General features: G+C 42.2%; 39 protein-coding genes and 3 pseudogenes (2 of these 42 cut by a window edge). 18 read left to right on the top strand and 24 right to left on the bottom strand.

Annotated elements, in window-relative coordinates; all coding sequences use genetic code 11:
* Both NSTCB13_RS13910 and NSTCB13_RS13905 read left to right on the top strand, forming a co-directional pair.
* Positions 1-48: the end of a sensor histidine kinase gene (locus NSTCB13_RS13910; RefSeq protein ID WP_448272731.1), read on the top strand. 1,218 nt of this gene lie to the left of the window's left edge; the window shows 48 of its 1,266 coding nt (coding positions 1,219-1,266); its start codon lies beyond the left edge, outside the window; it ends in the stop codon at positions 46-48.
* Positions 48-710: a response regulator gene (locus NSTCB13_RS13905; protein ID WP_448265210.1), complete on the top strand. Its 663-nt coding sequence runs from the start codon at positions 48-50 to the stop codon at positions 708-710. Before NSTCB13_RS13910 ends, NSTCB13_RS13905 begins: the two co-directional genes overlap by 1 nt.
* 122 nt (positions 711-832) lie before the next feature.
* On the opposite strand, the gene NSTCB13_RS13900 is transcribed toward NSTCB13_RS13905, so the two are convergent.
* On the bottom strand, positions 833-1,258 hold the full coding sequence (locus NSTCB13_RS13900; RefSeq protein WP_448272730.1) for a nucleoside deaminase: 426 nt from the start codon (positions 1,256-1,258) through the stop codon (positions 833-835).
* Positions 1,259-1,346: 88 nt separating this feature from the next.
* Here NSTCB13_RS13900 and NSTCB13_RS13895 point away from each other — a divergent pair, with 88 nt between their 5' ends.
* The gene (locus tag NSTCB13_RS13895) at positions 1,347-2,126 is read left to right on the top strand and encodes an ion transporter (RefSeq protein ID WP_448265207.1); all 780 of its coding nucleotides are present in this window, start codon (positions 1,347-1,349) and stop codon (positions 2,124-2,126) included.
* 123 nt (positions 2,127-2,249) lie between these two features.
* Here NSTCB13_RS13895 and NSTCB13_RS13890 read toward each other — a convergent pair whose 3' ends face one another.
* Positions 2,250-4,382: a tetratricopeptide repeat protein gene (locus tag NSTCB13_RS13890; RefSeq protein ID WP_448272729.1), complete on the bottom strand. Its 2,133-nt coding sequence runs from the start codon at positions 4,380-4,382 to the stop codon at positions 2,250-2,252.
* 277 nt (positions 4,383-4,659) lie between these two features.
* Between NSTCB13_RS13890 and NSTCB13_RS13885 the strand changes: the two genes are divergently transcribed.
* The 7 genes and pseudogenes from NSTCB13_RS13885 (at position 4,660) to NSTCB13_RS13855 (ending at position 12,954) form a co-directional block, all read left to right on the top strand.
* Complete coding sequence (locus tag NSTCB13_RS13885; RefSeq protein WP_448272728.1) at positions 4,660-5,358, top strand: rhomboid family intramembrane serine protease; 699 nt, start codon at positions 4,660-4,662, stop codon at positions 5,356-5,358.
* A gap of 291 nt (positions 5,359-5,649) precedes the next feature.
* A complete protein-coding gene (locus tag NSTCB13_RS13880) occupies positions 5,650-8,271 on the top strand; it encodes a PAS domain S-box protein (RefSeq protein WP_448272727.1) in 2,622 nt (873 codons plus the stop codon).
* A 99-nt stretch (positions 8,272-8,370) separates the two neighbouring features.
* Positions 8,371-8,640, top strand: a pseudogene (locus NSTCB13_RS13875) (addiction module protein).
* The gene (locus NSTCB13_RS13870) at positions 8,634-8,936 is read left to right on the top strand and encodes a hypothetical protein (protein WP_448272726.1); all 303 of its coding nucleotides are present in this window, start codon (positions 8,634-8,636) and stop codon (positions 8,934-8,936) included. Before NSTCB13_RS13875 ends, NSTCB13_RS13870 begins: the two are co-directional and overlap by 7 nt.
* A 12-nt stretch (positions 8,937-8,948) precedes the next feature.
* The gene (locus NSTCB13_RS13865; protein ID WP_445628057.1) at positions 8,949-10,307 is read left to right on the top strand and encodes a GTPase family protein; all 1,359 of its coding nucleotides are present in this window, start codon (positions 8,949-8,951) and stop codon (positions 10,305-10,307) included.
* A gap of 259 nt (positions 10,308-10,566) precedes the next feature.
* Positions 10,567-11,454 carry a carbon-nitrogen hydrolase family protein gene (locus NSTCB13_RS13860; protein ID WP_448272725.1) on the top strand — a complete coding sequence of 296 codons (888 nt, stop codon included), beginning with the start codon at positions 10,567-10,569 and terminating at the stop codon, positions 11,452-11,454.
* 576 nt (positions 11,455-12,030) lie between these two features.
* Positions 12,031-12,954, top strand: coding sequence for a manganese catalase family protein (locus NSTCB13_RS13855; RefSeq protein ID WP_448272724.1), 924 nt, complete (start codon positions 12,031-12,033; stop codon positions 12,952-12,954).
* A 216-nt stretch (positions 12,955-13,170) separates the two neighbouring features.
* On the opposite strand, the gene NSTCB13_RS13850 is transcribed toward NSTCB13_RS13855, so the two are convergent.
* Positions 13,171-14,400 carry a DUF4336 domain-containing protein gene (locus tag NSTCB13_RS13850; RefSeq protein WP_448272723.1) on the bottom strand — a complete coding sequence of 410 codons (1,230 nt, stop codon included), beginning with the start codon at positions 14,398-14,400 and terminating at the stop codon, positions 13,171-13,173.
* Positions 14,401-14,835: 435 nt separating this feature from the next.
* Between NSTCB13_RS13850 and NSTCB13_RS13845 the strand changes: the two genes are divergently transcribed.
* Complete coding sequence (locus NSTCB13_RS13845) at positions 14,836-15,225, top strand: hypothetical protein (RefSeq protein WP_322710766.1); 390 nt, start codon at positions 14,836-14,838, stop codon at positions 15,223-15,225.
* 59 nt (positions 15,226-15,284) lie between these two features.
* Here NSTCB13_RS13845 and NSTCB13_RS13840 read toward each other — a convergent pair whose 3' ends face one another.
* The 3 genes from NSTCB13_RS13840 to NSTCB13_RS13830 all read right to left on the bottom strand — a co-directional run bounded on the left by NSTCB13_RS13840 (position 15,285) and on the right by NSTCB13_RS13830 (position 19,632).
* Positions 15,285-15,539: a hypothetical protein gene (locus tag NSTCB13_RS13840; RefSeq protein WP_448272722.1), complete on the bottom strand. Its 255-nt coding sequence runs from the start codon at positions 15,537-15,539 to the stop codon at positions 15,285-15,287.
* Positions 15,540-15,860: 321 nt separating this feature from the next.
* Entirely contained in the window at positions 15,861-18,374 is a 2,514-nt protein-coding gene (gene ptsP / locus NSTCB13_RS13835) for a phosphoenolpyruvate--protein phosphotransferase (RefSeq protein ID WP_448272721.1), read from the bottom strand.
* A gap of 61 nt (positions 18,375-18,435) precedes the next feature.
* On the bottom strand, positions 18,436-19,632 hold the full coding sequence (locus NSTCB13_RS13830) for a hypothetical protein (RefSeq protein WP_448272720.1): 1,197 nt from the start codon (positions 19,630-19,632) through the stop codon (positions 18,436-18,438).
* Between the two features lie 566 nt (positions 19,633-20,198).
* On the opposite strand from NSTCB13_RS13830, the gene NSTCB13_RS13825 reads away from it, so the two are divergent.
* Positions 20,199-20,880, top strand: a protein-coding gene (locus NSTCB13_RS13825) for an IS1 family transposase (RefSeq protein ID WP_448272719.1) whose coding sequence is annotated in 2 segments (ribosomal slippage) — positions 20,199-20,521 and positions 20,520-20,880 — 684 coding nt in all. Because the reading frame shifts where the segments join, the coding sequence is not laid out codon by codon here.
* Positions 20,881-21,165: 285 nt separating this feature from the next.
* Here the strand turns inward: NSTCB13_RS13825 and NSTCB13_RS13820 are convergent.
* Both NSTCB13_RS13820 and NSTCB13_RS13815 read right to left on the bottom strand, forming a co-directional pair.
* Positions 21,166-24,993 carry a beta strand repeat-containing protein gene (locus NSTCB13_RS13820; protein ID WP_448272718.1) on the bottom strand — a complete coding sequence of 1,276 codons (3,828 nt, stop codon included), beginning with the start codon at positions 24,991-24,993 and terminating at the stop codon, positions 21,166-21,168.
* Between the two features lie 997 nt (positions 24,994-25,990).
* Positions 25,991-27,865, bottom strand: coding sequence for a beta strand repeat-containing protein (locus NSTCB13_RS13815; protein ID WP_448273200.1), 1,875 nt, complete (start codon positions 27,863-27,865; stop codon positions 25,991-25,993).
* A 68-nt stretch (positions 27,866-27,933) separates the two neighbouring features.
* On the opposite strand from NSTCB13_RS13815, the gene NSTCB13_RS13810 reads away from it, so the two are divergent.
* Positions 27,934-28,748 (top strand): IS5 family transposase gene (locus NSTCB13_RS13810; protein WP_448273099.1). Its coding sequence is split into 2 segments (ribosomal slippage): positions 27,934-28,300 and positions 28,300-28,748, totalling 816 coding nucleotides; the frame shifts between segments, so codons are not numbered across the junction.
* Here the strand turns inward: NSTCB13_RS13810 and NSTCB13_RS13805 are convergent.
* Positions 28,729-30,204 carry a calcium-binding protein gene (locus NSTCB13_RS13805; protein WP_448272717.1) on the bottom strand — a complete coding sequence of 492 codons (1,476 nt, stop codon included), beginning with the start codon at positions 30,202-30,204 and terminating at the stop codon, positions 28,729-28,731. The genes NSTCB13_RS13810 and NSTCB13_RS13805 overlap by 20 nt on opposite strands.
* A gap of 26 nt (positions 30,205-30,230) precedes the next feature.
* Positions 30,231-31,130, bottom strand: coding sequence for an IS982 family transposase (locus NSTCB13_RS13800; RefSeq protein WP_445632155.1), 900 nt, complete (start codon positions 31,128-31,130; stop codon positions 30,231-30,233).
* Between the two features lie 1,049 nt (positions 31,131-32,179).
* Between NSTCB13_RS13800 and NSTCB13_RS13795 the strand changes: the two genes are divergently transcribed.
* The 3 genes and pseudogenes from NSTCB13_RS13795 (at position 32,180) to NSTCB13_RS13785 (ending at position 35,333) form a co-directional block, all read left to right on the top strand.
* Positions 32,180-32,638 carry a Mov34/MPN/PAD-1 family protein gene (locus NSTCB13_RS13795; RefSeq protein ID WP_448270048.1) on the top strand — a complete coding sequence of 153 codons (459 nt, stop codon included), beginning with the start codon at positions 32,180-32,182 and terminating at the stop codon, positions 32,636-32,638.
* A 140-nt stretch (positions 32,639-32,778) separates the two neighbouring features.
* Positions 32,779-33,953, top strand: a pseudogene (moeB, locus tag NSTCB13_RS13790) (molybdopterin-synthase adenylyltransferase MoeB).
* 180 nt (positions 33,954-34,133) lie between these two features.
* Positions 34,134-35,333 (top strand): MFS transporter, encoded by a 1,200-nt coding sequence (locus tag NSTCB13_RS13785; protein WP_448273198.1) that lies wholly within the window; start codon positions 34,134-34,136, stop codon positions 35,331-35,333.
* Between the two features lie 60 nt (positions 35,334-35,393).
* Here NSTCB13_RS13785 and ftsH4 read toward each other — a convergent pair whose 3' ends face one another.
* The 3 genes from ftsH4 to NSTCB13_RS13770 all read right to left on the bottom strand — a co-directional run bounded on the left by ftsH4 (position 35,394) and on the right by NSTCB13_RS13770 (position 39,796).
* On the bottom strand, positions 35,394-37,259 hold the full coding sequence (ftsH4, locus tag NSTCB13_RS13780; protein WP_448272716.1) for an ATP-dependent zinc metalloprotease FtsH4: 1,866 nt from the start codon (positions 37,257-37,259) through the stop codon (positions 35,394-35,396).
* Positions 37,260-37,919: 660 nt separating this feature from the next.
* Positions 37,920-39,002, bottom strand: coding sequence for a peptidoglycan-binding domain-containing protein (locus NSTCB13_RS13775; RefSeq protein ID WP_448265187.1), 1,083 nt, complete (start codon positions 39,000-39,002; stop codon positions 37,920-37,922).
* A 509-nt stretch (positions 39,003-39,511) separates the two neighbouring features.
* Positions 39,512-39,796, bottom strand: a complete 285-nt coding sequence (locus NSTCB13_RS13770) for a hypothetical protein (RefSeq protein ID WP_448272715.1) — start codon at positions 39,794-39,796, stop codon at positions 39,512-39,514.
* Positions 39,797-39,830: 34 nt separating this feature from the next.
* Here NSTCB13_RS13770 and NSTCB13_RS13765 point away from each other — a divergent pair, with 34 nt between their 5' ends.
* Positions 39,831-40,412 (top strand): class I SAM-dependent methyltransferase, encoded by a 582-nt coding sequence (locus NSTCB13_RS13765; RefSeq protein WP_448272714.1) that lies wholly within the window; start codon positions 39,831-39,833, stop codon positions 40,410-40,412.
* A 323-nt stretch (positions 40,413-40,735) separates the two neighbouring features.
* Here NSTCB13_RS13765 and NSTCB13_RS13760 read toward each other — a convergent pair whose 3' ends face one another.
* On the bottom strand, positions 40,736-41,692 hold the full coding sequence (locus NSTCB13_RS13760; RefSeq protein ID WP_448272713.1) for an aldo/keto reductase: 957 nt from the start codon (positions 41,690-41,692) through the stop codon (positions 40,736-40,738).
* Between the two features lie 477 nt (positions 41,693-42,169).
* On the opposite strand from NSTCB13_RS13760, the gene NSTCB13_RS13755 reads away from it, so the two are divergent.
* The gene (locus tag NSTCB13_RS13755; protein ID WP_448272712.1) at positions 42,170-42,910 is read left to right on the top strand and encodes an SDR family oxidoreductase; all 741 of its coding nucleotides are present in this window, start codon (positions 42,170-42,172) and stop codon (positions 42,908-42,910) included.
* Positions 42,911-43,002: 92 nt separating this feature from the next.
* Here NSTCB13_RS13755 and NSTCB13_RS13750 read toward each other — a convergent pair whose 3' ends face one another.
* The 10 genes and pseudogenes from NSTCB13_RS13750 to NSTCB13_RS13705 form a co-directional block, all read right to left on the bottom strand.
* Positions 43,003-44,754: a protein kinase domain-containing protein gene (locus tag NSTCB13_RS13750; RefSeq protein ID WP_448272711.1), complete on the bottom strand. Its 1,752-nt coding sequence runs from the start codon at positions 44,752-44,754 to the stop codon at positions 43,003-43,005.
* 329 nt (positions 44,755-45,083) lie between these two features.
* Positions 45,084-46,736: an alpha/beta hydrolase gene (locus tag NSTCB13_RS13745; protein ID WP_448272710.1), complete on the bottom strand. Its 1,653-nt coding sequence runs from the start codon at positions 46,734-46,736 to the stop codon at positions 45,084-45,086.
* A 256-nt stretch (positions 46,737-46,992) separates the two neighbouring features.
* Positions 46,993-47,487, bottom strand: coding sequence for a quercetin 2,3-dioxygenase (locus NSTCB13_RS13740; RefSeq protein WP_445628080.1), 495 nt, complete (start codon positions 47,485-47,487; stop codon positions 46,993-46,995).
* Between the two features lie 215 nt (positions 47,488-47,702).
* Positions 47,703-49,256: a YcjF family protein gene (locus NSTCB13_RS13735; protein WP_448272709.1), complete on the bottom strand. Its 1,554-nt coding sequence runs from the start codon at positions 49,254-49,256 to the stop codon at positions 47,703-47,705.
* Positions 49,257-49,399: 143 nt separating this feature from the next.
* Positions 49,400-52,354 carry an NHLP bacteriocin export ABC transporter permease/ATPase subunit gene (locus NSTCB13_RS13730; protein WP_448273196.1) on the bottom strand — a complete coding sequence of 985 codons (2,955 nt, stop codon included), beginning with the start codon at positions 52,352-52,354 and terminating at the stop codon, positions 49,400-49,402.
* A 114-nt stretch (positions 52,355-52,468) separates the two neighbouring features.
* Positions 52,469-54,778: pseudogene (locus NSTCB13_RS13725) on the bottom strand (NHLP family bacteriocin export ABC transporter peptidase/permease/ATPase subunit); the annotation flags it as partial.
* A 130-nt stretch (positions 54,779-54,908) separates the two neighbouring features.
* Positions 54,909-55,160 carry a hypothetical protein gene (locus NSTCB13_RS13720; protein WP_448272708.1) on the bottom strand — a complete coding sequence of 84 codons (252 nt, stop codon included), beginning with the start codon at positions 55,158-55,160 and terminating at the stop codon, positions 54,909-54,911.
* Positions 55,161-55,315: 155 nt separating this feature from the next.
* Positions 55,316-56,140 carry an NHLP bacteriocin system secretion protein gene (locus NSTCB13_RS13715; RefSeq protein ID WP_448272707.1) on the bottom strand — a complete coding sequence of 275 codons (825 nt, stop codon included), beginning with the start codon at positions 56,138-56,140 and terminating at the stop codon, positions 55,316-55,318.
* Positions 56,064-56,756, bottom strand: coding sequence for an NHLP bacteriocin system secretion protein (locus NSTCB13_RS13710; RefSeq protein WP_448272706.1), 693 nt, complete (start codon positions 56,754-56,756; stop codon positions 56,064-56,066). Before NSTCB13_RS13710 ends, NSTCB13_RS13715 begins: the two co-directional genes overlap by 77 nt.
* Before the next feature lie 684 nt (positions 56,757-57,440).
* On the bottom strand, positions 57,441-57,671 hold the 3' portion of the coding sequence (locus NSTCB13_RS13705; RefSeq protein WP_448265178.1) for a hypothetical protein. It continues 27 nt past the right edge of the window; the window shows 231 of its 258 coding nt (coding positions 28-258); its start codon lies beyond the right edge, outside the window — the gene reads right to left on this strand; the stop codon is at positions 57,441-57,443.

The following is a 57,671-nucleotide window of genomic DNA, read 5'->3' as shown; positions in this document are numbered from 1 at the left end:
TCTGGTTGCAAAATTACAGTTAATATTCCATTAACATGGTTAACATAATGATTAAAGTATTGCTGGTAGACGATCAAAGTTTAATTCGCCAAGGATTAAGAGCGTTATTGGAACTAGAGCCAGATTTAGAAATAGTTGGAGAAGCAGAAAACGGCGAACAAGCGATTAATTTTGTTGCAGAATTTCAGCCAGATGTAATCTTGCTAGATATCAGAATGCCGATTATGGATGGAGTTGCAGCCACAAAGGAGATTCAAAAACGTTTTGCCAAAACTAAGATTTTAGTATTAACGACTTTTGATGATGATGAATATGTGTCAGCAGCTTTAAAGAATGGGGCTATGGGTTATTTATTGAAAGATACACCATCAGAGGAATTAGCTGTTGCTATTCGTGCCGTTCATAAAGGATATACTCACTTGGGCCCAGGTATAGTTAAAAAGCTGTTAACTCAATTTTCTCCTGTTGCACCAACTCATTCACCGCCTTTACCATCTAGTTTAGCTGAACTGACTCCTAGAGAAAAAGAGGTTTTGCGATTAATTGCTACAGGTGCTAGTAACCGAGAAATTGCTCAGAAACTCTACATTTCTGAGGGAACAGTAAAAAATCATGTTACGAATATTTTAAACAGATTAAATTTGCGCGATCGCACTCAAGCGGCGATTTGGGCAAATACATATTTATCGTATTTGAATGAACCAAGTTAAATAATTCGTAATTCGTAATTCGTAATTCGTAATTTTAAGCTTTATAGCAATTTTACTTTATTGTTGAGAATTGCAACCCGGAGATTACTGACTTATTTTTAAGTCAGCGATCTCACTTCACTTTATTTAAATAATTCCAAACATTCATTTTTTAAAATGTCTTTTGTGACTTTTATTTTCTGGGATGACTTATCGATTACCTCTTCGCAAGATATATTAATTTGTGATTGATTTACATTAATTAAATCTTGAATGGAAGCACCATATACAATTTCTGATAAACCACTCCAAACACAAGCAGTTGCACACATCGGACAAGGTTCGCCAGTTGTATATATGCTATAACCTTCTAAAGAGGGGTTTTTCAGTTTAGCTGTTAAACTACGAATAGCATTGATTTCTGCATGGGCTGATGGATCGTTGTCTCTGTTTACAGTATTATGAGCTACGGCAACGACTTCGTTATCTTTAACAATCACTGCACCGTAGGGTGCATCGCCTTTTTTTGCTTCTGCCAATGCTAAACGCATAAAAGATTCTGGGTTCATATAAGCTGAGGTTAACATCAGGATAATGGTTAATCATATCGTATTTCTAATGTTATAACTGGGAATTAAGATGTTTTAATAGTAGAATATGTTACTGAGCAGACAAGAAACAGAGTTTTACTTAGAAGACCTAGAAACACCAATAGGTAAAGCGATTAATTTAACCCTTGCCTCTTTGGTACTAATATCATCAGGAATTTTTGTGGCAGAAACATATAATATTCCTGATTATATGCGGTTTCAGTTAAATGTAGCTGATACTGCGATCGTCATCATCTTCGCTGTGGAATATTTGCTTCGCCTGTGGAGTGCGGAAAACAAAATTAAGTATATTTTTAGCTTTTATTCGATTATTGACTTAATGGCGATTCTGCCATTTTTTCTCGGTATGGTAGATATTAGCTTTATCCGACTATTACGATGGTTTCGGATTTTACGATTAATTAGATTTATAGATAGAAAGTTTTTATTCGTTAGTATCAGCAGTGAAGATGGGATGATTTTTGCGCGAATATTATTTACGTTATTTACAATTGTTTTTATTTATTCTGGCTTAATTTATCAAGTCGAGCATCCGGTTAATCCTGAAAATTACGGTACATTTTTGGATGCATTTTACTTTTCTGTTGTCACAATGACAACTGTAGGATTTGGTGATGTTATTCCAATTTCGGAATCAGGACGCTTGCTAACAGTATTGATGATTTTTACCGGAATTGCATTGATTCCTTGGCAAGTGGGAGATTTAATTAAACAAGTAGTGAAAACTGCTAATCAGATAGAAATAGTTTGTTCAGGTTGTGGTTTAGCTTTCCATGATGTAAATGCTGGGTTTTGTCAAAGGTGCGGGACTAAGTTACCTAAGTAGTCTGCCAATGGTGAAATTAAATATGCATTATCTATAATCCTTGGAGAAATGTAGCACTGCTACGTCTCTCCATTCTTTTTAACTCCTATAGGATATCTCCCTTGATGAAAACCCAGGTTCAGTTTAAGGTGTCGTCTGCGGTGGATTGGTGGAATTAGGAAATGGAAGAGTTGGTACAATTACAGGTACAGGCTTTGCTTTTTCGCCTTGCAGTTGAATTTGAGCTTGATTGCGGCCCTCTATTGCTTGTTGGTAGTTAGGCTTGTATTTTATTGCTCGATCGTAAGAAGCGATCGCATCTTGAAACCGTTTTAAATTTAATAGAGCATTGCCTCTACTATACCAGCTTTCGGAATGGTCTGGTTTATAACGAACTGCCTTATTATAAGACGCGATCGCATCTTCGTATTTCTGCAATATGTATTGCGAATTTCCCAAATTATACCAGAGTTGATAGTCATTTTGCTTAATTGTCGCCGCTTTATTATAAGCTTTTATTGCTTCTTCATAGCGTTGATTTTGATGCAGCGACCATCCCAAATTATACCAGGCTTCATAGTTTTTGGGACTGTATTTAATTACTTGATTAAAAGATTCAATCGCTTCGGGATAACGTCGTAAATTCAGCAGTATATTACCTCTAGATAACCAAGCTTGATAATAATCTGGCTGATATTGCACCGATTTATCATAAGCTGTGAATGCATCTTGATAGCGTTTTAAATTGACTAGTGCATTCCCCAAATTATACCAGGCTTGCTCGTAATCTGGTTTTAAATCTACGACTTTTTGATAGGCGGCGATCGCTTCTTCATATTGCCTAGAATTCTGCAAAGCTAATCCTTTTTTATACCAAGCTTCGTAATTATCTGGTTTGAGTTCAATTGCCTTTTCATAAGACTTAATTGCCTGGTCGTATTGGTTTAAATTACTGAAAGCTTCACCCCTAGCATTCCAGACTTCTGAGTTGTCATTTTTTAATTCTAAGGCTTTATCAAAAGAGGCGATCGCTTCTTGATATCGCTGTAAATTTCCCAATACAGTACCACGTCCAATCCAAGCATCTAAATAATCTGGCTGAATTTGAATTGCTTTATCATAAGCCACTAATGCGTCTTTGTATTTTCTTAATTTATTTAGTGTTTTGCCTTGACCATTCCAAGCTTGAGGATAATCTGGTCTAAGATTAACGGCTTTTTCATATACTTCTAGCGCGTCTTGATAGCGTTGTAAATCAAAAAACGTATTTCCTTGTTTAGATAATTCTATAGCATTATTTGAATTAATGTAATGCCAAATAAATATTGATGCTACTACACCAACAGCAAAGAAAAATATTGTTAGTAAAATTTTACCTAAAAGACCTTTTTTTGGTTCAGGTTTGTTGATATTTTTTGGTGGAGGAGGAGTTAACGCGATTGTCTGAACAGGTGGTCGTGTTACCTCCTTCAGCGCTTGTAATGCCACTGTTGCTGAAGGATAGCGTTGCCGAAAGTCGTAGCACACCATTCTATCTAAAAATTGAGCAAATTCTGGTGTTACCGTGGCTTTATCGTGCCAGATAATTTCATTAGTATCAGCATCTTTTACTATTTCCTCTGGTGATAATCCAGTGAGAGCTTGAATCGCAATTATTCCCGCAGCATAGATATCACTGCTTAATTTTGGCGTCCCATGAGCTTGTTCGCCAGGAATATATCCAGGCGTACCGATAGCTACTGTTGCAAGAGTTTGACCTTGGGGAGTAATAACTTGAGTTGCAATTTGTTTTACAGCACCAAAATCAATTAAAATTAATTTGCCGTCTGGTTGGCGTCTAAGAATATTGTGAGGATTGACATCACGATGAATTACATTCTGTTGATGGACAAATTCTAAGATTGTCAAAAGTTCTTGTAAAAGTGAAATGACTTCTTCTTGACTGAGGATTTTACCTGATGTTAATTCTTGACTCAGGTTATGACCTTCGATCAATTCCTGTACAAGATAAAATTCGGCATTTTCCTCAAAGTAAGCTAAAAGTTGGGGAATGCGATCGTGAGTTCCTAATTTATATAGAACTTGTGCTTCCGTATCAAATAAACGTCTAGCTGTTTCCAAAGTTACCGGATCGCTTGCCTGGGGTTTGAGTTTCTTAACAACACATAGAGGTGAACCAGGTAATTGGGTATCATAAGCCACAAAAGTTTCACCAAAACCCCCTCCTCCCAAGTTACTAATAATTTGGTATCTTCCTACAAGTGTGTTTCCTAGCATCTTGTTTGCCTAGTTAAGTGCAATGCGATCTGATTTCAATCTTGCCACACGTTAAGGGGAAGTGAGGGAGTGAGGGAGTTAGGGGACAAGGGGACAAGGGGACAAGGGGACAAGGGAGACAAGGGAGACAAGGGGGACAAGGGGCACAAGGGGGAATTATTGACAAATCTCTCCCAAGTCTCCCCCCTCTTCCTTGTCTACCTTGTCTCTTCTCAATACCCAATGACCAATGACAAATGACCAATGACAAATGACAAATGACAAATGACAAATATATATGATTCCTATTAGTGATAACATTCGTTGTCGAAATAAACCAATTATTAATTACTGGTTGATTGGCATTAACCTGGCTGTATTTTTATGGGAACTTCAACTAGAGTTTAGCGGTCAATTAGGTTATTTTGTCAATACTTGGGGTATGATTCCAGCGCAGATTAGTGGAGCAGTTACCAATGCTCTCTTTTTCAACTCTGCTGCTTGGATAGTTGTGATTTGGCGGGTATTTACCCTATTTTTTGGGATATTTCTGCACGGCAGTTTTAGTCAAATATTAGGAAATTTACTATTTTTGTGGGTTTTTGGGAAAACTGTAGAAAATCTTCTCGGACACAGACGCTATCTAGGATTTTATCTGGCTGCTGGGGTAGTGACAGGTGTAATACAAATTCTGCTTGAACCGAGTTTGACAGTTCCATTGATTGGGGCAAATGGTGCGATCGCAGCTATTTTAGGAGTATACTTTATGAAGTTTCCTAAAGCTACAATTGACACTGTTTTGCCGCTAATAATCTTGTATATCCCTATCCAACTACCAGCCATTTTCTATATATTTTGGTGGTTTATACAACAATTATTTTATGGTATCGGGAGTTTAAATATTCCTCCTGTTGGCGTAAATCAATCGGGTGTTGTCTTCTTAGGGCAGGTTGTGGCATTATTAATTGGTGCAGCTTTCATTCGATTTAATAAATAAATTTTAATTTAGCTATCTAGCTATTGTTTCTAGAGTGGGCACTATTAACTGACTGATGTCACAAAGCCCAATTTTGATATTTTTGGCAGTGCTTACCCTACAGTTATTGAAACTCATATATATCTTTTGGCTGAAATATATAAATTGTTTTTGCTTAATAAAGCATAATTAATCAAACGCTTACGCTGTATTAACTTTTAATTTTCAATTTTTAATTTTTAATTCCGCCTTGCCGTACTAGGGAATACCTACTCTTCAAGTCGATATTGTTAAATATTAGCGGTGTAGAATATGCAAAATGTTGATAAATTTAACTTTCAATCTACTGATGAATTAGCAGTGTTGCGGCAGCGGGTAGCTGAGTTAGAGCAATCAGAGATATTTTATCAACAAAGGCAAGCAGCACTTGAAGAACAATTAACAGAACTAAAAAGAAAGCTGGCAGTAGAAGCAGAAAATCCTTATATTAAAGTTAAAGAAACATCTGTGCATCTCATGCCAACAGAAGTAGCAGTAATTTTAGAGCGACTCCAACAAGAAATTGCGACGCGACAGCAGCTAGAAGTATTTCTTAGAGAGAGCGAAGAACGGCTGAAGCTAACTCTAGAAGTATCGCAGATGGGCTTGTGGGATTGGAATATTGTTACCAATCAAGTCATTTGGTCGGAAAATTATGAACTGCTTTTTGGTTTAGTTCCAAGTAGTTTTGACAGCCCTTATGAGACGTTTCAAAAGTGCGTTCATCCTGAAGATAGCCAATCTGTAATGCAAGCGATCGCTCACGCTTTGGCACAAAAGACTGACTACAATGATGAATTTCGTATAGTTCGCTCAGACCAAAGTACACATTGGATTTCTGCCAAGGGAAAATTTATCTATAACACTCAAGGGCAAGCGGTGCGAATGATCGGCGTTTGTATGGAAACTACTGTGTGTAAGCAGGCAAAAGAAAGTACTCGCGAACTCACATCACAAGTCCAAGAACAGGCAAATATTTTAAATGCTATCCTCACTGCTTCAGTCGATCATATTTACATCTTTAATCGCCAAGGTTGTTATCAGTATGTCAGCCACGATGGAGCAACTATACTAGGTTTAAATTCCCAAAATATTATCGGCAAAAATTTGCCAGAAATGGATTTACCTATCGACCTAATAACCCAGGTAGAGAATCAACGACTTGCTGTAATGAAAACAGGGCAACCAATTAAAGATGAGTGTAAATATGTTACTCGTGATGGCGTACATTATTATGAATATATTCTCACACCATTACGCAATGTTGACCAAACTATTGAAGGCGTAATTACTGTTTCTCGCGATATTACCGAACACAAACGGGCAGAAAAAATTTTACGTGAAAGTGAAGCGCGATTTCGACGTTTGTTTGAATCTAACCTGATTGGGGTCGCTTTTTGGAATGTGCATGGCTTTATTATTGATGCCAATGATGCCTTTCTGCAACTAGCTGGTTACACTCGCGATGAATTTGCTACTTTAGGCAGAATTAATTGGCGAGAACTTACTCCTGTTGAATATCAGGATTTAGACGATCGCGCCCTTTTGGAGGTGCAAACCACTGGAGTTTCCAAAATTTTCGAGAAAGAGTACATCCACCGCGACGGAAAGCGAGTACCAATTGTTTTAGGGATAGCTTTACTGAATGATTCCCAAGAACATGGTGTTGCTTTTGTACTGGATATTACCGAGCGCAAATTAGCTGAACAAGAATGCGATCGCCTACTCGAGCGCGAAAAGACAGCACGGCAACAAGCAGAAATCGCCAACAAAATTAAAGATGAATTTCTGGCGGTTCTCTCCCACGAACTGCGCACCCCACTCAACTCCATTCTGGGATGGTCGAAAATGCTGCGGACTCGCAAGTTTGATGAAAAAACTACTCACCATGCCTTAGAAACCGTTGAACGCAACGCGAAATTACAAACCCAGCTAATTGAAGATTTGTTGGATGTTTCGCGCATTCTCCAAGGAAAATTAAACTTGAATATCTGTCCTGTCAGCTTGGTAATGGTAGTTGAAGCAGCACTAGAAACGGTAAAACTAGCAGCACAAGCCAAGTCAATTCAAATTCAGACCTTATTTGATACCAATTTGGGACAAGTGATGGGCGACCCCAATCGGCTGCAACAAGTTGTGTGGAACTTACTTTCTAATGCGGTAAAATTTACACCAACAGGAGGACGGGTAGAAGTTCAACTCATGGAAGTTGGTAATCAGGCTCAAATTCAGGTCAGTGATACAGGTAAGGGAATTAGCCTAGACTTTTTGCCTTATGTATTCGATTACTTTCGTCAAGCTGATGGCACAACTACTCGGACATTTGGTGGACTAGGTTTAGGACTAGCGATCGTGCGTAAGGTTGTAGAAATGCATGGGGGAAATGTTCAAGCCGAAAGTCTTGGAGAAGGATTGGGTGCAACCTTCACTGTCGAGTTACCGCTTTTGCTTAGAAGCGAACAGGTTTGGGGTGAAGAGAATCAGTCTTCATATTCAGAGCCGGAATCCTCGCTGCTTGCAGACACTCAAGTTTTGGTAGTGGACGATGAACCAGATATCCGCGATTTAGTTACCTTTATTTTGCAAGACTACGGCGTGCAAGTAACCGCCGTATCATCAGCACAGGAGGCATTACAAGCACTATCTGAGTCGATACCAGATGTTTTAATTAGCGATATTGGAATGCCAAAAACAGACGGTTATATGCTAATGCGTGAAGTGCGATCGCGATCCCCCCAACAAGGAGGAAACGTCCCAGCGATCGCTCTGACAGCCTATGCAGGGGAAATGAATCAGCAACAAGCATTAGCCGCAGGATTTCAAATGCATATCTCCAAACCAGTAGATCCAGATGTATTGATAAAAGCGATCGTTGATTTGATTGAACCAAGTTAATACTAGATTGGCGTCCGTCGGCTGTCTATCACTTTAGTGTTGTACGATGTCTACTGCTTTCCTGCTAGACTCTGAATAGCCCTTATGCTTTTAGAAATTATGGCATCTGTTAAGCAGATTAAAGAAGCCTTAACTTTGCCCAGTGCAGCGAGAGCATTGTTGGCATAAAAGCTGGTTGAAAGTCTTGAATTTGATGTAGACGAAACACTTCAAACACTGCGGACAGACGAAGCCAAAAAGCGTAGAGATGAAGTTCGTAGCGGTGCAGTTTCACCCATTCCTGGAGAGGAAGCGTTAGCTAGAGTAAGACAAAACCCAGATTGTAGAGACGCGATTCATCGCGTCTTGAAAGATCAATCGCATTGTTAGCCAATGCAATCGCATTGTTAGCCAATGCAATCGCATTGTTAGTCGATGCAATCGCATTGTTAGCCGATGCAATGGCATTGTTAGTCGATGCAATGGCATTGTTAGTCGATGCAATGGCATTGTTAGCCGATGCAATCGCATTGTTAGCCGATGCAATCGCATTGTTAGTCGATGCAATGGCATTGTTAGTCGAAACAATCGCATTGTCAATCGAAACGCGATCGCCCAAGAACACTACTAAAGATACTAGTTATCCCTTTGAGAATCGCTATAAGATGACAAAAAGGGTCTTCTAGATTTGGATGAAAATGACTGAGCAACGTGATGCTGATTTACCATCAACTGATTCTCAGCAATTGAGCGAACCGACCGATGAAGCGACTACCAAATCGGTTGATAATTCCTGGAAAAATCGGATTGCTGGTGTCTGGAACAAAGCAACAACACGTCTAACGCAACTTTTGCCCGGAGAACAAGTGGCACAGACAGTTGTCGAATGGTTTAATGTGAGCGATACTCAGGTTGCAGAGATTTTAGAGAAAATCCGAGCCGAACTGCCAACTACAGAAGCCCTTTTAATTGGTAAACCTCAAGCCGGAAAAAGTTCTATTGTCAGAGGATTGACAGGAGTTTCTGCTGAAATTGTCGGTCAAGGATTTCGCCCACACACACAACACACCCAACGCTATGCCTATCCTTCAAATGAGGTGCCGTTACTTATTTTTACTGATACGGTGGGGCTGGGTGATGTCAAACAAGATACTCAAGCAATTATTCAAGAGTTAGTTGGCGATTTACAACAGGAAACTCGTTCCGCCAGAATCCTACTTTTGACTGTCAAAATTAATGATTTTGCAACTGATACCCTACGACAAATTGCTCAACAACTGCGCCAGAAGTATCCAGACATTCCCTGTCTGCTGGTAGTTACCTGCTTGCACGAAGTTTATCCTGGCGATACCGTCGATCATCCCACCTATCCGCCAGATTATCAGGAAGTCAACCGCGCATTTGCCGCAATGCAACAAGCCTTTGCAGGAATAAGCGTTGGCGAAGCCTCTCCGAAGGAGATTCGCTCTGTACTGATTGACTTTACCTTAGAAGAAGATGGCTACACTCAAGTATTTTATGGCTTAGAAGCACTGCGAGATTCTTTAGCAGAACTACTCCCAAAAGCAGAAGCCCAAGCGATTTATCAGCTATTAGATCGAGAAGAAGTTGGCAAGCAAATTGGCAATCTTTACCGAGATACTGCCCGCCGTTATATTTTGCCATTTGCGATCGTGTCTGCAACTCTGGCTGCCGTACCTCTACCATTTGCCACAATGCCCGTACTGACTGCCTTGCAAGTATCAATGGTGGGACTGTTGGGTAAATTATATGGGCAAACAGTTACTCCATCTCAGGCGGGAGGCGTTGTGAGTGCGATCGCAGGAGGTTTTTTAGCACAGGCAATTGCCAGAGAGTTAATTAAATTTATACCAGGTTTTGGGAGTGCGATCGCCGCTTCTTGGGCAGCCGCCTATACTTGGGCACTAGGCGAAGCAGCCTGCGTTTACTTTGGCGATCTAATGGGAGGTAAGAAACCCGATCCCCAGAAAATTCAGTTGGTGATGCAAGAAGCATTTCAAGCGGCGCAAGAACGGTTTAAGGGGATTAAACGTTAAGAGTAGTTGCAATCAGGTTCGGATAATTACAACATCTGAATTGGACAATTATATAGATAGCGATATGAGTTATACCAATTCAATTAATGATTGCAACACATCCTTGGGTAAAGACGCGATGAATCGCGTCTCTACAAATAGTCTATTTGTCGCATTCTTTTTTCCAATTGGTATTAGATAATTGTAATATTTATTAAAATGATAAATCAAATAAATCAAGTCTTTTTCCAGAATATAAATTAACGTGAATTCGACAGCTATGCTGGAACCGAAACGTCTACGGATGGCGGTAGCGCAAACCACACTCCGCGAAAACCCTAGCAATAGCGTTCAACTGCGCGAGAGCGGACGCGAGATACGACACCTGATGTGCAAGGCGCATGAAGCGGACGCGAGGCTCGTGCATTTCCCAGAGGGAGCCACCTGCTCTCCGCATAAGCGCATCATGTCCATCGATGGGCCCGAAAAGGTTGGGCCAGCAGACTGGGATCGGGTTCAATGGGACGTTCTCCAACAGGAGTTGAATCAGACGGCTGCTTTGGCGCAAGAGCTGCGGCTCTGGGTCATTCTCGGCTCACTGCATCGCTTGACACCACCGCACCGTCCGCATAACAGCTTGTACGTCATCTCGGATCGAGGCGAGGTAGTGACGCGATACGACGAGCGGATGCTGTCGAAAACCAAGCTGGCCTTTATGTACACACCAGGCTCGATCCCGGTCACATTCCAGATTGACGGTCTGCGGTTCGGGTGTTCAGTTGGCATGGAATGTCAGTTCGCAGAAGTATTTAGCGAGTACGAGCGGCTCAATGTCGATTGCGTTCTGTTCTCGACCGCAGGCCCGGGCACGCCGAATAACAGGGGGATGTTTGCTATCCAGGCGCAGGCACTCGCGGCGACGAACAGCTACTGGGTCAGCTATGCCGCGCCCGCGCAAAATGAAGGCGCACCGTCGGGTTTGATTTCACCTCGTGGGGAATGGCTTGGGCAATGCCCACAGCAAGGTGAACCGATGGTGGCGATCGTTGACTTGGATGAGAGCGAGCCAAACCTCGCACGACTATGGAGGCGCAAGGTTCGGACTGGGATTTACCAGCCGCACCTCGTCCGCAACGACGCTCGGAGCGACAACCGCAGAACCTTTTGAGCAGGCTACGAACAGCCGTTACCTGTAGGAGCTAGCAAACATAAATGCATTGCTCTGGCTAACAAGACAGTTTTTAGGTCAAGTTATCTGCAATTGGAACTGTAGCCTAGCTCAAATTAACTACAGATCAGATCGAGTTAACGTGAGTTCGACGTTTAGAAAAAAGCAAAAAGCTTGCTAGATATGAATTTGCATAATTGGGTAAGCCGAAGCGCTATATCATGTCCGCATAAATTAATTATGCGGATATGATATTATTTGGTCAAAAGTTCATGTTTTTGGACTATTGACCCCAGGCAACGGAAGTCTCGGCTTTACTCTGGACAACCTCTACAATTTGGCTATACCTTTCTTGAGAGTAAGTAAAGCTTTCTGAAATCCATTCTTAGACAGAACTATAAATAAGAAAGCCTAGTCAAAATACTTATTTAAAAGTATTTTTTTTATCTGACTAGAGGCTGATGAAGATAAAACATTTGATTAGTTTCCTAGATAAGGAGAGGCTACACAAAATCGGATAAAAGTTTGGCAACTGTTTGATTTTGTGTCGCATCTGCAATTAACAGAGGAATTCAAATGTTTTATCACAATAAGAAACTCCAGTATTTTAAGCCGCCCGAAAAACCAGATGCAGTCTACGCAATGAAAATTCAAGAACTCATCGGCGGCACTTTTGGCGAAATGACCGTGATGATGCAGTATTTGTTTCAGGGTTGGAACTGTCGAGGCCCTGCCAAATACCGGGATATGCTGCTAGATGTTGGGACTGAGGAAATCGGTCACATTGAGATGCTAGCAACGATGATTGCCCATCTTCTAGATAAAGCGCCGCTCAAAATGCAAGAAGAAAGTGTCAAAGATGCAGTTGTGGGTGCTGTAATGGGCGGTAGTAATCCACGGGATGTAATTATGGCGGCGGCGATGAACCCCCAACACGCCATTGTCTCTGGTTTGGGTGCAACGCCATCTGATAGCGTCGGCTATCCTTGGAACGGTCGCTTTATTGTCTCCAGTGGCAACCTGTTGGCAGATTTCCGGTCTAATCTCCACGCTGAAAGTCAGGGACGTTTGCAGGCAGTGCGACTGTATGAAATGACGGACGATCCAGGAGTGAAAGATACCTTGAGCTTTATGATCGCCCGTGATACGATGCACCAAAACTTGTGGCTAGCAACCATTGAGGATTTAGAAAGCTCTGGATTGGAAACCACTCCAGTTCCCAGTTCCTTCCCATTAGAATTGGAGAAACGCGAGTTTGCCTATCAGTTCTGGAATCACTCAGAAGGCACGGAAAGTGCTGAAGGTCGTTGGGCAAAAGGCCCCTCAATGGATGGCAAAGGCGAATTCGAGTATGTGGAAAATCCCCAACCACTAGGCCCAGAACCGCAGCCTCCTGTGCCCGACCCACGACTGCATGGTACCTCGAAAATGCCACTGGCACAAGGTGAGGTTTCAAGCGCACCCTCTTTGATTGACCGGATAACAAATATCGATGGTTAATCATATTTCCAGCACTTATACCATTCCACGAAACATCTGATACAGATACATAGCTTTGGTAGCACAGTTAGCTGTGTTACCTGCATCCCAAGGAGGGCGTTATATTGCAGTATGATTCAGTTAAGGATAATTGGTCTTTCGAGACGCGATAAATCGCGTCTATACATCATCAGGGTTTTGGGTTTATCTGAACTGTATTGCGCTATATCGTCTCTCCTACACTTTCTCCTTGGCTGCTGGCACAATCCCAAACTTATTTAAACCTGCATCGATTTCCCTAAGTGTTTTAAAATCCTCCTCTGGTAAAGGATAGCTGCTACTGCCGATCGAATCTCCACTGAAAGCAGGCTGCTTTTCTAAAAAAGAGAAAGCTTGGCGAAACTGATGCGGTTTAGCTTTAATTGGTGAATCAAAGTGGCAGGGAATTATCCACTCGAAGTCCCAATTTGCAACTTTATCAGCCCAGTCAATGGTTTCTTGTGGTGCGCGATTGAGAATTAGCGTCTGTAAAATTGGTGCGACAAACAAACGCCCATCACCTCGCAGGGCATCAAACGATCGCTGCCAATCTGACTGCCATTTAAAGGGATACAATCCAAAATAAGCTTTCCTTGAGCGTTCTGGGGCTTTTAAGGAATCTTGTAACACCTGACCCCATCGGCGTATATCTAATGCCCTTGGTTGAAAGTACAAAGCAAATAGACAAATACGCTGCCAACCCTTACGGCGATTTACCTGACTATCCGCAACAATATCGGAAGCACGATCCTTGGCATGGAATAATAAAGGATATGAATCTAAAAGAACGATCGCAGGTGGATCTTCTGGGATCGAAAGCACAGAATCTGTGACTAAAAGAGTATGCGATCGCTTGTGGAAAAAAGCAACTTCCGCAAACCTACCAGGGCCAAGACCGATAGGGCCCAGCATTGCATAATCAAATTCGTCAGCAAAGGGAGTTTTGCTACTATCTTCTGGAAGTACTTGAGTTCGTTTTGGGGGTAAGCCAAGCCAGCTAAGGGGAAGATTTAGCGGAAAACTCCACTGATGGGGAGCCACAAACACCTGTGCAGTCGGAAAGTATCTGGCGAAGGGGCCAACGAAAACTTTGTGTTCTATACCAGATATAGTTGGCAGAATGATGTACTTAATGTCGCCATATTTCGCCACCAACTCATTCACAAGTCTGATGCACTCTAGGGTTGGTGCAACAGGCGCATAGACGAGAAGGCCCCCGGTTTCCAACTTCACAACAGTCATCCGAATCGGCACAACAACGTAGAAAATGCCTTGAATCTGGTCAAAATTCCAGATTGTGTCCTTAAGCACTTCTTGACGAATTGTCTGCCGCCTACCGTAGGGGTAGAGTGGCACAACAGGCCATAATCCCCAGGAAAAATCCTTTGGATAAATCTGTTGTGTATTGACTATGCGTTCATCAGCCACTCTGCAACCCCCTCCAAATTCCCAATACTCAAATTGTTTTTATTTGCTCTCCACGAAGTTGGAGTTTAGCAAATTGTTGAGATAATAATACCAATTTGTAATTCGTACTACTCCCTAAAGGCAAGAAGCAAGCTACGTAAGTAGTAATTCGTAATTAAGAGGGGTGAGATTTCATCTGGATTTTCAACTTTGCATCTGTAGGTTTTTTTTGCAAATGGTATAACCTAGCTTTTAACAAAACTAATAATAGACGTTGTAGAGGTGTACTACTAACTTCCTCAAATTTATCGCTTATGCTAGTTGACAAAATCCATAAGAGATCGAATTAAACAGCCTTGTCCTTACCAAGGGAAGATGCCACGGCACTGGGATTCTTTTTATGCGTCTTCATAAAGAATTGGTATTAGTCCTAAAAACAATTAATTGGAGAATAACGTGAAAATAGCGATTATTGCTAAAACATTAATTACATCTATAGGTTTATTAACTTTGTTTGCCCCAAGTCAAGCATCGGCTCAACTGATACCGCAACCTTGGGTTTCAGTCGGTGGAAAAGATGGTGACATAACTTATGCTGTCGGAGCTAGGGCTTTGAATTTTGGGGTTGAAGTGGGAACTGGCGCTGATGGTGCTACAGGAGTAGATGTTTTAAAATTTATTAATTTGCCTGTAATTTCACCTTATGTAGGAATTGGACTTTATTCGGAAGATAAAGGCGTTGCAGTTTCAGGTGGCGTTCAGGTAGGCGCTACTAATAACGTTTTTGTTGGCGCTGGTTACAATTCTATTCGCGGCTTTAACGGGCAATTGGGAATAAGATTTTAATTAATATTCATGTCCGCTTAATTATTTATTAAATCTGAAGAACCCCACCCCCGCCAAAGCTATGCTTTGTCTCCCCTCCCGGCTCTTCGGGCTACGGTGTACACAAGTTTCTTGACCTGCAATGGCATTGCATCGACTGACAATGGCATTGCATCGACTGACAATGGCATTGCATTGACTAACAATGGCATTGCATCGACTAACAATGCGATTGCATTGACTAACAATGCCATTGTATCGACTAACAATGCCATTGCATCGACTAACAATGCCATTGCATCGACTAACAATGCCATTGCATTGACTGATATCATGTCCGCTAGATTACTTATTAAACCTGAAGAACCCCACCCCGCCAAAGCTATGCTTTGTCTCCCCTCCCCGCAGTCCCCTACGGTGTACACACAAGTCAAAAAAAGTTTGATTTTCCATTCTTCTCTCGTTTATCTCGTTTGTCTCGTTTTGTCTCGTTCCCATGCTCTGTATGGGAATGCCCCTCGTTGAGGCTCTGCCTCCAATCTGGCATTGAGTCAGAGACTCAATGAATGCATTCCCAGTCGGAGACTGGGAACGAGGAAAGTCTTATCAAGCTAGGTTTTTAGCGCTTGTGTGTACACCGTAGAGCATAAAACTGATTATGCAGGTGGGGTAATTGAAGTTGAGATTAGTTCTCTAACATGCTCTGCGGAATCTTGTTGTAATGCTGATGCCACGATCGCTTCACTTTCAACTATACTTAACCGAGCGATCGCCTGCTTCACTCCAGGTATACTTTGGGGATTTACGCTCAATTCATCCAACCCTAAACCTAATAAAATTGGTGTTGCTAAAGTATCTGCTGCCAATTCTCCACATAATCCTACCGAAATCCCCGCCGCATGGGCAGCTTGGACAGTTTGCTGCACCATTCGCAATATGGCTGGATGTAGTGCATCAACTAAATTTGCCACGCTGGGATTAGTGCGATCGCTAGCCATGACGTACTGACTCAGATCGTTAGTGCCGATACTAAAGAAGTCTACTTCCGCAGCTAACCGATCGGCGATCGCTACTGCTGACGGAACCTCCACCATAATTCCTACTTTCATCGCTGCATCAAATGCGATACCAGCTTGATTTAGTTCAGCCTGCACTTCGCCCAAAATTACCTTAGCTGCACGGACTTCAGTTACAGTCGCAATCATCGGCAACATGATTTTAATTTGGTGTCCGACACCTGCTCTCAAAATTGCCCGTAACTGAGTTTTGAAGAGTTCTGGACGATCTAAACAGAAACGAATTCCCCGCCAGCCTAAGAAAGGGTTAGCCTCTGGCAACCCTACTCTTAAATAGGGAAGTGGCTTATCACCACCCACATCTAAGGTACGAATAATTAGCGGTCGATTATCTAAAACTTGGGCGATCGCCTGATACACTGCTAATTGTTCTTCTTCGGTGGGTGCGCTGGTTCGGTCTAAATACAGAAACTCAGTGCGGAGTAGTCCCACACCTTCTGCACCGCTAGCCACAGCAACTTGCACATCATTTATACTACCAATATTGGCGAATACGCTAACTTGCTGACCATCACGAGTAATCGCTGGCTGATGTGCCGTAGCTCGTGCTTCCTGTTGGGCAGTTTGCCAAGCTGATTGCTTTGCTGCCAGTAAATCCAGGATATCCGATTCTGGTTCTACCCAAGCTCTGCCACTTTCACCATCAAGTGCCATCATTGTACCATCAGCCAAGTGCAACACCTGGGCATCCACTCCCAAAACTGCTGGAATACCCAACGTCCGGGCGATAATGGCACTGTGGGAAGTGGCACTACCAGAAGTTGTACAAATACCCAACACCTTTGTCGGATCTAGTCCCGCCGTATCCGAGGGGGTTAAATCAGTCGCCACCAAAATTGCAGGTGACTCAAGATGCAGGTTCGCAGGGGCATTCCCAGCCAGTAATCGCAGCACTCTTTGCCCAACATCTACAACATCGTCAACTCGCTCTTGCAGATAAGAATCCTCAAGTGCGCGGTAGGAAGTCGCTACTTCATCGACTACAGCTTGCCAAGCTGCTTCAGCATTTATATGGTTGTCTAAAATGCGCTGATGAGCCGCTTCTAACAGTACTGGATCTTCTAAAAATAGTAATTGGGCATCGAAAATGGCAGCTTCAGCGTCGCCAATTTGCAGAGATGCTTGTGAGAAAACTGCTTGAATTTCTTGTCGGGCAGTATTAATTGCTCCCTGTAATCTTTGCCACTCTGGATCGGGATCGTCTACGTGATATTCTGTGATTTTGATGTGAGTGGGTTGATAATGAACAACAGGTGCGATCGCTACTCCTGGAGAAGCTGCAATCCCCGAAAGTTCACCGTGAGTTGCTGGAGTCGCTTCATGGTGAAATGGTAATGGAGAACTCAAAACAACATTATCTTCACCAAAGTTATTTGCAAATAATGCCTGTAATGCATCCAGTGCCTCATCTGCATCAGAACCGGTGGCAGTAATCAGCAGTTCGTGTCCTTGACGCACCCCTAAAGTTGTAACTTGGTTAATACTGTCACCCCTAACTAGCTCAGTATTTCTGGTTAAATTCCGTACCAGAATTTGGGATTGAAACCGGGCTGCGGTGGCTACAAACTGGGCGGCGGGGCGGGCGTGTAATCCTAAGCGATTGCTGACAATCAGCCGGATTTCTCGCGTTGGGGATTCTGTATTGGTTGTTGTTGGGCTGACAACTGATAACGGACTACTTACACCCAATTGAGTTGCTTTGGCGAGGAGTGCGCCGCGTGCTTCCGCCATAACTTGATGAATATCTCTACCAGCCGCCGCCGCCACCACAGCCGCGATCGCGCCTTCTACTAGAGGTGCTTCACACAAATACACTTTTTGCTGCTGTGCTTCTGGCAAAAACTCGATTGCCATTTCTGCACTCAGCAAAGCACTACCCAAATCCATTAACACTAAGACACCATCATCAGAAAAAACAGAAGCGATCGCCTCATAAACCTGAATCGGATCGGTACCCAATGGATTTTCAGGATCTTCAATACCTGCTGCAACAGCAATGGGAACTTGGCCTTGAACCATCTGCGCGGCGAGTTCCCGCACGCCCAAAGCTAGTTGTTTACTGTGAGAAACGATAACAATTGCGATCGCGGCCACACCGTCAACCTTGTTGAGAGGTTTGCGTTTAGCTAGTTATCCATTTCATTTTCCCATTCCGCTACAGTTGCAACTGCCCGAAAATATTCCGGTCTTTCCAGCTATAAATACGAATAAAATAGCCTTCTTTTACGGAAATACGTGGTTTCCACTCATAAACTCCATCGCTAGCAGTACGGGAAGAAATGTTTTGGATAAGTTTGTTCCCATCGTACAACTTAATCGAGACATCGCCATCAAAATTATCCCGCCACAATATTAAAAAAGGCTGATCTTTCTTTGGAAGTACTTTACCAACTGGCTGGCTAATCAAGATTTTTGGTGCAATCTGATTTTTGCTTTTCTTACGGAATCCCAGATAATGAGGTAAGTGTCGAAAAGTAGGATTTTCTTGCAGATTAGACAGTTGGGGAACAATAATGTTTCCCTTCTGGGAATTGAACAAATAAGTTGATCTGCCACCATCAACAGTAATGATATCGCTTTTGACTCCTAATTTACGTAATAAATCGGCTGCCTCATCCAGAGTTGCTTGATTCACCGTCATAATCAACAACAACTCGTCACCTTTAACACCATCTTTGTTCAGAGTACCGATGACTTGATACTTATTCGCTTGATTTTGGGCTAAGACTTTCGCCGGATGATCGCTATATCGGTAAGTGACAATTGCATTCTTCACTGCTTTTTGGTTAAGAGGCGCACCGCTAGCTTGGTTGTAATCGGTAATGTATGCCTGCTTATCATCCCAAACTAAAGTTTTGAGGCGAATATTACGATAATATTTATCTTTTGGTTTTTTGATTGGCCCATAAGGGCTACTACCGCCAGTGATGACTACACCATTAAGTTTAATCGGAAAGGATAATTGAGTACTAGATTGGTATTGTTCAAAGAAAGAACAATTAATCATCGAAAAAACGTTGTTTGTATAAAGTTTTTGATATTCGTCTGTCACTTCAGAAAACAACTTATTTTGGAAAAAAGGGCTGTAATGCCCACCTTCTCCTTGATAATATTTCCCTTCGTTTAGACCCATATTATCTACCTCTCCGATAATTTGGTCTATGTGCATTTTGCCCAGTTCGATAACTTGTAAATAAGCTTCGTTTTCATTGGTTAATTGTTTTTTATATAAAGCTGCCCCGTCTACAGCTTGGAGAGGCTGATAAGAAGATAGAGGGTTGAAAGTTTGGGCAATCCAAAAGCTACTCAGAATCGGCAGCAAAAAAAGCAGTAAATTGATTAGAACATTCATCGTCTTGCGATCGCAATTCCGCAAAAAAGTTGTTGTTACTACTTTAAGCCTAATGAGTTGCGATACCTGCGGTAAATGCTCGCCTACCCATGACGGTATTCACTATAGGGCGTTGCATATTTCCGGGATGATTTTACTATTTTTGTGAGGTGGGACAAAAGCCCGTCCCTTGTATTTTCGGGCGGGCAGGATGCCATTGGTGTCAACTTAAGCTAAAACTCTTTTCAAATCTCGTTTCCAGCCTCTGGCTGTAAATGCTCTTCAATTGCGGCTCTGCCTCAAGGACACGCATTCCCAGTCTCAGACTGGGAACGAGACAACGAGACAATATCTAAAAGCCTTTTCTAGGCTGGCTTTCACGTTAAGTTGACACCAATGGCAGGATGTCCACCCCACAAGAATCATCCCTTAATTCAGCAACGCCCACTATAGGCCAATACTGCTCGGTTAATGAATATTCGTAGGTTGGGTTGAGCCAAGCGAAACCCAACAAACCCCTAAAAATGTTGGGTTTCGTTCCTCAAACGCCACGTGCTTCTCCTGTCGGGGTGTTGCATAATTAAGGGATGAACTGTCCTAATTGTGCATCTACTCATATACGTAAGAACGGGCATCGTCGTGGTAAGCAGAACTACATCTGTGTGCGATGCGATCGCCAATTTGTAGAATCATATTCAAAGCGAGGTTATTCAGATGAAATTAAGAGACAATGTTTGACAATGTATGTTAATGGTACAGGTTTTCGAGCAATTGAGCGACAAACAGGAGTTAACCATAATACGGTAATTCAATGGGTGAAACAAGCCGCAGACCCCTTACCTGATGCACCGCCGAGTATTGAAATTCCTGAAGTAACCCAAGTGGATGAATTGGAAACTTTTGTTGGTAAAAAAAAACAAGAAATGGATTTGGACGGCAGTAAATAAAAGCTATTCGGGAATTCTCGCCTGGGTATTAGGAGACCGTAGTGCAAAAACCTTTGAAAAGTTATGGAAGATTATCAAGTGTTGGAGAAGCTATTTTTATGTAACAGATGGATACCCGGTTTATCCATGTTTTATTGATCATGGAGATCATATTGTTAAGAAAACATATATGACGAGAGTTGAAGGAGAAAATACAAGATTAAGACATTATTTGGCTCGCCTCCATCGTAAGACTTTGTGTTATTCCAAATCAGAGGAAATGCTTAGGCTTTCAATTAAATTATTACTTCATTACCTCCATGACGGTTTTGTCACCCTTTAAGCCTAATTCATCCCGCAAATATGCAACACCCTAGCGACAGCTATATCTTATATGTGTTATCAATGCAATAATCATTACAGGCGATTAAAATTATGAACGCAGACATAATTAAATTTAGCTAATAACACCTGCAAACCATCCGCATTCATATCAAAAGTTGAGAAACAAAACCTAACATCTACTCTCTGCTAGAAGTAATTGGATTGAGCACTATCGTTTGCAAGGTGCTTACAAAAGCACCTCGCAACCTGTGTCGCTTAATGAGCAGAGAATGATTAATTACGATTAAACTAATACAAAGTTCTTTTCAGTTAGTGACAGTCCAGCAGATAATTGGGCAAATTTTACCTGAGTAAATGTACTTGCACTGCCATCAAGGTCAAAATATAGCGCACCTGTAATATCGTCATAGATAAATCGTTGATTGCTTGTTGTTGCAGATGTTCCGATAGTAAACTGACTTGTTTGAAGTGAAGGCGTTGACAACCCGCCACCAAAATCATAAGTCGATACCTGAATCAGTTCATTAGTAGCATTGAAGTCATAAATAGTATCAACACCTTGGTTGTAACTATTGAAAGCAAAGGTATCAGTACCAGCTCCTCCAATTAGACTATCATTACCATTGCCACCTATGAGAAAGTCATTGCCATTGCCACCTGTGAGGATATTTTTACCAGAGGCGTCATAGGCTGTAAGAGTATCATTACCATCATCCCCAGATAGCAGGTTATCGCCTGTTGAACTGCCAGTATCCAAGCGATCATTTCCTGCACCTCCGTTGAGGGTGTTATTACCAGACGAGCGAGAGTCGTTGAAATCACTGGAGTTGTAGCTGTAGTAGTTACCAGAAAGATCAAGCTCATCATTGCCATCGCCTCCAGAGAGCAGGTTATCACCTGTTAAACCACCAGCTCTCAAGCGATCGTCCCCCCCACCTCCGTCTAGGGTGTTATTGCCCTCCGATCGTGAGTCGTTAGAATCGCCGTAGCTGTAGCTGTAAGAGCCAATAAGGTAAAGAGTATCATTGCCGTTACCACCAGAAAGCAGATTATCGCCTTTTGAACCACCAGCACTCAAGGTATCGTCACCTACACCTCCTTCTAGGGTGTTATTCCCCAAGGAGCGAGAGCCGTAGGAGTTGCTGGGGAAAACTGAGCCAGAAACCTTAAAAAAGCCAGAGATGTCAAGAGAATCATTGCCATCACTTCCAGAGAGCAAGTTATCGGCTATTGAACCGCTAGCATTCAAGGTATCGTCACCAGTACCACCGTCAAGAGTGTCATTGCCTGTAGTGGTAATGAGAGTATCATTTCCCACACCGCCAATGAGAATATCATTTCCTACACCACCTCTGAGCAGGTCATTACCACTCAACCCGTCGATGATGTCGTCACCCCCTTGACCATTGATTACATCATTAGAGTTATCAAAACCCGTAATGTTATTGTCGAGGTCATTGAGGAAGGTAACAGTGTTTCTGTTGAAAAGGGTAGTTTGAATGGAATTGGCATCAAACACATCAAAACTGTCGGTGATGCTGGTTTGTCCATCAAACAGGATATTTCCAATAGCTGGTTGTGAAGAAGTTGCTGGCAGATTATCCAGATTTTCTAATTTGAAGTTTTGGAGAATGACTTTGCTATTAGGGACATTTTCAAAGGTGATTTCTAAGTTGCTACCATTTTGAGTTAATTGCAGATTTTGAGCAGTGAAGATACTACCTGTAGCGAATACACCACCTGTAAATTGCAAGGTGTCTGAGGAGGCAATCACTGCCGCAGACGGATTTGAGCCTTTACCTACGCCACCGAAATCGGTGATAATATCAGTGTTAGTGTCGTTAGAGTAGTAGCTGTCGTTGAAGTTGTAAACAAATTTATCATTGCCCGTGCCACCAGTTAGGGTGTCGTCACCACTCCCACCTGTCAGGATATCATTACCGACACCGCCAATAATCGTATCATTTCCACCATAGCCCCCAAAGAGCGTATCATTACCACTGTTACCAACAATGTTGTCATTGTGATATGTACCTGAGATATTTAATCGCTCAATATTTTTGTAGCTAACCCGATTCGTGCCTGCCGTAATTGCTCCAATGTTGGTAGAGGCATTGAATGTCGTTGTAATCCCCCCAGAAACACTGTTGTCATTGCTGTAATCGACAGACAACACATCGTCACCCTGGCCTCCATCGATCGTATCTTTGCCACCAGAACCAGTGGAAAGCGTATCGTTTCCATCATTGCCAACAATGTTGTCGCTGTAGGCTGTACCTAAAATATTTAATTGTTCGATATTCTTGTAGTCAATCCGATATGTCCCCGCCGTAATTTCTCCTTTATTTGTGGCCGCATTGAACGTCGTTGTGATTCCCACTGTAGCATTGCTGTAATCGACGAACAATACATCGTCACCTGCTCCCCCATCGATCGTATCTTTGCCACCAGAACCAGTGTAGAGCGTATCGTTCCCATCATTGCCAACAATGTTGTCGTCGTAGGCTGTACCTAAGATATTTAATCGTTCGATATTCTTATAATTAACTCGATAAGTACCTACCGTAATTTCTCCCTTATTTGTGGTCGCATTGAACGTCGTTGTGATTCCCCCAGAAGTATAGCTGTAATCGACTGACAACAAATCGTCATCCTTACCTCCGTCTATCGTTTGAGTCACTAAATCAGAGGAGAGAGTATCTAAAATTGTGAAGTCTAGATAGAAGGAATCATTGCCATCGCCCCCAGAGAAAAAGTTATTCCCTGTGTAATACTCAACACGCAATGTATCGTCACCAGCGCCACCGTTGAGGGTGTTATTGCCTGAAGAAGGGTTATAGAAGTCTTGACCGCTATAGGAGATAAGATCGCCAGAAATGGAGAGAGAATCATTGCCATCGCCTCCAGAGAGCAAGTTATTGCCTGTTGAATTGCCAGCATTCAAGGTATCGTCACCAGCACCACCATTGAGGGTGTTATTGCCTGATGAGCTAAAATTAGGCTCTCCTCTATAAGTAAAAATACCGGAAGTGGAGAGATAATCATTGCCATCTCCCCCAGAGAGTAAGTTATTGCCTGATGGAGACTCGGCATTCAAGGTGTCATCACCAGCGCCACCATCGAGGGTATTATTGCTTGAGGAGGGATAATAGATGTATCCGCTGACGCTACTATAAACGTTAGAGGTAGAGAGATAATCATTGCCATCGCCCCCAGAGAGTAAGTTATTGCCAGATGTTGCCCCAGCATCCAAAACATCGTCACCAACCCCACCGTTGAGGGTGTTATCGCCTGTTGAAAATTCGACATTCAAGATATCATTGCCCGCACCACCAACGAGAGTATCATTGCCTGTGAGGGAGTCATTCCCGACACCACCAATGAGAATATCATTCCCGACACCACCAATGAGGAAGTCATTACCCGCACCACCTCTGAGTATGTCGTTGCCACTTAAGCCGTCAATGAGGTCATCCCCGCCCTGACCATTGATGACATCATTTGAGTTATCAAAGCCGCTAACATTATTGTTGAGGTCGTTAAGAAAAGTGACTGTATTCAAGTTGAAGATAGTGCTTTGAGTAGAGTTAGCATTGAAGACATCAAAGCTATCTATAGTGCTAGTTTCTCCCTCAAATAGGATATTGCCCAAGTCTACAGTGGCACCTGTAGATTTGCTGAGGTTATCGAGGTTTTCCAGAGCAAAGTTTTGCAGGATAACTGGGACATCAAAAAACCTCGTTATATAAGCATCCCCTGCAAAGCTGATTTCCAGATTCTTGCCTTTTTCGGTCAACAACAAATTTTGGGCTATGGCACCATCGCCCTGGAATTCTAGGGTATCCACTTCGGTAGTGACTGCTGCTGTTGGGTTTGTCCCTTTACCTACACCACCAAAATCGGTGATTATCGTAGTATTGTTGTTGTTGTTGTTGTTGGTGTAGTTGTAGTAGTAGTAGACGAATTTATCGTTGCCGCCTCCACCAGTTAAGGTGTCTTTGCCACCGTTAGGATATATGGTATCGTTGCCTGCAAGACCCTTAATCGTATCTGCGTCACTATAAGTACCCTGTAGGGTATCATCACCGTTAGTTCCAATAATATCTGCCATAACTTTTACCTTTCTAAATCGATTTTTTCAGTAACTTCAGTTGTCAATTTGCAGATTGTGCTGTTAAGGGCGCAAAAATTCACCGAAATCTACACACTTTATACGTCACCCTTGAGGAACAGTAAATTTCTCGAAAATTTCCCCGATTCCAAGGTTTTTACGTATACTTTTTTGATAGTCTCAAACTATTTAAGTCTTAAGCACTGTACAAATTAATTAGCGTGTGAATTTGCGAAAACTAGTCATTTCAGGTTTTTTTCATCCTTTTTGAGTAAAAATTACTCTTTTAAGTACCAAAAAATTCAGCTTCAATACCTAAAATTCTTTCTTCATATTTATTTTTTTGCCAGCGCCTAAGTCTTACTAGAATATAAAATAATCAACAGTTGACTCTTAATCGGGAAAAAGATTTTGATGCCTTCCTTGTAGGCTGTTATCCGTGGGTGTCTAGTTTGAAAATAGAGAACATCTCAAGAACCTCAAAAGAACTACACAGTCAATATCATACTTAGATGTTTATACTTAAATACTCATCTTTGCATACTCTTCACATTATTGGCTGAAAAATCTATACACAAGTATTGAGCTTTGTATATTCTTCATATTCTTCTGTGTCTAGGCAATAAGAAAGTAAAACCTAGTAGGTAAATATTTTAAAGAGTGATAAAAAATACATATTTTTATTTTTGAAGGCTGCGATCGCCTACGGTTTTTACTAGCCTACGCCTTGGTTAACTTATACTACGATGAGAGCGATCGCCTACCAATATATATCTGTGCAAGAATCGCTATAGGTTATCAAAATTATCAACGCAGACATAAATTGACTTAACCAAGAATACTGCAAACCATCCGTACCTATGCCAAAAGTTAAGGAATAAAACCTAACACATCCTCTCTGTTAAAAGTAATTGTATCGATCAATCGTATGCGAGGTGTTGAAAAGAACGCCTCGCAAGCTTTATCCAGACTGATGCCAGAGCGCTAATAAAAAAAATTAGACAACCATAAAATTGTTTTCGGTTAGTGTCAAGCCAGGAGATAATTGTGCAAATTGTACCTGAGTCTCTACACCCGCACTACCATCAGAGTCAAAATACAGTGCACCTGTAGTGAAGTCATAGATAAATCTTTGATTGCTTGTTGTTGCAGATGTTCCGAGGGTAAACTGGTTTGTCTTAAGTGAACCTACTGATAACCCGCCACCAAAACCAGCAGCCGATACTTGAATTAATTCATTAGTCGCATTAAAGTCATAAACGCGATCGATACCTTCTTCATTATTATTAATACTATGGAAAAAAAAGGTATCAGTACCATCTCCGCCATAAAGGGTATCGTTATCTGAAAGTTCATGATAAAATGAATAATTGTTATAACCATAGCCCCCGGAGAGCGTATCGTTGCCGTTGCTCCCCACAATATTGTCAGGGCAGAATGTGCCTATAATATTTAATCCTTCGAGATTCTTGTAGCTAACTCGATTATTGCCTAGCGTAATCGAGCCACTGTTAGTAGTGGCATCAAAAGTCGAAGTGATTCCCTCGGTATTACTAACATCACTATAGTAGTAATAGGAGAATAGCACATCGTCACCCTTTCCCCCATCTATAGTATCTTTGCCACTATTATTACCATCATAGCCCAGGCAAAGCGTATCGTTACCATTGCTCCCTACAATGTTATCATCGTAGGCTGTACCTGAGATATTGAATCGTTCGATATTCTTGTAGCTAACTCGATCGTTGCCCGCAGTCATTGATCCACTGTTAGTAGTGGCATCAAAAGTCGAAGTGATCCCTCCTGTAGCAGAGGTGTAATTGACAGATAACACATCGTCACCCTTACCTCCATCTATCGTATCTTTGCCACCATAGCCCGTAGAGAGGGTATCGTTACTACTATTCCCCACGATGTTGTCATCGTAGGCTGTACCTAAGATATTGAATCGTTCGATAAACTTATAGTTAACTAGATCCGTACCTGCCGTAATCGATCCAATGTTAGTAGTAGCATCAAAAGTCGAAGTGATTCCTCCGGTAGCAAAGGTGTAATCGACGGACAAGAAATCGTCACCCTTACCCGCATCTACCGTTTGAGTCACTAAATCAGAGGTGATAGGAGGATATTGAGATCGGGTGTTTAATGGGGTGCTGACATATAAGAAATCATTGCCATCACCCCCAGAGAGGAGGTTATCGCCTGTTGAACCGCTAGTATTTAAGGTATCATCACCAGTGCCACCGTTAAGGGTGTTATTGCCAGATGAGACAGAGTTCAAGGAGGAGTCGTAATTATATTCGATAAAGCCAGAGACGGAGAGAGAATCATTGCCATCACCCCCAGAGAGGAGGTTATCACCTGCTGAACCACTAGCACTCAAGGTGTCGTCACCAGCACCACCGTTAAGGGTATTATTGCCTAATGTGCGATTGTTGTAGTACTGGAAAAAGTCGCCGCCAGGGTTGGAGTAATAGCCAGAGACAGAGAGAGAATCATTGCCATCGCTACCAAAAAGTAGGTTATCGCCTTTTGAACCACTAGCACTCAAGTTATCGTTACCGGCACCACCGTTGAGGGTATTATTACCCTCTAAGCGAAGATCGTCGCCTTGTATGTCGTCGCCTTCTTGGTATTGGCTGGAGTAATACTGGTAGCCAGAGGCAAAGAGAGAATCATTGCCATCGCCACCAAAGAGGAGGTTATCGCCTGATGAAGAGTCAACATTCAAGCTATCATCACCAGTACCACCATTGAGGGTATTATTGCCTACACCACCTCTCAAAAGGTCATTGCCACTCAATCCGTCGATTTTGTCATCGCCTCCCTGAGCATTAATGACATCATCTGAGAGCTGATTCGTAAAGAAAATCTAAAGAAAGCTGAATCCGGCTTTGTTAAGGTTATAGGCTAAATCGAGTGTAATTTATGTTGTTGTCGATGAGCCGTATACCTACGATTGAGAATCCACACCGCAAACCCTACCCAAGTGATTTAAGCGATGCTGAATGGTTGATTCTCAAGCCTCTTCTCCCTACGCCAAAGGGATTTGGGCATCCTGTAGAAGTAGATTTACGAGAAATATTGAATGCAATTTTCTACGTGCAACGTACTGGGTGTCAATGGGAAATGCTACCTCATGACCTTCCTCCATATACAACAGTGTATGGCTACTTTCAAAAATGGCAGCGTAAAGGCATCTGGCAGCAGATTCACGACCAAGTGCGCTATCAACTGCGACAAGATTTAGGGCGAGATGAAAATTCTACCGTGGCGATCGCAGATTCTCAGTCAGTGAAGACCACGGAAAAAAAGGGGAGGTCTACGGTTTCGATGGTGGTAAGAAGGTTAAAGGGCGTAAGCGACATATAGTTGTAGATTCTCAAGGGTTGTTGATTGGTGTTTTAGTAACTGAAGCCAATGCGTCAGAACGTTTAGGTGCTGTGGTTGTACTGCATGAGGCGGTTAAAGAATTGTCCAAATTGGAAGTTGTTTGGGTAGATCAAGGCTATTCAGGAGAAAACTTTGCTCAAGCAGTCAAGAAAGTTTGCGGAGAAAAGGTTCGTGTTGAGGTGATTGAAAGGATATCGAAAACATTTGAGCGATTGCCGAAACGATGGATTGTGGAACGGACATTTGGCTGGCTTAATAGATTTCGGCGTTTGAGTAAGGATTATGAGTTGTACACAGAGTTAAGTGAAGCTATGATTTATGGCTCATTGATTCGTCTGATGATCAAGCGGATGGCTTCTTAAGCTTTTGTTTACGAATCAGCTCTGAATTGTCAAAGCCGCTAACATTATTGTCGAGGTCGTTAAGAAAAGTGACTGTGTTTTTTTTAAAGACCGTGTTTTGGGTGGAGTTGGCATTAAAGACATCAAAGCTGTCTGTGATACTAGTTTGCCCTTCAAACAGAATGTTGCCTAAGTCTACAATCGCTCCTGTAGATTTGCTGAGGTTATCCAGGTTTTCCAAGGCAAAGTTTTCCAAGATAAGTTTGCCTTTAGGAAGCGTCCCTGCAAAAGTGATTTCCAGATTGTTGCCATTCTGGGTCAGCAGCATATTTTGAGCAGTAAACAAGAAGAAGGAGTCATCGTCCTGAAAATTTAGGGTGTCCACTTCGGCAATCACTGCTGTCGAGGGATTTATGTTTTTATTTACTCCACCGAAATCGGTGATAATATTATTAGTCTTGCTGTAGTATGAGAAATTGTAAACAACAAATTTATCCTTGCCACCGCCACCTGTGAGGATATTATTGTTTATGGCACCGACACTTGTGGTGAAGATATCATCGCCATTACCACCGTTGAGGGTATTATTACTACCAAAGGCACCGGAGCTAAGAAAATCGTTGCCATCACCTCCACTCAGTAGATTATCGCCTTTTGAACCACTAGCATTCAAGGTATCGTCACCTGCACCACCCTCAATGGTGTTTTTGCCATACGAGTCAGAGATGGAGAGAGAATCATTGCCATCGCCTCCATTCAGTAGATTATCGCTTAATGAATAGCTGCCAGCACGCAAGGTATCGTCACCTGCACCACCTATGAGAGTATTATTCCCCATACCACCCCGCAGCAAGTCGTTGCCACTCAAGCCGTCGATTTTGTCATTGCCCCCCTGACCATTGATGACATCATCTGAGTTATCAAAACCGTTAACATTATTGTCGAGTTCGTTAAGAAAAGTGACTGTGTTCTTTTTAAAGATAGTGTTTTGGGTAGAGTTGGCATTGAAGACATCAAAACTGTCTTTAATACTAGTTTGCCCATAGAATAGGATATTGCCAACCTGGGCTAAATTGTCTAGGTTTTCCAGGACAAAGTTTTCCAGAAAAACTGTGGAACCAAACTCCACCCCGTCAAAGCTGATTTCTAAGTTGTTTCCATTTTGAATTAATAGAGTTAATAGCAAATTTCTCGCAATTAATTGCTCATCTCCTGTAAATTGCAAGGTATCCACTGAGGCAATCACCTCTGCTGATGGGTTTGAGCCTTTACCAATGCCATCGAAATCGGTGATGATAATGGTACGACTGTTAAGATTAGCCTCGTAAACAAATTTATCCTTACCGCCGCCACCGTTGAGGGTATCGTAGGCTCCATTAGGATATAGTTGATCGTCACCGGCTAAACCATTAATCAAGTCATCACTTGTTGTCCCATAGAGGGTATCATTACCGTTTGTGCCATTGATATTTGCCATAACTTTCTACCTAACCTGAGTTCGGGTTAAAGATAAGGAGGTAAAAGCCACTCCAGTTGAAGGCTAGGTTTCTTAGGTTGATGACAATAAGCGATTAATCCGCAAAGAACGTTAACGCAAAAATTAACGGGGCTTCGGTGTCGAGAATGTTCAATCTGAGAAATGTTTTTGAGTTGATCATTAATCGTTTCAATAATTGAGCGTTTACGGGACAAAAGTTTGTCATGAAGACGCATCAGCCTATTCTTCATATTGCGACGGGGTTTAGCGAAAAATTGGATTCCGAACTCTTCCAAAAGCTGAGAAGCAAGTTTTTCAGAAACATAGCCGCGATACCTTCGGTAAGCTTCGCTAACGCCAAATATTTTGCCAAAAAGCTTACACAGTAAATCTGGTACGGGTTTACGGTCATCAATATTACCAGGAGTAAGAGTCACATTTAAGAGTTGACCAAGCTCATTGACAACAATATGAAGCTTAAAACCAAAAAACCAATCCACGGAAGTCTTGCCACGAGCGGCTAAACCTTTAAATACCTTATGCCGAGAAATCCGACGATTATGACATACCTTCAAGCAGGTTGAATCGATAAAGCCGATACCCGTACATTGTCCGAAACAATGCTTCAGATAGACGCATAAAGGTATTAAAGTTGATGGTATCCATTCAATAAATCGTTGATAAGAAGGAAGACCTGGAAACGCAGAACTCCACTGCTGTTTCACCTGATTCAAATAAAAATGTTTGAAATTCCGGTAGTGATTTTGATGAAAAGCGATGATAATTGTCATTATTTCACTTAAACACAAGCTTTTCGCTCTTACACGTTTTATTCCTCCATGATTTAACAGTTTTCTGTGCCATTGAGCTTCAAACGCTTTACAGAAATCATCTACATGACAGAACAAAGCATCTAAACTAAACATAGGACAGGTTGCTGGATTTGTTGTTATTTTCAGCTTACTACCTGTCCTTTTCCTTATCCCGAACTCAGGTTATCTAAATCGATTTTTTCAGTAAATTTCAGTTGTAAATCTGCGGTTTGTGCATTTTTATGGCACAAAGTATTTGGCGAAATTTGACGTTTTCGGCATATTCTCATCTCCCCATTGAAGAGAAGTAATATCTCTCTAACACTCACCCTGTTTCAAGGTTTATACGTACCAATTATCCAAACATCTCAAACTATCTAAGTCTTAAGCACTGTATAATTAATGAGTGTGTCAATTTTGAACATCTGCCATTTCAGGCTTTTTTGATCGTATTTATTCAGTATAAATCACTGAACAATAATCAAAAAATCTAACAATTAAATGCCTAAAATTCGCTCTTTATATTTGGTTTTTTGCCAGTGCCTAAGTTCTACTATAGCAATCCTATTTGATTTACAAACTACTCGTGGAGACAAGGAATAGGGAATGGGGAATAGGGAATAGATGTGGAAAGCAACTCATTTAGGACTGCTATAGAAGAGAAAATAGTCAATAGTTGACTCTTGAGCGGGAAAAAGATTTTCATGCCCTCCTTGTGGGCTGTTATCTGTGAGTGTCTAGTTTGAAAATAGAGAATATCTCAAGAGCCTCAAAAATAACTACATAATGAATATGTTACTTAGATGTCTATGCTTAAATACTCATCTTTGCATACTCTTCACATTACTGGCTGAAAAATGTATACACAAGTACTAAGCTTTGTATATTCTTCATATTCTTCTAATTTATAAGGCATAACTCAGTAGGTAAAACTTTTGAGGAGTGATACAAAATACATAATATATATGTTCTTTTTTGTGCTGCGATACCTTCTCTGCGATCGCGCAGCGTGTCGCAGACAGACGCTACGCGTAGCTTGCTTCCCCGGAGGGGTACGGCAAGCTTTCCTGCGGAACGCTGCGCGATCGCAAACGCCTGCGGTTTTTGCTAGCATACGCATTCAGCAAGAATTGTTAGAAGTTGCTAAAATTACAAACGCAGACATGATTCAACTTAGCCAAGAACACTTGCAAACTATCCGCACCCATGCCGAAAGCACCTACCCAGATGAGTGCTGTGGTATAATTTTGGGCTATCTGGCAAATGAGGGCAAAACTGTGGTAGAAGTCATGCCAACAGAAAATGCTTGGAATACAGAAGCGGCTGCTGAATTTCCAGGAGAACGCACAACAGAAAGTAAAAGACGGCAATATACGATCGCACCCGAAGTTATGTTAAAAACACAAAGGGAAGCACGCGATCGCTCACTGAACATTATCGGCATTTTTCACTCTCATCCAGATCATCCTGCTATCCCTTCAGAATGCGATCGCCTATACGCTTGGCAGGGATACTCGTATATAATAGTTTCCGTCCAAAACGGCAAAGCTGGAGAACTCAAAAGTTGGAGCCTTGATGATACTCATCAGTTTCAAATAGAGGAAATTGAAAATATAAAATAACTGACTTAGTTTAAAGATAGTCACTCGTAGCGGTTTTAGCCGCCACCACAGATGAAAATTCGTCTTTCCCACTCCTATCTCTATATAAGATCCAGTTTTTCGATAGGATTAATATTCCGCTTTCTCACATCATAACTGTTATGCTCAATCCCAATCTGGACGAAATCCAGTTGACCAAAGACGATTACGAACGCTACTCCCGACACCTGATTTTACCGGAAGTAGGGCTAGAAGGACAGAAGCGCCTGAAAGCCGCTAGTGTAATGTGTATCGGTACAGGTGGACTCGGTTCACCACTACTTTTATATTTGGCGGCGGCGGGTATTGGGGACGCATCGGAATTGTCGATTTTGATGTTGTCGATACTTCTAATCTGCAACGCCAAGTAATTCACGGGACATCCTGGGTGGGTAAACCCAAAATTGAATCGGCGAAAAACCGCATTCACGAGATTAACCCCTATTGTCAGGTTGATTTATACGAAACTCGTCTGACTTCCGAAAACGCCCTAGAGCTGATTCAACCTTACGATATCGTTGTGGATGGTACTGATAACTTCCCCACCAGATATCTAGTTAACGATGCCTGCGTATTGCTGAATAAGCCCAACGTCTACGGTTCAATTTTACGCTTTGAAGGGCAAGCTACTGTATTTAATTACGAAGGTGGCCCGAATTATCGTGACCTTTTCCCAGAACCACCACCACCAGGAATGGTTCCTTCTTGTGCAGAAGGTGGTGTATTGGGAATTTTGCCAGGAATTATTGGTTTAATCCAGGCGACCGAAGCTGTTAAAATCATTCTGGGACAAGGGAACACTCTCAGCGGGCGATTGCTGCTATACAACGCCTTGGATATGAAATTTCGGGAGTTGAAACTGCGTCCGAACCCGATTCGCCCAGTAATTGAAAAGCTGATAGATTACGAAGAATTCTGCGGGATTCCACAAGCTAAGGCAGAGGAGGCAAAACAGCAGATGGAAAGTCAAGAAATGACCGTCAAGGATTTGAAGGAGTTGTTAGATAGCGGTGCAAAGGATTTTGTACTGCTGGATGTCCGCAACCCCCATGAGTACGATATTGCCAAGATTCCAGGTTCAGTGTTGGTGCCCTTACCAGACATTGAAAATGGCAATGGTGTTGCTAAGGTGAAGGAAATATTAAACGGTCATCGTTTAATTGCTCATTGTAAAATGGGCGGGCGATCGGCAAAAGCCCTAGCCATTCTCAAGGAAGCCGGGATTGTCGGGACGAATGTTAAAGGCGGAATTACCGCTTGGAGTCGAGAAATCGATCCTTCAGTTCCAGAGTATTAACAAGAGAGGCAGGAGGCAGGGGGGCAGAGAGGCAGGCGAGACAAGGGGACAAGGGGACAAGGGGACAAGTTTCTCCTTCGTCTCCCCCCTCTTCCTTGTCTACCTTGTCTCTTCTCCATGCCCAATGCCCAATGCCCAATGCCCAATGCCCAATTCCCAATTCCCAATGCCCATCTCCTTATGACTACCTCAAAATCTCATCTCAATATTTTATGGGTGCAAGTTTGGGTGTTGGCAGCGGTGCAGGGAGCAATTACCCTCTCTTGGTTAATTTATAATATATATTTGCCGCAACTATTGACTCAGTTTGGTTTTCCTGCTTCATTGGCAGTTGATTTGGTGCTAGTCGAAAATGCCTTGGGTGCAGTGCTGGAACCAGTGATGGGCGGACTTTCAGACCAAGCTAGGCGTTGGGTAGGAACTCGGTTTCCATTCATCTCAGTGGGTATGATTCTTGCATCGGCTTTGTTTATTGCCATACCATGCGTTGTAAGTTTGATCCCGCCTACTACTATGATGCGATCGCTCTTACCTATAGTATTGGTAGCTTGGGCATTGGCAATGACAATATTTCGCTCTCCAGTTATGTGCCTATTAGGGATGTATTCGACACCAGCCCAGTTACCTTTAGCAGTAAGTTTTGTCACTTTAACAGGCGGTGTGATTGGGGCTTTTAGACCGATAAGCTACAAGTTTATTCTCAGCTTAGGCCCAGTTTATACCTTTGCGCTCGGTTCTTTTGTGATACTGGGAGCGGCAGCCGTGTTGCGCTTAGTCAATCCTCCAGAAGCACCAGTGGATAAACATCAAGCAGAAACAGTAAAGTTGCCCTTGCAGAAATTGGCTTTGATTTTAGGAACTGGTTTCGGTGTGGCGTGGGGTATCCGATTTCTTATGGATGTCTTGGGTAAAGTGCTGAAAACCCAACTGAATACTGATAATATTGATGTGCTGATGGTGTGGATTGGAATAGCGATCGCAATTGCCAGCATACCAGCGGGAATCTTCGCCGTCAAAATTGGTAATCGTCAAGCAATGCTTTGTGGGATCTGTGCAATCATTCCCTCGTTATTGATAATGATATCTCTGGGCGCACAAATTCCAATAATTGGATTAATCATTGCCAGCTTTAGTTTAATTGTCAACGGGGCAATTCCTTTTGCTTTGGGACTAGTACCCCAGCGGTGGGCGGGATTAGGAATTGGGATGTATTTTGGTGGGTTTGCTTTAGCTATGAGTTTGTTTGGCATTATATTTCCCCAACTGCAAGTAATAACACCTTTTGTAGGTGCTGTTGGGGGTGGATTGGCATTTTTGTTTGCTGGTGTTTGCATTGCAGTGAGTGGCATTTCTGAAACGCAGAGGAACGCAGAGGTTTAACGCAAAGGTACGCAAAGTTATACTCTACGTACCTCTGTGGATGAAATCTGACTTTCTGAATTACGAATGAGTTACAGGTTTCACTTGACTCAACAAATCGTGCAGTTTTTCGCCTTCAATGACCTCTGTTTCTAAGAGTTGAGTAGCGATCGCTTCTAGCAAGTCTCGATTCTGTCTGAGAATCTCTAGGGCTTGTTCGTGGGCTGTTTCCACGATTTCCTTGACTTCGATATCAATTGCTTTTGCTGTATCTTCGCTTACCAATCTCCGAGGATTAGTAGTACCATTGCCCAAAAATGCTGCTTGTTGTCCTTGTTGATAAGCTAATGGTCCTAAGACTTTGCTCATACCATAAGTTGTTACCATCCGTTCTGCTAAGTCAGTTGCTCGTTGCAAATCGTTGGAAGCACCTGTGGTAATACTGTTAAACACAATCTCTTCGGCGGAACGTCCACCCAATAAAGTTGCAATCTGACCCCGCAATTCATCTTCATTCAGCAAAAAGCGGTCTTCAGTTGGTAATTGCAGGGTGTAGCCCAAAGCTGCCATCCCACGAGGAATAATCGAAATCTTTTCTACACGACCGTTTCCGGTTGTCAGCGCCCCGACCATTGCGTGACCAACTTCATGGTATGCAACAATCTTTTTCTCAGTGTCGTTCATCACACGACTCTTCTTCTCTAAACCGGCGACTACCCGCTCAATTGCTTCGGCAAAGTCTTCTTGAGCAACCTTTTCACGCAGATTGCGCGCTGCCAATAATGCGGCTTCGTTTACCAAGTTTGCTAAATCTGCGCCAGCAAAACCAGGGGTACGAGTAGCGATCGCTTTTAAATCTACATCATCTCCTAATTTTACCTTTTGAGCGTGAATCTTGAGAATTGCTTCCCGACCAGATAAATCGGGACGGTCTACCAACACTTGGCGGTCAAAGCGACCTGGACGCAGCAATGCCGGGTCTAGGGTTTCCGGGCGGTTGGTCGCTGCTAGTACAATCACCGTTGCATCCCCAGCTGCAAACCCATCCATCTCAGTTAGTAATTGGTTGAGGGTTTGTTCGCGCTCATCGTTCCCACCGTAGAAGCCGTTACTGCTACGAGACTTACCAATTGCATCTAATTCATCAATGAATACAATACAGGGAGCTTGTTTTTTCGCCTGCTCAAACAAATCCCGGACTCTAGAAGAACCTACACCGACAAACAATTCGACAAACTCGGAACCAGAGATGCTGAAAAATGGAACTCCTGCTTCTCCTGCTACGGCTTTTGCTAACAGTGTTTTACCAGTTCCCGGAGGCCCAACTAACAACACACCTTTGGGAATCCTAGCGCCGATTTGCGTAAACCGTGCCGGAGTTTTGAGGAAATCTACAATTTCTACTAACTCAGTTTTTGCTTCTTCTACTCCAGCCACATCTGCAAAGGTGATTTTCGCAGATTCGCCTTCTACGTAAACCTTAGCTTTGCTCTTACCAATGGAAAGCGCGCCTTGGGGACCACCGCCACCACCACGAGCGAGAAAAAACTGCCAAATACCAATGAAAATCAGTGGTGGAATCACCCAACTCAAGAGGGTTGTAAACCAAGTATTTTTGGGTGGCGGTGTCGCAGCGAATTCAACTCCCTTTTCTTCTAGCAGTTTGGGTAACTCTAAATCAAAGATTGGTGTCGTTGCAAACACCTGGCCCGGTTGGGAATTTTCTGTTTTTGTTTGGTAAAGAATCTGGTTTTGACCAACGGAAACTCGGCTGACTTCCCCTTCCTGTACTTGATGAATAAATAGGCTATAGGGAACACCAGCAGGGCCTGAAGCAAATAAACCAGGCAAAAATAAATTCAAGAGCAGGAATAGTCCTGATACTGCCAGTAAAATATTAGCAACGATCCGAAACCGAGGTGACTTAGGCTGTTCTTTAATTCCCATAAATGTTACCAATCCTTAAATAATGAAAACTAACTTGAAAATTGGGCATAGGGTATGGGGGAGCCACTGCGGTCTTGGGGTCTCCCCAGGTGGAGGAGGCAGTGCGGTCTTGGGGTCTCCCCAAGTGGAGCAACTGCCGTCAAGTGGCGTCATGGGGCATTGCTTTTCCCCTGCTTCCCCTGTTCCTTATTTCCCTTAAAGCTTTGAGAAACTTGATTAAAGACTGGTCAAGAATGCTGATATATTCGCCCAATCTGAGCAATGTCTACAACGAGCTGTAAGGCTCATGATGCTCGTTAGCCCTTGTATCTCTCTTTGGGAGATGGGAGAAGACTCGCTAACGGTAATGCAAAGTTGTCCAGCTTGTCTCGATCTTCAAGTATACTACTGTTTCTCATAATTTCTCCCATTTAGGAATGTTTGCAGCATTTTTTTACTTATTTATGTAACTAAACTTAACAATTTAATTAATTTTTGTGAACTAACGAGCAAATACGGTTTACCGTACTCAAAAAATATGCAGAGATTAGGAGACGCAAATAGAAATCCCACACAAAGAGTTATTCTGGAGCCTTGGCGGAGCTTTCCTTGCTCCAATCTGGAACTTTTCTCAAGTCATGTCTAGAACTGCGTTCTCCATATATGCGCTTTTGCTAGCCATTAATGTCCATCATGCGACCAGTGGGGGCGATCGCTAGATAATTTAATCACACCGTAAGAACGGCCAACCTGCCATAAAGTAGGATTTTCATAACTTGTCCGTGGCTGATCGATACTAACTGTCGTTCCGTTAGCGTTTTTGATCTTTAAGGTTCCTGACCAAGTAATTTCCCAATCAATTGCTAATCTTTGGGTATGACGAGAGGTAAGAACAGGTCGAAAAGCAATATTATAAGCAGACACCATTTCTTTAGCAGCTTGGACAGAACCAGCATTGGTGTAATGTAGCCAATTAATATCTACATTAGGCATAGGTGGAACATCTTTGGCAGCAATTTCATTATTACTAATACGGAAAGAATAGTGCATTAAATAAGCTCGTTCCGCTGGCCGGAATACTGAGGAAATATCAATATTAGCTCCGGCATTTTTTAAGGCTTGCTCAAAAGCTTGTACTTTTTGACGGAAGGGAGAAGCTAAATCATCAATTAAGTCGCTGTCTGGGAAAAAATTAACCCAGGCTTTTCCACTCAGTTGTTCTCTTAATTTTTTGGCGTATTCAGTTATGTTGTCTAAAGCTAGCTCCAAATCAATGCCAAGCTTAGTTTTTGTTGTATTAGAAAGCTGTTGAGCTAACTCGGCTCGAAAATTAACGTCTCTGATTTTATAAGTTTCGGCTAGTCCTTTTGTACTGTTGGGGCCAAAGTCTCCATCAGCTACTAACGGGGGATTCAAACGACCGATCGCTGTTAAACTTTTTTGTAAATCTTTGACCTCATTTTCTCCAAAGTTAAGATAGGTTAAGAATTTTTTACCGGCATTGGTATAGATAGCGAAATAAATTGCAAAACCTTGCTCTAGCGCTTTTTTATAAGTAGCAGTATCAACAATTCCTGTTACTGTTAAAGCATTACTAGTCTGATAATCACGAGTTGCTTGAGCTGTAATATTCCCGAAATCCCCATCAACGGCAGCAATGGGGAAGTCATAATCTAAAAGAAATTTCTGCCAAGCAATTACAATTGGCCCTTCGGATTTTTTCTGGAGAGTCGGAAGTTGCAAAGCTTGAAGTTTAAAGCTCATAGTTTTTCTTCGATGAAACAATTGTTTTTAGTTAATTTTTCTGTCACTATTCGTCGTATAATTTAAGTTCTTACCACTGTCAATTTGGTATCTCGTACTTCATGACTGTTTTGCAAAACCCACTTTGGATTATAACATCCGCAGTTATGTTAGCTTTTCTCATGGCTCCTTAAAATAGGAAGCAGCTGTCTTTTTAACTTGTTGGCAAATGGGGCCTGAAACTTTATGGAGGTGAGCCACAGCAAATTGTGTAGGCGAGCATTTACCGCAGGCATCCCCCATGTTATTATCAAAGACCCGCCAATTTGGATTTGAAATCAGGATACTCTGCGGTAGGTAATGAAACCAAAGCGGCTATTCAAAAATCTCTGGCTATAATTAGCCAAAATTGTATAACCATAGCGTATGCAAAGCCCGCACTTCGACACCTTTCGGCTTCGCGGTAGTTGAATCTCGACTTACTTCGACTACGCTCAGTACAAGTCGCTCGATTACCGCGCAGTCGAAACTCAAGGCAAGAGGCTCAGTGACCACCGTAGGCATCGCTCATCGTCATATCTATAAACGCCTCTATCCTTTTGTCCTTTCTGTAATATCTTACGGTCAGTCGCTACGCCTAATACGTTAATTAAATTCATCCTATCAGGTGAGTCTAATGGGTGAGGTACAACAAACACCAAGTATTGTACCTTGATGCTATCAAATGGTTGTTTAGCACCCCAATTTCTCGGCTCAAAAATTAGGAAGTAGATAATGACTGTAAACCAAATTATTGGAGATTCAAAAAATAACATTTTTGCAAACCTTGGGAAACATTTTTTTGCCTGGATGATGGCTTCAAATAGTAGTAAATATGATAAAATTGTCAGCGATCGCCAACGTTCTCTTTTTGCTAATCTCCAAGGCAAAGTTTTAGAAATTGGCCCCAGAACAGGTGCTAACTTACCCTACTATCCTAAAGATATCCATTGGATAGGAATCGAGCCAAATTCACAGACGCATTCTTCTCTTCAAAAACAAGCAGAAAAACTGGGTTTAAATATCGACCTCCGCATTGGTAATGCTGAATGGTTAGATGCCGAAGATAACAGCATCGATACTGTTGTTAGTACATTATTTTTGTGCTCTGTGCCGAATATAGATTATACATTGCAGGCAATTTTAAGAGTACTTAAACCAGGCGGACGCTTCTTATTTATTGAACATGTCGCCGCACCTCAAGGAAGTTTATTGCGACAAGTACAAAACACAATTAGTCCAATTTGGAAAGCAATAGGTGATGGTTGTCATCCAGATAGAGAAACTTGGATAGCATTAGGAAATGCTGGTTTTAGTAGCATCCATTACGAGCGATTTGATGCACAATTGCCAATTGTTAGTCCTCATATTATCGGTGTAGCGACAAAATAAAAGTATAGACTTCTTGGCATTTGTCGGGTAAAGGGTAAGGGTTAAAGGGAAAAGGGATAGAATTAACATTCCCCTTTAACATGCACCCATTTCCCGACCTGTTGCAAAAGGCACAAATGCCAAGAGGTCTTATGAATAAACCCCCGGCTCAATACTGCACGCTTTGTGCATTTTTAAATCGGAATTGGGTTTGGGGAAAAGGTTAAAGGGTAAAGGTTAAAAGTTTTTTATTTCCCTTTTCCCCTTTCCCTTTTCCCTTTAACCGACAAGTATTGACCCCCGGACTAAAGTCGTGGGGTTTATGAGGTTTTCCAGCAGAGATTTTATGGATTCTCGCGCAGGAAAGTATCAATATCATTTAGTTCCTGCTGATTGAGACGAAATTCTCCAGCACCAATGATTCCTTCTACCTGCTTAGGATTGCGTCCGCCAACGATCGCCGCAGTCACCGCCGGATTATTTAAAGTCCAAGCGATCGCAACTTCACCTGGCGAGCGATCGTGTTGTTTACCAATGTGTTGCAACACCTCGACTAGCTTCAGGTTACGAGATAGACGTGGCTCCTGAAATTCACTATTGTTTTTGCGCCAATCATTATCTGGGAAATTAGCAACTCGCTCAGGTGTCATCTTTCCTGTGAGCAAACCAGATTGCATAGGTGAATACACAATCACACCTATGTTATTTTCCTGACAAAAAGGCAGAATCTCCTTTTCGACATCCGGCTTTACCAGCGAATAAGGCGGTTGCAATGACGTAACTGGTGCAATCTCTTGGATACGTTTCAACTGTTCGACATTGAAATTGGAAACCCCGATATAGCGAATCTTACCCTCATCCTTGAGCTTGGCCAAAGTTGTCCAGCCTTCTTCGATTTCTGAGTCAGGGTTGGGCCAGTGGATTTGGTAAAGGTCGATGGTTTCAATGTCGAGTCGGCGCAGACTGGCTTCAACCTCCCGCCGTACAGAATCCGCCTTCAGGCTGCGACTAATTTCGCCCTTTTCATCCCAGATCATTGAACATTTTGTGAAAATGTAAGGGCGACTAGATCGACCTTTGAGCGCTTTAGCAACAACCTCTTCAGAATGCCCTAAACCATAAATAGCTGCGGTGTCAATCCAATTAACGCCAAGGTCAAGAGCGCGATCGATCGCTGCGATCGATTCTTGGTCATCTTGCTCTCCCCAGCCAAAAGCCCATTCACCTCCACCAATCGCCCAAGCACCAAAGCCGATTGGAGTAATGTTAAGCTCCGAATTACCAAGCTGTTTGGTTTGCATATCTACTTTCTTCAAGAATTTTTGAGTCAATTGTTACTTTACACTGCACATATTTTCTCAACAGCTATCTGAGGTGTGAATTACTACTGGTGCAAACATGACAAATCACTCTCAATACGGTTTGAATAAGCACTTTTCATATCCGTTGTGGTTTGGGGAAAGGGTAAAGGGTAACTGACTTTTCACGGCATCTGGAAAACCTCTCTTCTATTTCTCTCTCCTAAGAGGAAAGAGACTTTGAACTTTCCCCCTTCCCGACACGGGAAGGGGGTTAGGGGGTTAGGTTTTTGGTGGACTTTTCCCCATAACGTGAAAAGTCAGAAAGGGTAAAGGTTTGAATTCACCTTTTTCCCTTTTCTCTTTAACCGAACTGTATTACAATCACTCTTGAATATTGTATTGATACACACTACTTGTATACTAAACTTGCTCAAAGATACTAACAGTTGTCAGTGTCAATCAAAATAGAGAAGCAATATGTCAGAAGATTTAAAAGGCAAAGTTGCGCTGATTACAGGCGCAAACAAAGGTATTGGATATGAGATTGCCCGCCAATTAGGTTCTAGAGGTGCTACTGTTCTTGTTGGTTCAAGAGATATAGAACGTGGTGAAGAAGCAGCGAATAAACTTCGTCTTAGCCAGATCGATGCCCGAACAATTCAACTTGATGTGAGCGACCAAAAAACAATTGACTCCGCGGCTAAACAAATCGAGAGCGAATTCGGAAAACTTGATATCCTTGTGAACAATGCTGGAATAATAAGTGATGGCGATCGCCTTCCACCTAGTCAAGTTGATATTGAAACACTACGACATACTTATGAAACGAATGTATTTGGAGTGTTTGCAGTTACAAAAGCGTTGTTGCCACTTTTAAAAAAATCAGAAGCAGGGCGAATAGTGAATTTATCAAGTGGTTTAGGTTCTCTGACTCAGAACTCCGATCCAAATTACGAATTCGCTGATTTTAAGCTTCTTGCTTATAACTCATCCAAAACAGCAGTGAATGCAATCACAGTTTTATTAGCTGCCGAACTTAAAGATACCCCAATTAAAATCAATGCTGCCGATCCTGGCTTTACCGCAACTGACATTAATCAATACCAAGGGTATCGCACTGTTGAGCAGGGTGCGATCGCAGCAGTAAGACTAGCTACTTTACCTGATGATGGTTCTAGCGGAGGGTTTTTTGATGAAAACGGTGTGGTTCCTTGGTAAAAAGTAGAAGGCATGGGGCACGGGTTTTCCCCTTGTCCTATCAAAAGCTACATACAGCATCTCCTAGAGAGCGTGATTACAAATTATTAAACCTACCGAATATTAACTTCTTGAAGGTAATTTACTTCTTGAAGATATTCAACCTTAGTAACTGAGTTTTTAGGGACGAATAAATTTGTTCTTTTTGTAGAAGCTATCTTTTGATTGTCAGCTAGCACGCGTTGTTTTTGAGTATACTCATTCAATTTGACTTGAGCTTGAGCATAAACTAGAGTATCACTGGGAATATTTTTAAGAAATTTGACAGCGCGATCGAAATCACCAATAGATGCTTTTTTATAGGCTTTCTGTAAAAAGTAGGCTGCTCTGATCTGCCGCTTTCGATTGTACTCAGCTAACTTGTCTTGAACTAAAGCACCTGCATGACTTTCTTGAGGGATTTGACGCAGATATTGTAAGGCGGCAGAAAAATCTTTATCAGCAGCTTTTTCGTAAGCTTTTGCTAATAAATCTTGCGTCTGTGCTTCAATGTTGACAGATGCTTTCTGAACAATTTTATCTATTTTAGATTGCCAATATAAAATCTTGGGAACTTTCGCAGCAGCATGAAGAACATCTGACCATCTGCTCTCTTGAAAAGCTAGTTGTGCTATTTCGTATTGCTGTGCAGCTACTTGCCATTGCTCTTGCCATTCTTCAATTGTGGCTTGCGCTTCTGGATAAACATTGCTGTGGGAGGGAATTGATTTAGCAAGTGCGATCGCTTCTTCCAAATCTCCTGCTTGATATTCTTTTGCTGCTTTATATAATGTATCTGTTTCTGAATATGCAGGTGATGTATTAACTAAAGAATATACACCAAATCCCATTAATAAAGAATTAGCTGCTAGCCCTACTTTCATTCCCGTTAATAATGGGGATAATTTTCCAGACGCAGGATTTTTTGCTACTTCTAGGGAAAATTGAGAATCTTCTTGTAATGTTTCTGATGGCTGAGGTTCCCAAATTATTTGTTTGAGTACTCGCAATACTTCACCCGCAGACTGAAAGCGGTCTTGGTAATTATAACGGATCATCTGGCTGAGAACAGCAGCTAAATAATCATTAACTGGCGTGTTTTGAGAACGCCAAAAAATTTCATTAGTAGAAGGATCGGTTTTTAATTGTAGTGGTTCTAGCCCTGTTAAAGCCTGGATAGCAATCATACCCAAAGCGTAAATATCACTGTTAGGCTGTGTTTGACCAATAAATTGTTCTGGCGGTATGTATCCCAATGAAGTCACGGGAATTCTATAAATGGGCAATTCTGCACCTATGCCAAAATCGATCGACTGGATTGAGCCAAAGTCAATCATAACTAACTTGTTATCAACAGTACGTCTAATCAAGTTTTCCGGCTTGATATCGCAATGGATAACGCCTTGAGAGTGAACAGATTCTAGAATACCTAAGACATCTATCAAAAATTCTACAACTTCGCTCTCACTCCACAGACAGCCGAAATGTCGATCGATGGGCAATTCCGCAGTCAGCGCATGTCCTTCAATACATTCTTGCACTATATAAAATCGCTCGTTTTCTTCAAAACAGGCGATAAATTCAGGAATTTGGTCGTGACTTCCCAGAAGCTTGAGGGTTTGGGTTTCAGTCAGAAACAGTAACCTCAACATCTCCAAGTAGCCGGATTCGGAACTGCTAACTTTAATCTGTTTAATAACGCATTTAGGATTCTCTGGATAATCTACATCTACAGCAATGTATGTTTGCCCAAACACCCCTGCACCGAGGCTTTGGACAACTTGGTAACGCCCTTGTAGTAATTTACCGATTATGTGGTGGGTCATGACCTGCCTACTCAGTAAGTCCTTTTATCTAGTTTTTCTGACATTCCCTCCTGTTTCCGGAATACTTTAGAAATAAATAACCAGAATTTTGACACTTTAAATATAAGTTAATTTTTTTTAAGTATTATTGCGGGTAAAAAATCTTTTTTTTAGTAAAACAAATACTTCGCAAACAAAATGCGAAGTATTGGCGGTGTTATATTCTTAACTGAGAAATTGATGTTTATCATAGCTGCCTTGTAGAAAAAATACCTTACAATCTGCAATTGCCCATCAAAATGTCGAGTTTGTCCGGCAAGTGCTAAAGGCAACCAAGGCAAGAAGAAAGTCTAATCTTGAGTCTTTTGTTGATATATTTGCGGCGCAAGAATCACTTGAATTTGCTTTTCGTGGCATTTTTGAGAAAAAATGCTAATTTGCTCGGACTCGCCTCCTTCAATTGACAAAGATTGCAAAAATCCTTGAAATCCTAAAAAAGCTAATTCATAAATAGCCTTCTGACTAAAAACACCTTCAAAATAGCCCGTGTGGGTATCAACACCTTGAGGATCTCTATTGTTAAAAGACTTCCGAATAAATGCCAAGGTGAGGAAAATATAATTCCCAAAATTTATCGCTGGCTTTTGGATGGCAGAACTAACTATTCCGATTTGCTTCATCCGGTCATCTTTATAATCTGTACAGTCAAAATATGTAAATAAATCTGCGGGTTGTACCAACTCTTCTGACATTTCAGTTATCTCTTCAAGTTTTCTATGTTCGCTACTAGAAGAACGAATTTCTAAATATTTATAAGGATTATCAAGTCTGTAACCTTTGCCATAGTCTTGTTCGTGTAAATTAACAACTCCATATCTGGGCGTGTGACCCACTGAATCATTTTTATTGTTGAAATGTTTAACTGTTATATTCCCAAGCCTGTACCCACTAATACGAGTTCGCGCTGGGAAACTAAAATAATTTGCGGCAGTAGAGGTAAATCGTAACGCTAGGTCTCCTTCATTACAAAATATATAAGCTTCTTCACAACGACGTAAAGAAGAACGAAGAAAATTAGCACGTCCTGGCAAGATACTTTCTACAGGAATATCAGGTGCAACTAGCACAAGTCTGCCTAATCGAAATACATTACCAATATCCGAATTCGGTTTTTTATTAATAGATTTAACATCAAAAACATCAGAGAGAATCCGAATTACATCTGTAACTACAAAACACCCCATACTATGACTAATAAAAGATAATTTAATGCGCTTATTTGGGAGAAGTTTTGCTGTGTAATCCAACTGTCTGATCAATTCAACTAAATCTGTAGTTCCATAATTACTTGCTCTGTAAATATCACGAAAATAAGTAGATATTCTGAGAATAATTAGTGTAAAGATAATTGAAGATACAATCCCAGATAAAATTAACAACCCTGTGAAAAAGTGGACAGCACCATTACTCAAAATATTTAGGAATAATAAAGCTATGGTAGACAATATACTAATTGTTAGTCCCAAAGCTAAATTAATAGCTAGTAAAGTTGGTAGAGAATAAAGTGCGTTGATTAGCTTTTGTCTAAAGGAACCAGACTCATCCGTTTTTACAGGATTTTCTGATGGCCATCTGTATCCGATAAAAATATACTTATTTGCTTGTTCAATATGCGTATTAATATATTCATAAATCTTTTTGCACCCCGTCTCTGTATCCGATGGTGTAGAACTATATCCATGAATATTGATGATTATTTCTGGGTCGGGGCTTGATTGCAAACTTTGAGAAATTTTTTCAATCATCTGTTGGGTTGAAGGTTCAGCTTCTCCATCATTGAGATTAAAAAACTTTTTATTTGCAACTGATGAGAAATACCTATGAGAATTGTCTTCTTCTGTCTCAACGTTCAGTTTCGCAGTACTAACTACTAAATAACCAGGTATTTTTTCCTGATTATTTTTTTTAAATTCGTAAATTTTATACGGTTGATTGTCTGGCAAACTCTGATTGTTAGGATAAGTCATTAGGTCTATTTCCTTTGACAATTTATATTCAGTAGACCTCTTGCAAAAGTTACTTTTGCAAGAGGTGGGAAAAGGGGAAAGGTTTTTTATTCCTTTTCCCTTTCGCCCTTACCCTTTTCCCTAGTTCTGCAATCAGCCTGCATAGATACTGAGTTCACTCAGTACTTATATGAGTGATTTATAAGCAAATAATCCTGAAAACTGAAAAATTTTTGGGATTAAAATTTCAATTTTATGGAGAATTCTCTGTTTCAGGAAGGACAATTGTAATTCCATATTTGGGAGCAGTTGCTAATATCCTGTCAATCACTTCTTGAGTTATAGGTAACGGTGGAACTGATGAATTCTCTACTTTAGTTCCGACTTGTGCAAAAAACTTTTCTATTCCACCTGGGGTAGCCCAAATCAGCATTTTAGCTGGTGCAGAACCAATATTTTTAAAACTATGGAGTTGACCTATAGGAGAATGCAAGAATGTTCCAGGAGTTGCTAGAACTGTTTGTTCATCAAGATAAAACTCAATCGAACCTTCAAGAATGTAGAATGCTTCATCTTCTCGACTATGAATATGTGGCGGCGGGCCTAGTTGGGGTGCAAGTACTACTTCAAACAGTGCATACTTGCCATCAGTTTGTTCGCTCGTAGCTTTAAAGGTGGCTACATCGCCTGCTACTGAATAACTATCACCATCACCTAGTTGCGATAAGATCCCATGATTAATTGTCATTTTCATCATCTCCTGAGTTTCATGACAAACAGATTGCTCTGCTTGCACAAATCACTAAGACACAGCCTAGCATGATTCCAAAGCCCAGTAATTAACCTCCAATGCGCTACCCACTATTATTTTACAAAAAGTAATTAGGATAATTATTTCATGCTAAAACTGATATTTACTGGAGGCTTCTATCTAAAGAATTGGTTGTTTTCTGCCTATAATATTTAACTATTGACTTCTTCATCATGTTCAACCATCTCAGATTTATCTTGTAATGGCTTCACTACCCGTGCGATCGCTTCTTGAATAAAAGCTTTAATAAATTCATCTCGGCGATTAATTTGAAACTGTTTCTGCACAACTTCTGTCATTCCCCCATCACCCCAATCTTGGTCATGACGAAAATATTCAATAAAACTTTTACCAGCAATTCGCGTTAAATAAGCTGCTGTCACACCTTGAATTGCTCTACCAACCAGAAAGGTGGCAACATTAAGTTGCAAGGCTGTAGATAATAATTGAATTGCTCCTTTAACAATGCCCAAACTAGCAATGGTTTTCGCTAAAGAAAGAGCTAATTCTCGTCCCCGTTCCATATTCAATTCACAGCCATACACTCTGCCAATTTCCACAACCATTTGAGCATTAACTGCGGCTGTGGCTAATAAATCTACAACTGGTATCGGCGTGACTGATACCACACCAGCGCCAATCCATTGAAACCGTTCTACGATTTTGTCAGCTTGACGGCGACGCTGCCCATCAATGAGTTTTCGCGCTTCATCTCCCAATCGCAGAGATTGCAAAAGAATATTATCCGCCACCAAATCTTCACCTTCGGCACGCAAAACAGCAGCCGTGCGCCGCAACAAAGGGACAATATCCGGTTCTGGTTGGAAGGTTTCGCCAGTTTCTAGTTGTGCAGATTGGGGATTAGCAGCGATCGCTACCACATCGTTAGTAGCAATAAATCCCCGTACCCGTTGACGCAATCTCGCAAGGATGGCTTCTTTATCTTCATCTGTATATAAATCAGTTTTGTTGAGAACTAGAAGCGATCGCTTGCCAATTTCTGCCAACCCCCGCAATGGCTCATATTCTGAGCGTCGTAAGTCATTATCTACCACAAACAAAAGTAAATCTGCTTCTGTCGCCAGTTCTCGCGCCATTTGTTCCCGTTCTGTTCCCGCCACTCCTGCTTCTAAAATCCCCGGCGTATCTGTAATTAAAATCTTGCGTTCTAATCCTTTCAACCGCAAACAATAGGTTTCTCCAACCTGAGTTGTACCCATCGGTGCATCTACTTGACCGACCATGCGTCCCATAATCGCATTAACTAGAGAAGTTTTACCAGCACTCCCCGTACCAAATACCACTACTTGAAGTTCACCCCGTGCTAGGTTGGCTTCAATCTCTCGCGATCGACTTAATAAAGCTTGGCGGGTGACTTCATCTTGAATTTGCGCTACCTGTTGCCGCACAGCCTGGAGAGTTGTAGAAGCTGCGTCAGATTTAGCAGCCGGAATTTGCGCCGCAGTCACTCGCTTCGGGTTGCGACGCGATCGCTTTTCCCCGGATCTCATCACCAATACATAATAAACAAAAGCGGCAACCAAGGCTCCAATCAGGACGATCAGCAGCAACAGCAGTAAATTGCCTAGCAACGGCGAATAGGATAATTGCCAATAGAGGCGTGACAGGGAATCAATTAGCCATAGGGCTAGCCCCAAAATGACAATCAGACCGACAATCAGCGTTACTATGCGTGACAGAGGCATGGCTGAGAAAGATTAGTGAGTATTCAGTAGGCAGATGCTTTTAATCTTAATAGTTTCAGCATTTTTTACCAGAGTAGGGGACTTGCAAAGAATAAATTACTGAAAAAAATAATGAGAATGATTAATTCAATTACCTAACACAATTAAAGCAACTGTTGCATCATGAGTTGTGCAAATAGCCCTGATTGATTTCCTAGTTCAACAAAATTACCCTGCTGCACTACTTTGCCATTTGCAAGTACGTAAATTCGGTCAGCGTTTTGAATAGTACTGAGGCGATGGGCGATCGCCACCCTAGTTACCTTCAGCTGTTGTAAACTTTCACTGACAATTGCTTGGGTTCTGTTATCTAAAGCGCTAGTCGCCTCATCGAATAGCAAAATTCGGGGTTTCAACACCAACGCCCTAGCAATCAACAGCCGTTGTCGTTGCCCACCAGAAAGATTACTACCTCCCTCACTGACGATTGTATGCATCTGCATCGGCATGGCTGCAACATCATTTGCTAAACCTGCCATCTGGGCTGCTGACCAAGCTTCGTCCATCGTCACCAAGGCACCACTGGCAATATTCTCGAAAATCGAGGCTGACATCAACCGACTATTTTGCAGTACCACACCCAATTGACGGCGTACAGCATGGACATCCAAAGAAGTTAAGTCTTGCCCGTCGTAGTAAATTGTGCCAGATTTCGGTAATTCAAACCCCAACAGTAACCTCAATAAAGTTGATTTCCCGCTGCCAGAAGGCCCAACAATGGCAATAAATTCTCCTGGTTCAGCACGAATGTTGACATCATCTAACGTCAAGGGGCCATCGTCGCGATAGCGGAAAGTTACCCGATCTACAACTAATTTGCCCGATAGCCTACCCGGATCTGCTTGAGCGGAACTAATTTCTGGTTCAGCTTGCAAAATTGGTTGGGCCCGTTGCCACAAGGGTAAAACTTGCAAAACTTCCACAACTGTGCTACTTAAGCTAGTGGCTCCGTTAATAAACGTGCCAAAAGCAACGTTGAATGCTAAGAAAGTGCCAGTGGATAAACCACCACCTGCTCCAGGAGTTTGGGATTGCCCAATTAAGCTAGTAGCAAACCAGAAGAGGGCAGCAGTGGTTAACACAGGTAATACTTGATTGATTACCGCGAGGCTATCTTCAATGCCTTGGGTACTCAGCATTAATTTCAGTTGATGCGTATACTGTTTACCCCAGTAGGCGAAGGCGCGGGTTTCAGCTTTGGCGATTCGGAGTTTGGCAACTCCATTAATTAACTGCACCATCACGCCAAAAAGTTGTCCTTGTAGCTCTAGTAATGGGCGAACTTTACGGACAATAAGACTACCAGAGATGATAGTGACGGCAATATTTACCAGTGCCACTGCACAAGCTATGAGAGCTAAGGAAACATTGTAGTAAAATAACAATCCCAGATTCAATAAGGAAAACAAACTGGAGAAGATTGTTTTTAAGACTGTGTTACCGAGTCGCTGGCGGATTTGAGTAATAGCCGTGACTCTAGAATCCAAGTCACCAACTGAGAAAGAGCGAAAAAAGGAAACCTTCAAGTTTAACAATCGATCCCACACTGCGGCTTGGGTGGAGGAATCGGCAAAAGTTTCCAGCCTAATGGTGGCAAACCCAAGGGCTAGTTGAAACAGCGTTCCGCCAAAGGCAGCAGCCACCAAAGCAACAGCAATTTGGCTCAACAAGCCTCGATTAGCATCTGGGATCGCTTTGTCGATCAGGATAGCTGTAGCTTGAGGTGTCAGCATTCCTAACAGGCTAACGCTTATTCCCATTACTACAACTATAATTAGTTCTTTGTAATGTCCTTGGAGGGCAAACTGAAGTAAATCAAAAGTTTTCAGCTTTTTATCAGGTAAAGGTCGATAGAATGCGTAGGCAGTCTTAGCTAGGGCTGCTGCTATTTGGGCATCGACAGAGATAGGGGTTCGTTCCCCAGGAACGTAGAGTTTGTAATGTGTATCAGACACTGGTAATAGTGCCACTGGCAGTTTATCGGCAAGCGTAAATGCCAACATCGGCCCGCAATCCTTTTGCCACCAGTTGTCCCGCAATTGAATTCGTCGCAAGCGGATACGCGAAGCACGAGCGATCGCTTCTACAGGATCTTGGATTCGATTAGAATCTTCTGAGGCAGCTGGCGGATGAATCTTAATTCCCAATGCTCGTCCCACAGCACCAGCAGCAATTAGTAAGGCTTGGTTTGGGTCAGTTGCATCAAGATTACTACTGAATCCTAAACTATTATCTAGCCCGTCTGATTTTGGCTGTGGCAATACAGATGCTAATTCTGCTAACGTCTCTTGCATCACTTGGCTCTCAAGACGTTCTCTGGCTTGAAATCTCAGTAATTCTGCATCCATCTCCTGCCGTTGCAGCAGGTTAATGCAGTGGAGAAAGTAAGTTTGTAGTTGGCACAAACCACCTAACAAGGAATTGATATCTGCGATTTGGGCGGTGTTAACACTTTTCAACTCCACAGTGTTATCTGCTTGTAACCACATATTTTCAGCCAAAGGCAACATTCCAGAGGCAGAAGTTAACGGCAGTTCCTCAAACCCCATCCATCTAGCACGCCCTTGGAGAATTTGCACCCACGATATTTGATGCGGCTGGAAGATTTGGTCTTCGACTAAGGAGAACTGGCGGGTTTTTGGCAGCGATGTTGGTGTCGTTGGCGTAGCGATCCCAGCAAGTACCGAACCTACTTGGTAAATCCAGCGTTCTATCAGAGTTACTACTTCTTTATTAGCGTCAGCAAACAACTGGTTAAAGTCTGCTCTGGATACTTTGAGAATTTCTGTCTCCTCAAGTGACACTGCTAAAACTTCTTGCTGCTTGCCCTCTAAACTTGGTGCGATCGCAAACATCGCTTGTCCAGCTGTGCTACTAAATAAATAGCGACGAGTGCCTTCGGGAATGCGATCGTTAACTGCGATCGCAAATAGCGCCAAGTAACCAGATTTTACCAGCCAAATTGTCTCCGGGTCATCTAGCAGTAGCGATTCATTGCATTGAAAACGATAGTGTTGTCCTTTGAGGTTTGCGAAAGATAAGAGGGATGAGGGAGACAAGGGGGACAAGGGAGACAAGGGGGACAAGGAAGACACGGGGGACAAGGAAGTAATTTCTTCCCCTGCTCCCCTGCTCCCCTGCTCCCCTGCTCCCTGCTCCCCTGCCTCTTCTGCTCCCTCACTGCGAATTAATTGTAAATACGGCCCTTCAACTTGCTGCAATTGTGCATGGCTTCCCCGTTGGACTATCTTGCCGCGATCGAGGACAATAATTTCATCGCAATCTCGGATGGTTGAGAGTCGATGCGCCACGATGATACAAGTACAACCGCGCAACCGCAGATTACGAGTGACGGTATTTTCTGTTTCAGTATCCAGGGCACTGGTGGCTTCATCCACGATCAAGATACTGGGATTATTTACTAAAGCACGGGCAATTTCTAGCCGTTGTCGCTGACCACCACTCAAATTAGTCGCACCTTCTAAAAGGTCAGCATGATAGCCTCCAGGTAGTGAAAGGATGACATCGTGAAGCGCTGCATCTTGACAAGCTCGGACAAGATGACTCTCAGGTATGGTAGTATCCCAAAGCGTCAAATTGTCTCTGACGCTGCCAGCAAATAACAAAATCTCTTGCTCGACGACAGAAATAGAATTGGCTAGTACTTGGCGAGAAATCTCCTTTCTAGGTTTGCCGTCGAATCGAATTTCTCCTTGCCACGGTTCGTATAGCCCACATAAAAGTTTGGCAACAGTAGACTTACCAGAACCACTCCCACCCACCAAGGCAACTCGTTGCCCTGGCTGGAGTGAGAGACTAAAATTTTCAATTAGCGGCGGGGCAATTTGGCTATAACCAAAGGTCACATTGCGTAATTCAACATACCCCTGAAGTTTGGCAAGAGGCAGAGGGGCAGGGTGCGGGGGGCAGAGGGGAGATTTTTGTAAAAACTTCTCTTCTTTTCTTGTCTTTCCTACCTCTTCCCATTCCCCCTGCTCCCTGCTCCCTGCCCCCCTGCCCCCCTGCTCCCCTACCCCCCTGCCTCTTTCCTGCAACTGCGAATCAATGGGGTTACGCAAGACATCATCAAGGCGAGTCAGATTACCTTCCATCTCTTGAAGTTCGCTTCCCAGGCTGATGAGATTACTTACTGGGGCGAAAAACCTTTGCATCATGCCAAGAAAGGCTATTAACATACCGATGCTCAAGGCTCCATCCATGACTCGCAAACCGCCTACAGCTAAAAGCAGCATAGAAGCGATCGCACCGAGAAAAGATGGTAAAACACCTATTGTCTGGTTTGTTTCCTCTAATTCCTGGTGGGTGTTGATGGCTTTGGCATAGTGACCCGCCCAACGGGAGAAAAAATCTGACTCCAATCCAGATGCTTTTAGCGTCTCCATACTCTGAAGACCAGAAATTTCTACGCCGCGAACTTTTCCCTCTTCTTGGATGAGTTTAATATTGGCATCTGTGCGCCGCTTTCTCACCCACTGTAAGGCGGCAAGGTTAATTGCGACAAAGGCGATCGCAATTAAAGTTAGTACAACATCATATTGCAGCATCACTACTACATATATAAATACTGATACTGTTGCGATCGCAGTAGTCGCTAATTCACCAGAAAGCATATTGGCAATGCTGTCGTTGAGTTGTATGCGGCTACTGATTTCTCCGGCATACCGCTGATCGTAAAAACTAACAGGTAGGCGTAAAATGTGCCACAGATACCGACTCTCCATGCCCACGGACAATTTAATTTTCATTTGACGCAAAAACTGCAACTGTAGCAGCGTCAAAAATCCACTGAGTCCGGCTGTGAAGATCATGCCTAAAATTAGGGGACGCAACCACTCATACCGATGCTCAATCAATATGTTGTCTACAAATACCTGGGAAAATGCAGGTATAGCCAGTCCCGGAATTACTAACAAAAATCCTGCCAGCACGCAGTAAAGTAATGCGCCAATGGAGCCTCGCAACCGCGACCACAAAGCTAAGATTGTGCTAGGCTTGCGTCCTCCTGGCTGGAACTCCGAACCAGGCTCTAGAACTAGCACCACACCTGTGTAAGCGCCGCTGAATTCTTCTAAGGAGACGATGCGCCGTCCAGTAGCAGGGTCATTGAGATAAACTCGCTGTTTGCCGATTCCCTCTACTACTAAAAAATGGTTAAAGTTCCAAAATACAATGTAGGGAAATTTTAACTGCGACAAGCCAGCTAAGTTAGTTTTAAAGCTTTTAGCGTTGAGTCGATAATTTCTGGCAGCCTTCAAGATATTTAAGGCACTAACTCCATCCCGCGAGACACCGCACGCTTGCCTCAGTTCTGTTAGTGGGACAATGCGATTGTAATAACCGAGAATAATTCCCAAAGCAGCAGCGCCGCATTCTACTACCTCCATTTGCAACAGAGTCGGAGTATGACACCGCTTGTTTTTACGCAAGCGCCCTAATATATTTTGCAGATTTCGCCAGAACATAAAAATATTTTTTAAAACTTGGACTTTGGCTTAATTTAAGCGTTTAAACATAAATTCTTAACTATTTTTCAACATGACTAAAATTGCTGTATTACACTACTGTTCCCTTCTAAAGTCTTGATTGTATTGATTAAGCCAAATTAATAAGCAAAAAGCCTGAATGCTTTCTCATTTTGCTTAAATGCTTTCTCATTTCAGTAGATTCAGCAAGCAAAAAGCCTGAATGCTTTCTCATTTTGCTCAAATGCTTTCTCATTTCAGTAGATTCAGCAAGCAAAAAGGCATATTGCTTTCTCATTTCAGTAAATCGCGTACTCATTTCAGTAGATTCAGCAAGCAAAAAGCCTAAATGCTTTCTCATTTCAGTAGATCGCGTATTCATTTTAGTGTTTTCCGCAAATAATTAGATACATTGTTTTCTCAGTATGCCAAAATGCATTCTTATTTAAGTAATTTCCGCACTTTAGTACAGCGTCAAGGTTGATTGGATGGGTAAAATTTTGAATAATTTCTTCCTCATTCCTCTCATCGCCAAGATCACGAAATGCCACTCCAGGATCTCAGAATCGGTAGAACAAAGGTAATTGGGGCGCGTTCTTCCACGGTGACTTGTACTGAGGTGGTAGTTCCAGAAGTGATTTTCATATGTGGCCCTTGAGAAGAAGACCATTTGTAATCGCTGAAGGTGGAATTGTCTGGTTGCAGTCGTGCCGTAATGAGCATCTGTGGCCCTTGTGACATCAAAGCTTCCACAAATTCGGAATTGCCGACTACACTTAATGCACCTTCTTTAGTCACAGGAAAGGCTGAGACTTCTGTAACAGCACCGATGATGCCACCAAAACGTTCGCGTTGCACTGTACTAGGTGTGACTTGTAACTTCATCCCTGGTTGAATTTGCTTACCATCGCCAACGGGGAAAAATGCCACGCTCACAGGTTGAGCCGATCGCTTTTGTGCGGCGATCGCTCCGATGGGTGTACCCTGTAAAACAACCTGTCCGGGACTTGCGGAAATTTCTAAAATTCGTCCTGAGTAACTGCTTTTGACTAAGCTGTTGCTTGATAGTTGCAGTGCTAATTGCACAATATTCCGTTGGACTTCCTGAATTTCTTTTTTGCGGGTAGTTACATTTTCTAAATCTTGTTGCGCCGCAGTCGCTTCTTTGCTATCTAGTTGTTTTAATTGCGCTTGCAAATCTTTAATTGAGTTCAAATTCTCTAAATATTGGCGTTGGGCATCTGCTTCTTTGACATCTAGTTGCTTGAGTTGCGATTCGGCTTCATTAATTTGGGTGACAGCATTTAAGTAGTCTTGCTGTGACTGTAAGACTGTATCGCCAGAAATTGCTCCCTCTTGCAATAGCTGCTGGCGGTTGGGTCAATCTCTTTTTGAAGGTAGGTAAGAGATCCCGCAGTGCTTGTAAGCTTTGGGTTTGATTGGCGCGATCGCGTTGAATCGAATTTAGCCCTTTCTCTTTTAAAATCGGGGTGAGTTTCTGTACCGCTTGGAGGTTTTGCTGCAAAGATTGGCGTTGCTGCTTCATCGCTTCTTTGTCTGCATTTTGTCGCTGTACTTGCACTAAACTAGCAGCGCGATCTTCTGTTTGTAGTTGCCCTAATTTAGAGCGGACTAGTTGTAGCTGTTTCATCAGTTCGCTTTGGTCTAGCGTCGCCAGCACATCTCCTCTATTTACAAAGTCGCCAACTCGGACATTGATTGTTCGCAATTTACCTGCGATCGGTGACTGGAATGAGGTAATTGTACTGGGATAAACTATGATTCCAGTACCCGTCACCGTAATTGGGATTCGACCTAAAAAACTCCAAGTCACCCCCGTTGCCACCAACGAACCAACAGCAACTAGAGGTAGCCACTTTTTCGGGCTGACTACCTGCATAATTTGATCTAGTTCTTCCGGCGAAGAAGCACGTTCTAAAGCTTCTTTGCGGAATAGGTCGCTTTTTTGATTAATCACTATAAACCATCCCAATTTGCATTGCATTTAGAAGGAATTGGGTATTAGGCTGACACCTGAACAAAAAATTACCTTCTGTCTTCAGCGGAAGGCGGATATGTTTTGTTTGCTTTGGCATACTAATATTCAGATGCAAAAATCAACCTACCATCTGATGAAAGGTCGAAAGCTGAGAAAATCAAATTTTTTATTTTTAAATTTTGCGTAGATGAATAGTAAATTTTCGTTAAAGTAACGATTTTGTAATCTTTATATGAAAACATTGACGGGTAGGTAAGAAGTAAGGGATAATAACAATTGGTCGCTTACCTTTTGACCTTTCGTTATTATCTGGTTTACACCCGCCAATGTTCGTGTAACGTTGTAAAGGATTGTGATGCCAGAAATAGTTAGACCACTATGTTATAAGATGTCTGTAGCTTATTCGTAAGGGTCGTTTGTAGTCCTTTGTCAGTTGTTCGTAGCAATTGGCAAAGGATTACTGTTTAATAACTCTCTTAACGAAATAATGCATAACTTACATGCTTGCTAGCTTAGTGTTGTTTTGATTTGTAGGGATGATACAAATCATCATAGATAAATATTTTGGCAATACAAACACCTTAAAGTGACTTTTGGTTGAGGTGATAACTCAACATGAACGTGCTATGGAGATAGCTTAGTATCTATTAGTACTAGTTAGTACTAGAAGTATACACGGTCTTTGCTATTATCAATGTCTTGCTTTGATTTTTGAATAACCTTAGCATCTCCTCCACCAATTGCTATTGCAACACCAACTTGAACATTCGATTGTACGTTTCCACCTTTGGTTTTAACGTCAATTTTAGCCTTGGTATCGATATCTACACCTCCGCGTCCTCCGACAATTTCACTGATTTCTTCATCAGCTAACTCGGTCATGACTGCGAGTGT

It is taken from the genome of Nostoc sp. DSM 114160 (genome assembly GCF_053470305.1).
The sequence above is the reverse complement of the archived record's forward strand: the minus strand, read 5'-3'. Positions and strand labels throughout refer to the sequence as shown.

Bases quoted from the DNA above. Each gene is read 5' to 3' on its own strand.
- NSTCB13_RS13795 (WP_448270048.1), top strand. From the start codon at position 32,180: ATGATTCAACTTAGCCAAGAACACTTGCAAACTATCCGCACCCATGCC.
- ftsH4 (WP_448272716.1), bottom strand. From the start codon at position 37,259: ATGGGAATTAAAGAACAGCCTAAGTCACCTCGGTTTCGGATCGTTGCT.
- NSTCB13_RS13905 (WP_448265210.1), top strand. From the start codon at position 48: ATGATTAAAGTATTGCTGGTAGACGATCAAAGTTTAATTCGCCAAGGA.
- NSTCB13_RS13805 (WP_448272717.1), bottom strand. From the start codon at position 30,204: ATGGCAAATATCAATGGCACAAACGGTAATGATACCCTCTATGGGACA.
- NSTCB13_RS13840 (WP_448272722.1), bottom strand. From the start codon at position 15,539: ATGATATCAGTCAATGCAATGGCATTGTTAGTCGATGCAATGGCATTG.
- NSTCB13_RS13860 (WP_448272725.1), top strand. From the start codon at position 10,567: ATGCTGGAACCGAAACGTCTACGGATGGCGGTAGCGCAAACCACACTC.
- NSTCB13_RS13720 (WP_448272708.1), bottom strand. From the start codon at position 55,160: ATGAATACGCGATCTACTGAAATGAGAAAGCATTTAGGCTTTTTGCTT.
- NSTCB13_RS13800 (WP_445632155.1), bottom strand. From the start codon at position 31,130: ATGTTTAGTTTAGATGCTTTGTTCTGTCATGTAGATGATTTCTGTAAA.
- NSTCB13_RS13735 (WP_448272709.1), bottom strand. From the start codon at position 49,256: ATGCCTCTGTCACGCATAGTAACGCTGATTGTCGGTCTGATTGTCATT.
- NSTCB13_RS13775 (WP_448265187.1), bottom strand. From the start codon at position 39,002: ATGAGCTTTAAACTTCAAGCTTTGCAACTTCCGACTCTCCAGAAAAAA.
- NSTCB13_RS13855 (WP_448272724.1), top strand. From the start codon at position 12,031: ATGTTTTATCACAATAAGAAACTCCAGTATTTTAAGCCGCCCGAAAAA.
- NSTCB13_RS13765 (WP_448272714.1), top strand. From the start codon at position 39,831: ATGATGGCTTCAAATAGTAGTAAATATGATAAAATTGTCAGCGATCGC.
- NSTCB13_RS13760 (WP_448272713.1), bottom strand. From the start codon at position 41,692: ATGCAAACCAAACAGCTTGGTAATTCGGAGCTTAACATTACTCCAATC.
- NSTCB13_RS13890 (WP_448272729.1), bottom strand. From the start codon at position 4,382: ATGCTAGGAAACACACTTGTAGGAAGATACCAAATTATTAGTAACTTG.
- NSTCB13_RS13900 (WP_448272730.1), bottom strand. From the start codon at position 1,258: ATGAACCCAGAATCTTTTATGCGTTTAGCATTGGCAGAAGCAAAAAAA.
- NSTCB13_RS13740 (WP_445628080.1), bottom strand. From the start codon at position 47,487: ATGACAATTAATCATGGGATCTTATCGCAACTAGGTGATGGTGATAGT.
- NSTCB13_RS13750 (WP_448272711.1), bottom strand. From the start codon at position 44,754: ATGACCCACCACATAATCGGTAAATTACTACAAGGGCGTTACCAAGTT.
- NSTCB13_RS13820 (WP_448272718.1), bottom strand. From the start codon at position 24,993: ATGGCAGATATTATTGGAACTAACGGTGATGATACCCTACAGGGTACT.
- NSTCB13_RS13880 (WP_448272727.1), top strand. From the start codon at position 5,650: ATGCAAAATGTTGATAAATTTAACTTTCAATCTACTGATGAATTAGCA.
- NSTCB13_RS13785 (WP_448273198.1), top strand. From the start codon at position 34,134: ATGACTACCTCAAAATCTCATCTCAATATTTTATGGGTGCAAGTTTGG.
- NSTCB13_RS13865 (WP_445628057.1), top strand. From the start codon at position 8,949: ATGACTGAGCAACGTGATGCTGATTTACCATCAACTGATTCTCAGCAA.
- NSTCB13_RS13885 (WP_448272728.1), top strand. From the start codon at position 4,660: ATGATTCCTATTAGTGATAACATTCGTTGTCGAAATAAACCAATTATT.
- NSTCB13_RS13830 (WP_448272720.1), bottom strand. From the start codon at position 19,632: ATGAATGTTCTAATCAATTTACTGCTTTTTTTGCTGCCGATTCTGAGT.
- NSTCB13_RS13895 (WP_448265207.1), top strand. From the start codon at position 1,347: ATGTTACTGAGCAGACAAGAAACAGAGTTTTACTTAGAAGACCTAGAA.
- NSTCB13_RS13755 (WP_448272712.1), top strand. From the start codon at position 42,170: ATGTCAGAAGATTTAAAAGGCAAAGTTGCGCTGATTACAGGCGCAAAC.
- NSTCB13_RS13770 (WP_448272715.1), bottom strand. From the start codon at position 39,796: ATGTTATTTTTTGAATCTCCAATAATTTGGTTTACAGTCATTATCTAC.